We start from the raw sequence: 56,602 nt of genomic DNA, 5'->3' as shown, positions 1-56,602 counted from the left end.
CGAGCTCGGTGCGTTGTCCTGTTCGACCATCGGGTTGTGGTAGTTCTTCGCCCCGACGCGGCGGAAGAACGTCCGGTAGTCGATGGCCCCGGTGCCGAAGGGGACCATGTCGTAGCCGTTGCCGCTGTTTGTGTTGACGATGCCGTCCTTGGCGTGGAACAGCGGGTAGCGCTTGGTGTTGCCGCGGACCAGTGCCGCCGGGTCGAAGATGTTCTCCTGCTGCGATCCGTCGTGCGCGGTGTAGGTGTGAAACTTGTACTGAGCGACGTGCGCCCAGAAGATGTCCATCTCCAGCCATACGGACTTCGGGTCGGTGACCTGAAGGAAGTACTCGAGCTTGCGGATGCCGGAGCTGCGGGTGGGGCGGCCCTGTGCGTCCAGCGGACCGCCGTCGAGCAGGAAGCCGTAGGCCGCGTCGTGGTTGTGGGTGTACAGCTTGATGCCCGCACCCTGAGCGATCTGTCCCAGCGTGTTCCACTTGTCGGCGGCCACGTCCCAGTCGGCACGGTAGGCGCTGCCGGTGGGGTCGCCACCGGTGCCCATGTGTTCCATGCCGAGGATGTTCGCTATCTCGAGTTGGCGCTTGAACTCGTCCAGGTCGCTCTGGTTCAGCGGCCAGGACGACGGGATGAAGCCGTGGTTGCCCTGGGCGCGCAGACCGTACTCGTCCAGCCACGAGCGCAGCAGCTTCGCGCCTTCCACCGATCCGAGGTTGTTTCCGCCGGGTGCGTTGGCGTGCTGACCGTACCCGGCGAACTCGACCTGCTGGTAGCCGTAGCGGGCCAGTTCGCTGAAGACCTCACGGAAGCCCGAGGGAAGGTCGGTGGTGAGCGGATCCCGACCCGTGGCGTCGCGCACGGTGTACAGGATGATTCCTCGTCTCGCGGCCGGGACCAGAGCCAGGCCGACGCCCTGCCCATTGCTGGATGCGGTCTGGGCGAGGGCCGGCGACGCGCCGAAGGCGGGCGCCGCGATCGCCGCTGCCGCAGCGGCCGTGCAGGTGCTCAGGAAGCGGCGGCGACTGACGCCGAGGCTGCGGCGCAGGGCGCCGTCCGTTCCGGATTCGTCGTTGTACGCGGTCACGGTCTCTCTCTTTCTCGAAGATTGCTCGAAACGCTGGACGCGGACCGGGCTCATGCGAGGCCGGCAAGCTTGAGGAGCAGGGACTTCACTTCGGTGGCCCGGACGGGGCCGGTGAACGCGTGGGGGGTGGAGCAGAGGATGAGCGGACCTTCTTCGTCGCTCATGGGGAGGCGGCCGTGGCTGCCGCGAATGGGTGACGGGTCGAGGGGAACGACCGCCATGCGGTAGCGCATGCCGAGCTTCTTGCGGGCCACGGCGGTGGCCGCCTTGACCCGGACGTACGGGTCCTGGGGGTCCAGGAAGAGTTCGACCGGGTCGTAACCGGGTTTGCGATGGATCTCGACGAGCTGCGCGAAGTCGGGGGCGCGCGCGTCGTCGAGCCAGTAGTAGTACGTGAACCAGGCATCCGGGTCGGCAACGGCGACGAGCTCGCCGGAGCGCGGGTGGTCGAGGCCGTGAGCCTTCTTGCCCTCGTCGTCGAGGAGCTGTTCGATGCCTTGGGCGTCCTGGAGTGCTTCACGGGTCGCATCGAGATCCTCGGGACGGCGTACGTAGACGTGGGCGAGCTGGTGGTCGGCGACGGCGAAGGCGCGGGAGGCCATCGGGTCCAGGTACTCCATGCCGTCCTGGGTGTGGACCTCAAGCAGGCCGGCGCGGCGCAGTGCCCGGTTGATGTCGACCGGGCGGTCGACGCGGGTGATGCCGTACTCGGAGAGCGCGACGACGGTGCGCCCCTCGCGACGGGCGTCGTCGAGCAGCGGGGCCACGGCCCGGTCGAGCTCGGCCGCCGCCTGGTACGCGCGGGGGTCGTCGGGCCCGTAGCGCTGCAGGTCGTAGTCGAGGTGCGGCAGGTAGCACAGGGCCAGGTCGGGGTGACGGGTGTCCAGGATGTGCCGGGTCGCGTCGATGATCCACTGCGAGGAGACGAGGTCGGCACCGGGTCCCCAGAAGTGGAAGAGGGGGAAGGTGCCGAGCTTTTCGGTGAGCTCGTCGTGGAGGGCGGGCGGCCGGGTGTAGCAGTCGGGTTCCTTGCGGCCGTCGGCGTAGTAGACGGGACGGGGGGTGACGGTGATGTCGGTGTCGGCGCCCATCGCGTACCACCAGCAGATGTTGGCGACGGTGTAGCCGGGGTGGGAGCGGCGGGCGGCGTCCCAGAGCTTGTCCCCGGCGACGAGTCCGTTGTGCTGGCGCCAGAGGAGGACGTCGCCGAGCTCGCGGAAGTACCAGCCGTTGGCGACGATGCCGTGTTCGGCGGGGGTGGTGCCGGTGAGGAAGGTGGACTGGGCGGCGCAGGTGACGGCGGGCAGCACGGTGCCGAGGGGGGCGTGGGTGCCGGACTGGGCGAGGGATGCGAGGTGCGGCATGTGGTCGAGGAGCCGGGGGGTGAGGCCGACGACGTCGAGGACGAGGAGGGGGGTGGGGGCGCCGGTGGGGGACGTGCCCGTTTCGACCGGTGTCACGGGAGCTCCTTGAGGCCGAGGTCGACCAGGAGGTCGCGGGCGAGGGTGAGTTCGGCGGCGATGCCGTCGGCGAGCTGGGGCCGGCTGCGGGGGCGCAGCTCGGCGGGGAGCGCCTGCCAGGTGTACGTCTCGACCTCCAGGTGACGGGTCAACGGCCGGGCTCCGCCGACCAGTCGGGTCAACGTGGACTGGAGCACCGGGAGGGTCGAGGTGAGCGGTGGGGCGGGGGGTGCGTGCAGCGGGACGTGGAAGTGGGCGCGCCACGGGGTGCCGTCGGGAAGTGCCTGGCCGGTGACCGCCTCGTCGAGGTCGTCGGTGCCGCGCAGTCCGTGCGTGGTCCGGGTGCGGGTCTGGTGGAGGAAGCGGGGTTCGGCGAAGGCGGCGAGCGCGGTGCGCACCTCGGCCAGGTGCGGGTGTTCGGCGTGGAGTGCGGCGGAGAGCTGGCACTTGGTGACCTGGATGCCGGCTGCGGAGAGTGCGTCGAGGGCGGTGTCCGGGTCTTCGAAGGAGGTGGCGAGATGGCAGGTGTCGATGCAGATGCCGATGCGGTCGTGTCCGACGGCGGTGAGCGGTGCGACGGCGTCGGCGGTGGTCTCGACCGTGCAGCCCGGTTCGGGTTCGAGACCGATCCGGATGGACTTGCCGGTCAGCTCGGCGAGGGCGTCGAGCCGTTCGGCGAGGGTGCTGAGGGCGGTGTGTGCGGCGCGGGCGGCTTCCGGGTCGCCGGTGTACGGAGTGCGCCAGGCGATCGGGAGGGTGGAGATGGTGCCTTCGGTGACGTCGTCGGGGAGCAGGGTGGCGAGCAGCCGGGCGAGATCGGTGGTGTGGGCGAGGCGTTCAACGTCCGTCCAGTCCGGCTTGTACACCCGGTACTTGACCTCTTCGGCGCCGAACCCTTCGTACGGGAAGCCGTTCAGGGTGACGACTTCGAGGCCGCGGCGGTCGAGTTCGGCGCGCAGGGAGCGCTGCTGGGCGGGGTCGTTGATCAGGGTGTTCGCGGCGTCCCTGGCGAGCCAGAGGCCGATGCCGAGGCGGTCGCGGCCGAGGCGTCTGCGGACGGGTTCGCAGTGGTCGCGCAGTTGGGCGCGGACACCGTCCAGGGTCTCGGCGGGGTGGACGTTGGTGCAGTAGGCGAGGTGGACGGTGGATCCGTCGGGGTGGCGGAAGCGCATCGGGTCACTCCCCGCCGCGGAGGATGGAGTTCCCCTCGTGGAGTGGATCGGGGGTGGCGAGATCGAGTTGCAGCCGGCCGCTCTGGCCGTAGAAGGCGACGGGGTTGCGCCAGAGCACCTGGTCGACGTCGTCGTCGCTGAACCCTGCGGCGAGCATGGCGTCGCCGACCTTCCGGGTCTTGAGGGGGTCGCTCCTGCCCCAGTCGGCGGCCGAGTTGACCAGGATCTTCTCGGTGCCGTGGGTCTTGAGGATCGCGATCATGCGGTCCTCGTCCATCTTGGTGTCGGGGTAGACGGAGAAGCCCGCCCAGCAGCCGCTGTCCGCGGCGTCCTTCACGGTCGTCTCGTTGAGGTGATCGAGCAGGACCCGCTCCGGGGGGAGGTGGGATTCGCGGATCACGTCGATGGTGCGGTGCAGACCTGCGAGCTTGTCCCGGTGCGGGGTGTGGACGAGCGCGGGCAGCCCGTGGTCGGCGGCGAGCTGCAACTGGGCGGCGAGGGCGGTGTCCTCGGCCGGAGTCATGGAGTCGTAGCCGATCTCGCCGACGGCGACGACGGAGTCCTTGACGAGGTAACGGGGCAGGGCGTCCAGGACGGGGGTGCAGCGGGGGTCGTTCGCCTCTTTGGGGTTGAGGGCGAGCGTGCAGTGGTGGGCGATGCCGTACTGGGCGGCGCGGAAGGGTTCCCAGCCGAGCAGGGCGTCGAAGTAGTCGAAGAAGCTCGCGGGCGAGGTGCGGGGCTGGCCGAGCCAGAAGGAGGGTTCGACGAGGGCGCGGACGCCTGCGTCGTACATCGCCTGGTAGTCGTCCGTGGTGCGGGAGGTCATGTGGATGTGGGGGTCGAAGATGCGCATCAGGACTCCTCCGTGGGGGTGGCGGCCGTGAGGGTGAGTACGTGGCGCAGGTCGCCGGGGACGGTACGGCCGGCGGCGGTGCGTTCGGCTGCGAAGTCGACCAGCATGCGGGCGAGTTCGGCGTCGCCGTGGGCGCGTTGGGCCAGTGCGTCGACGGCCTCGACGGGGACTCCGGTGAAGAGGCACTTGAGGATGGCGTGGCGCCACTGGTGCGTGTCGAGATGGACGGCGGCGTACGGACCGACGGCGGCGGCGACCAGCCGGGTGTCGTTGGTGCGCAGGGCGTCCTCGACGAGGTGGAGGGCGGTGGGGCCGAGGTCCAGCCGGTGGAGGGTGAGGAGGACGGCGCGCCGCTCGGCGGCGGTGCCCTGATCGTAGAGCCTGGTCACGGCGGGGAGGGTGGCTCGGGCTTCGAGGAGCAGCAGGGCGCGTACGGAGTCGGCGTGCTCCGGTCCGCAGTGCCGGCCTGCGGCGGCGAACCGCAGCTCCCACGGGGCCACGGCGTACGGGCCGCCGGGCGCGGTGTCCTCGTGGGCGGCGGCGTGCGCGGCCTCGGCGAGGGCCTCGTCGAGCCAGGCGCGTGCGGCGCCGCCCAGCCGGCCGTCGAGTTGCCCGCGGGTCTGCAGCGGGGGCGTCTGCGGGGTCATCGGCATGACGGTGCTCCCTTCGGGGCGTCCTTCGGAACTCTCGACGGGATGCGGGAGCGCAGGAAGTCGATGGAGGTGCGGGCGAGTTCGGGGCCGGCGTGGGAGTGGCGGGGCAGTTCGACCACGGTGAGGCCGCGGTATCCGGTGTCGCCGAGCGTGTCGAGCGCTTCGAGTACGGGCGGGAAGTCGATCTCTCCGTCGCCGAACGGCAGATGCTCATGGATGCCCCGGCGCATGTCCTCGATCTGGACGTGGCGCAGCCAGGGTGCGGCGTCCCGGACGCAGTCCGCGGGTGAGGAGGGCTCCAGGCACTGGCAGTGGCCGATGTCGAGGGTGAGCCCGAGTGGTTCGGGGTCTCCGCTGAGGATGCGCAGGTGGTGGAAGTCGGAGAGATTGGCGAGGAGATGTCCGGGTTCGGGCTCGATGGCGAGCGGGATGCCGGTACGGTCGGCGGCTTCGAGCACCGGGGCGAGGGCGCCGGTCAGCCGCTGCCAGGCCGTATCGGGCGTGGTGTGGGGTGGGGTGATGCCGCTGAAGCAGTGCACGGCGTGGGCTCCCAGGTCGGCGGCGACTTCGACGGCCCGGACCAGGAGCCGGGTGCGGGCGGCGCGAGCCTCCGGGTCCGCGTCGAGGAGGGACGGGCCGTGCTTGCGGCGTGGGTCGAGAACATAGCGGGCGCCGGTCTCGACGGTGACGCCCAGCCCGAGCTGTTCGAGTCTGTGCGCCACGCGGCGGGTGCGGGCGGCGAGGTCCGGGGCGAGGGGGTCGAGGTGCATGTGGTCGAGGGTGAGGCCGACGCCGTCGTACCCGAGGCCCGCGAGGAGCGCGAGGGCGTCGTCGAGGCGGAGGTCGGTGAGCCCGTTGGTGCCGTAGCCGAGGCGGATGGTCATGTGGGGCTCACCTTCCGGGCGAGTGTGCGGGCGAGAGGGACGAGTCCCATGACGGCGAGCCCGGTGCCGGCCGCTCCGGCACGTGCGGCGAGCGCGGCCTGGAGCGGGATCATCGCCCGGATGCCGCTGCCCACAGCGCGCTGGGTCAGCGGCGGGGACGGGTTCAGGGTGGCGTGGAGGAGCGGCTCGGCGGCGGTCCGGAGGTAGGCGCCGGTGAGTGCGGTGACGAGGAGGCGGGGCGAGGTGCCGTGGGGGGTGTTCGAGGGTGCGGGTGCTCCGGGTACGAGGCGGTGGTTGTCCCCTGTCGCGCCGTTTCCCGGGGCCGGGGGCACGTCCCCGTGCCCCCGCTGCTCGCGCACCGCGGTCGCGCCGAGCGCGATGACCGCCGCGAGCGCGGAGAGGGGCGCGACGGTGGAACCGCCGTGCGCCTCGTGGCGCGAGACAGCGGTGACGGCGTAGGTGTGCGCTCCGAGCACGGCGGCGGCGGGGAGTGCTGCGCGCAACGGGAGGGCTGCTTGCCGGGATGGTTCCCCGTGGCGCGGCTGGGCATCCACGGCTGAGTTCGCCAAGGTGCGGGCGCCCCTGCCGACGAGCCGGGCGATCGGTCCGCGGCGCGGCTTCCCCGCGGGGCCCGGGATGGGCGCGGGTGTCCGGACGAGGCCTGTCGCCGGGCCGCCGGGCGTGGTGACCGTGCGCGTGTCGGAGCGCTCCGGCTTCGCGCCTGCCCCCCATGTCGCGGTGGCGCCCAGCAGCAGGTCGAGGGCGCGCGCCGTGGCCATCGCGGCCGGGCCCGCCTGGGTGTGTTTCAGGTGGAGGTCGTAGGCCCAGACCGTTGCGGCCAGGCCGGTGGCCACCGTCAGGGCCGGGCGGCCGGCGCGGGCGGCGAGGGACAGGCCCGCGGCCGTCAACGCGCCTGCTGCCGTGAGGGCCGCGCCCGGGGTGATCCGGCCCGAGGGGATCGGGCGGTGCGGACGGTCGACGGCGTCCTCGTCGCGGTCGGCCCAGTCGTTGAGGGCCATGCCCGCCTCGTAGAGGCAGAGGGAGGCGCCGACGGCCAGCGCGGTGCCACGGCCGGGACGCCGTCCGATGGCTGCCGCCCCGGCGAGTGCGTCCCCGGGGACGGTGAACAGCGCCGAGATCCGCAGCAGCTCGGCCCAGGCCCGTACGGTGGCTGTCACTTCTCCCCCCGCAGCCGTTCGGCGAAGGCCAGCAGCGCGATGTACTGCTCGGACAGTGCGGCGGGGCCACCGTCCGGGTCCTTGAAGTAGAAGCCGAGTTCGGGACGCGGGCCGGTCAGGCCCACTTCCTGGGCGCGGGCGAGCAGCCGCGCCAGGTCGAGGACGAGGGGGGCGGCCAGCGCCGAGTCGCAGCCCTGCCAGGTCGTCTGGAGGACCATGCGGGCGCCGAGGAACCCGTCGAACGCGATGTGGTCCCAGGCCGTCTTCCAGTCGCCGAGTGCGGGCACGTCGTCGATGTGTACCTCCCCCTCGGGCGCGGCGCCGAGCGTGTCGGCGAGGACGCGCTCCTTGCCCGCGTTCTTGGCCGCTGCCGCGCCGGGGTCGGCCAGCGCCGCTCCGTCCCCGCCGCCCAGCAGGTTCGTGCCGGACCAGGCCCGTACGGGCAGGGCGCGTTGCACGAACATCGGGGCGAGTACGGAGCGGAGCAGCGTCTGGCCCGTCTTGCCGTCGCGGCCTGCGTGAGGAAGTCCGCAGTCCGCGACGGTGTCCTGGAGCGCGGGAGCGCGCAGTCCGGTGGAGGGGGTGAAGTTGATGTAGGGGCAGCCGGCCCGGAGCGCGGCCGCGGCGTAGAGCGAGCTGGTGGGCAGCCGGTTCTCGCCGGGTTCCGGGACGGGTTCCGTCGACGCGACGTTGACGACGACTGTGCGGGTCAGGTCGCCCCGGCGGCCGAAGTCGGTGAGGTCCGCGGCGAACCCGGCGATGAGTTCCTCGTCGGTGCGGGTGTCGCCGGGCAGCGGGCCACCCGGGCGTATCTCGGCGTCGGCGGCCGCGAGTTCGGTCCGTACGGCGGAGGGCAGCCCGTGCGGAAGCACTCCCCCGGCGGCCAGTGCCTCCGCCCGTTTGGGGAGCGGACAGCCGACGGTGTCGTGTCCGCCGAAGACCAGGGAGGTCAGCGCCGGCAGCCCGCTGCCGGCGAACGGCGCGGTCTCGGTGACCATGCCTGCCGCCGGGTGGAGACCCGCCGCGACGGCCGCGCAGCCCGCCATGGCGGTGGTGGCGACGGAGCCGCGTGCTCCGATGAACCAGACTCCGGTACGAACGGCATGTGCTGACACGGGCTGCCTCCCTGGCTGGGGATCCTGGCTGGGCAGTGCACAGAGCGGGGCGCTGATCGAATCGAGGGGGACACGGGTGGAGGGTGACGGCGGGCGAGGTAGGGCCTTTGCCCCGCCCGCCGTCGGACTGCGGCTGCCTCACCTACGCGGCGGGCAGCTCCTTCAACTCGATGTTGCGGAAGGACACATGGTCGTCGGCTCCGTGGTTCTGGAGGCCGATGTAGCCGCTCTTCAGGCTGCGGACGGGATCGGTGTTGGTGAAGTCGTTGATCTTGACTCCGTTGAGGAAGACCTGGAGCCGTTCGCCCTGGACCTTGATCTCGTAGCTGTTCCACTGGCCGGGCGGTCGCAGGACCTGGTCACGGGCCTTGATGTCCGCCGCCTTGAAGCCGTAGATGGAGCCGGTGGTGCGGTCGGGGGCGTCGGTGGCGTCGATCTGGACCTCGTAGCCGTTGTTCACCGCGGACCAGGGGTCGTCGGACTGCGGGAACCCGACGAAGACACCGGAGTTGTCGTCGCCCTCCAGCTTCCAGTCGAGCTTCAGCGAGTACGACCCCAGCTCCTTGGCCTGGTAGGTGAGCAGGCCCATGCCGTCCTCGGAGCGGAGTTCACCGTCGACGACGTTGAACTTCCCCGGGCCCGCCTGCTTCCAGCCCTCGAGCGTCTTGCCGTTGAAGATCGACCGGTAGCCGGTGTCCGGCTTGCAGTCGGCCTTCACCTGTCCGGCCGCGTAGCGAACGCCGCCGAGGAGGAGCTGGCGGAAGGCAGGTTCGGCGTACGACGCCTTGGTGTGGCCGAGGCCGGTGTAGAAGGAGCGGCCGCCCTGGTAGGTCTGGCACCAGGTGATCGGGTGGTCGCCCTTCATGGTGCCGCCGGTGTAGGTCGTCTCGTCGAGTGTGGCGAGGACCTTCACCTTGTCGCGCGGGTTGGTGCGGTAGTTGTACAGCTCGTCGGTTCGGTTCCAGGCGTCGTCGAGGTGGGCGGTCGCCGGGTGCTTGTGGTCCTCGACGCGGACGGTGACGGGCTGGATCGCGGGGTGTCCGGCGAAGTACGCGCCGACGAGTCCGCCGTAGAACGACCAGTCGTACTCGGTGTCCGCGGCGGCATGCACGCCCATGTAGCCGCCGCCGGTGGCGATGTAGTTCTCGAACGCCTTCTGCTGGTCGGCATTGAGGACGTCACCGGTCGTGGAGAGGAAGACGACGGCGTCGTAGCGGGCGAGGTTGCTGGTGGTGAACTGGCCTGCTTCCTCGGTGGAGTCGACGGTGATGTTGCTGGTCGCGCCGAGTTCCTTCAGTGCCGCGATGCCCTCGGGGATCGCGTCGTGGCGGAAGCCGGCCGTCTTCGAGAAGACCAGGACCCGCTTGGCGGTCCGGTCGGGGGCGCTGTTGGAGAGCTCGAAGTCGTCGACGTCGTAGAGCGCCCCGTCGCCGCCCTTGAAGACCAGGAAGAGTTCGGTTGCCTTCCCCGGGACGCCGCGCAGCGGTACGTCGATGTCCTGGAAGTTCTCCCAGCCACCAGTCACCGGGACCGGTGCGGAGCCGAGGATCTTGCCGGTCGCGGAGCCGGACCGTACTTCGAGGAAGCCTCCCGCGCCGCCGGACGAGATCCGGGCGGTGAGCTTGGTGGAGTCACCGAGGATGTACGGCTTGAAGGCGATCCAGTCGCCGTTGTGGATGTCGCCGACCGTCTTGCCGCCGTGCGCGGCCGCCTTGTCGTACGTCCTGATACCGGACGACGCGGTGAAGTGCTCGGCCTGCCGGTGGCGGGGCTGAAGCTGCGACTGGGCGTGGCCGGAGAGCGCGGCCTGGCCGCCGCCCCCGCCGTCGGTGTACGAGGCGTCGATGACTCCGAAGATGTTGGCGTTCGGGTCGTGTCCGCCGTCGATCTGGGTGCTGATGGTGCCGGTGCAGCCGTTGGTCGTGGTGATCGGGTGGCCGTGGCTGTCGTGACCGAGTACGAAGCGGACCTCGACCTTCGAGCAGTCGATCGCGCCGTCCTCGGGGTCGGTGACGGTCACCTTGAAGGGGATCTTGTCGCCGAAGCTGAACAGCTGCCCGTCACCGGGGAGTTCCAGCTTCACCGTGGGTGCCGTGTTGCCGACGGTCACATGGACGCTCGCCAATCCGGTGCGTCCGGTGGGGTCCTTGGCGGTGACGGTCGCGGTGTAGGTGCCGTTCTTCCTGTACGTGTACGTGGGGTTCGCGGCGGTCGACGTGCCGCCGTCGCCGAAGTCCCAGGCGTACGTGAGTGCGTCGCCGTCGGAGTCCGTGGTGCCGGCCGAGGAGAACTGCACCTTCAGCGGTGCGGCGCCGGACGTCTTGTTGGAGGCGGCTTCGGCTACGGGCGAGTGGCCGCCGGTGGCGTTCTCGATGCGGTAGAGCGCGGAGTTCTCGTCGCCGCCGAACCAGGAGAGGCCGTAGTCCAGGACGTACAGCGCCCCGTCCGGGCCGAAGGCCATGTCCATCACCTGGGTCCCGGACCACGGGACGTTGTTGATGGACCGGACGGTGCCGTCGCCGTCCTGCTCGATGCGCTTGATCCAGCGCCGGCCGAACTCGCCGGCGAAGAAGTCACCGTCGTACGACTCGGGGAACTTCACGGGCGAGTCGAGGTTCGGGTCGTAGCGGTAGACGGGGCCGCCCATCGGCGACTCGGAGCCGTTGCCGAACTCGGGCACGGAACCGCCGTCGTACGGGATCCAGGCGGGCTGCGCCGGGGGCAGGTCGACCAGACCGGTGTTGTGCGGCGAGGTGTTCTTCGGGGCGTCGCAGTCGAAGGGGGCGCCGGACGTCTTCGTCGCGAAGTCGTAGTCGACGAACGCGTCGTTCTTCCCGGTGCAGAACGGCCAGCCGAAGTTGCCCGGCTTGGTCACGCGGGCGAACTCGACCTGTCCGGCCGGTCCGCGCTTGGGGTCGGCAGCGCCCGCGTCGGGCCCGTAGTCGCCGACGTAGACAATGCCGGTGGCCTTGTCGACGCTGAAGCGGAACGGGTTGCGGAAGCCCATCGCGTAGATCTCGGGGCGCGTCTTGTCCGTGCCCGGCGCGAAGAGGTTGCCGTCCGGAATGGTGTACGAGCCGTCGTCGGCGACCTTGATCCGCAGGATCTTGCCGCGCAGGTCGTTTGTGTTGCCCGACGTGCGCCGGGCGTCGAATGCCGGGTTGCGGTCCGGGCGTTCGTCGATGGGCGTGTAGCCGTCGGAGGCGAACGGGTTGGAGTCGTCGCCGGTCGACAGATACAGGTTGCCCTGCGCGTCGAAGTCGATGTCGCCGCCGACGTGGCAGCAGATGCCGCGGGACGCCTTGACGTCGAGAACCTTCTTCTCGCTGCTCAGGTCGAGGGTGCCGTCCTCCTTGAGGACGAAGCGGGAGAGCCGGTTGACGCCGTCGAACTTGGCGAAGTCGGCGGCGGTGCCGGTCTCCGGGGCGTCGCCGGAGGGGGTGTCCAGCGGCGGCGCGTAGTAGAGGTAGATCGCCCGGTTCTCACTGAACTTCGGGTCGATGCCGACGCCCTGGAGGCCTTCCTCGTCGTGCGAGTAGACGGGGATGACGCCGGAGACCCTGGTGTTGCCTGCGCTGTCGGTGATCCGCAGCTCGCCGTTGCGCGAGGTGTGCAGGACGCTGCGGTCGGGCAGCACGGCCAGGGACATGGGTTCGCCGGTCTCTGCGGCGCCCTTGGCGAGGGTGACCTGCTGGAAGTCCTCGGTCGCCGCCGCGTCGGACGCGGCCGGCGAGGTCGGGCCCGACGCGGCGGCACCGGGCGGGGCGCCCAGGGCGAGGGTGGCTGCGGTGAGCAGGCCGCCGGTGAGCAGGGCGAGGGATGTACGGAGTCGGGGCCGGGTTCTGGTTCTGTGCACGAGTGTCCTCCGGAGAGTGCCGGTTGTACGGGCGAGTGCTGCCGTGCCGTTCCGCGCGGGGACTGCCGCGCAGGTCACCGAGGGCCCGGTGGGGCGCCGGTGACGCGAGTCATGTCGTGTACACCAAGGGGACGGTAGACGGGTTCGTCCTGGGTGGAAAGGCCTTGCGCAGGAGATAAGTTGAACTTTCTCCTGAGTCAGGACAAAGGGGGTTTTGGGCAGCCTGGGCCGTCCCGGCGGCGTGTGTGCCGCCGGGCTGCGCAGACCTGTCCGCCACCCGCCCCGCCCCGCCGGGGCTCCGGCCCCGGACCCTGGCTCTCAGACGCCGGACCTGCTCAAAGGGGGCGATTGAGGAGCGGAGGTCCGGGGTGGAGCCCCCGGGAGGAGCCGTCAGTCGCCGCCCCCGAACGCCGCGTCGAACGACGCAGCCGGCGGGTCGAAGTCGTACCGCTTCAGCGTGGCAAGCGCTTCCGGTGCGCCCGCCAGCCGGTCCATCCCGGCGTCCTCCCACTCCACCGAGACCGGGCCGTCGTAGTCGATCGAGCGGAGCATCCGGAACACGTCCTCCCACGGCACATCACCGTGCCCGGCGGAAACGAAGTCCCAGCCGCGCCGCGGATCGCCCCAGGGCAGGTGCGAGCCGAGACGGCCGTTGCGCCCGTCGAGACGCCTGCGGGCCTCCTTGCAGTCCACGTGGTAGATCCGGTCCCGGAAGTCGTAGAGGAAGCCGACCGGATCGAGGTCCTGCCAGACGAAATGGCTCGGGTCGAAGTTCAGCCCGAACGCGGCCCGGTGGCCGACGGCCTCCAGGGCCCGGTGCGTGGTCCAGTAGTCGTACGCGATCTCGCTGGGGTGCACCTCGTGGGCGAACCGCACGCCCTCCGCGTCGAACACGTCGAGGATCGGGTTCCAGCGCTCGGCGAAGTCCTCGTAACCGCGCTCGATCATCCGCGGCGGCACCGGCGGGAACATCGCCACCAGGTGCCAGATCGACGAGCCGGTGAAGCCGATGACGGTACGGACTCCGAAGGCGGCGGCCGCGCGGGCGGTGTCCTTGATCTCCTCGGCGGCCCGCTGCCGTACCCCTTCGGGCTCGCCGTCGCCCCAGATCCGGGCGGGCAGGATGCCCTGGTGCCGTTCGTCGATCGGGTTGTCGCAGACCGCCTGGCCGACGAGGTGATTGGAGATCGCCCAGCACTTCAGACCGTACTTGTCGAGCAGCTGCCGCCGCCCGTCGAGATAGCCGGGGTCGGCGAGAGCCTTGTCGACCTCGAAGTGATCTCCCCAGCAAGCGAGTTCGAGCCCGTCGTAGCCGAAGTCCCGGGCCAGCCGACAGACCTCCTCCAGCGGCAGGTCGGCCCACTGACCGGTGAAGAGCGTGAAGGGACGGGGCATGCGCGGAACCTCCTAGGACGGTACGGGGGTGTGTACGGAGCTCTTCTCGGCGCTTTCCTCCACCGCCGCGAGCACCCGCTGCACCTGAAGTCCGTCGGCGAACGACGGAACCGGGTCCGCCCCTTCGGCGATCGTCAGGACCAGGTCGCGGGCCTGGTGGATGAAGGTGTGCTCGTAGCCGAGTGCGTGGCCCGGCGGCCACCACGCCTCCAGGTACGGGTGCGCGGGCTCGGTGACGAGGATGCGGCGGAACCCGGCGGTGGTGGCCTGCTCGGTGTGGTCGTGGAAGGACAGTTCGTTGAGGCGTTCCAGATCGAAGGCGAGCGAGCCGCGCTCGCCGTTGATCTCCAGCCTTAAGGCGTTCTTGCGGCCCGCCGCCATCCGGGTCGCCTCGAACGAGGCCAGTGCTCCGGAGGCGAGCCTGCCGGTGAACAGGGCGGCGTCGTCGACGGTGACCGCCCCGCGTGCTCCGCCGTCCGCGGTACCCGAGAGTCCGGCCGACGTTCCGGCGAGCAGCGGTCGTTCCCGTACGAAGGTCTCGGCAACCGCCGACACCCCCACCAGGAGCTCCCCCGCCAGATACTGGGCGAGGTCGACGATGTGCGCCCCGAGGTCGCCGAGCGCACCGGATCCCGCCTGCTCGCGCTTGAGCCGCCAGGTGAGCGGCGATTCGGGGTCGACCAGCCAGTCCTGGAGATAGGTGGCCCGTACGTGCCGCAGGGCGCCGAGCCTGCCGTCGGCGATCAGCGTCCGTGCGTACGCGATCGCCGGCACCCTGCGGTAGTTGAAGCCGACCATCGCCACCTGGCCGCGGGCCCTGGCCCGTTCCGCGGCCTCCGTCATGGCTTCCGCCTCGGCGACCGTGTTGGCGAGCGGCTTCTCGCACAGCACGTGCTTGCCGGCCTCCAGGGCGGCGATGGCGATCTCCGCATGGCTGTCGCCGGGCGTGCAGATGTCGACGAGCTGGACGTCGTCCCGGGCGATCAGGGCGCGCCAGTCGGTCTCCGCCGCCGCCCAGCCGTGTCGTTCGGCGGCGGCGGAGACCGCCGTACGGTCGCGTCCGCAGATCGCGGCGAGAGCCGGCTGCATCGGCAGGTCGAAGGCGTGTCCGGCGGTGCGCCACCCCTGTGAGTGGGCGGCGCCCATGAACGCGTATCCGACCATGCCGACCCCGAGCGTCGCCTTCGGCACGGTCGTCGGCGGCGCTGCGGCCTCCTGCTCCGTCTCTTCCCTACGGGCCATACGGGCTTCCTCCTCGTCGGTCGTTCGGTGGGCGCACAGCAGGAGGGTCAGCACCCTCCTGGACGGCGGATCAGCTGAAGCCCGTCGGCAGGTACTGGTCGATGTTGTCCTTGGTGACGACGGCCGAGTAGAGGGTGAGGCTGGTCGGGATCTCCAGTTCGGAGAGCCCGCCGATGCCCTTGCCCTGCCCCAGGGCACGCGCCAGGTCGATGGCGGACGCGGCCATCGTCGGCGGGTAGAGAACCGTGGCCTTCAGGACGCTGTTGTCGGCCTTGATGGCGTCCATCGCGGACTTCGCACCCGCGCCTCCGACCATCAGGAACTCGTCCCGGCCGGCCTGCTGGATGGCGCGCAGCGCGCCGACTCCCTGGTCGTCGTCGTGGTTCCACAGGGCGTCGAACTTCTTCTGCGCCTGCAGGAGTTGAGCCATCTTCGCCTGACCGGACTCGACGGTGAAATCGGCGGCCTGACGGGCCACCAGCTTGATGTTGGAGTAATTCTTGAGGGCGTCGGCGAAGCCCTGGCTGCGCTGCTTGGTGAGCTCCAGGTTGTCGATGCCCGCGAGCTCGACCACCTTGGCGTTCGGCTTGTCCTTGAGCTGTTCGCCGATGTACGTGCCGGCGTTGAGACCCATGCCGTAGTTGTCGCCGCCGACCCAGCAGCGGTAGGCCTGCGGTGAGGCGAAGATGCGGTCCAGGTTGACGACGGGGATGCCCGCCTTCATCGCCTCCAGACCGACCTGGGTGAGCGCCTTGCCGTCGGCGGGGAGGATGACGAGGACGTCGACCTTCTTGTTGATGAGGGTCTTGACCTGGCCGATCTGGGCGGCGGTGTCGTTGGAGCCCTCGGTGATCTCCAGGGTCACCTCGGAGTACTTCTCCGCCCGCGACTTGGCGTTCTCGTTGATGGCGTTGAGCCATCCGTGGTCGGCCTGTGGTCCGGCGAAGCCGATGGTGACGGGCTTGCCCGGCTTGTCGTCGGCAGCCGGCTGATTGCTCTGCGCGGTCTGCGACTTCTTGGGCTCATTGCTGGTGCAAGCGGTGAGGAGAGCGCCCGCGGAGACGGCTGCGGTGCCGAAGAGCAGTCCTCTGCGGCTGGTTTCTGGCATGGCTGTCGAACCCTTCATCCGGTGCGTGGGTGGCATGCGGAACTGCGGGTGAGATGGGGTGAGGTGGAGTGGGGAGAGCCCGGGGGCTGGGGGGTGTGTGCCCGGCGGATCAGGGTCGGACAGGTCGCGGCGTCTGGTGCGGTGCATCGCAAGGCGCCGGAGCGTCCTGTGATGGGGTCTCCCCCTGCTCGAACGGAGTTGAGAGCTTGGGGAAGGAGCTATCCGGGCGTTTCGGCAACGCCGCGAGGTGCCGTGCCGGGCGTCGCGGCCCCGGCCATGATCCGCCGGACACCCCCTAGGTCTCCCCGTGGGCCGAGGTTCGGCGCTGGACCAGTACGGCGGCGACGATGATCGCGCCCTTGGCGATCTGCTGGACATCGGTCTGCAGATTGTTGAGCGCGAAGATATTGGTGATGGTGGTGAAGACGAGGACACCGAGGACGGAGCCGACGATCGTGCCGCGTCCGCCGCTGAGCAGGGTGCCGCCGATGATCGCGGCGGCGATGGCGTCGAGCTCGTACAGGTTGCCGTTGGTGTTCTGTCCCGAGCCGGACAGGATGATCAGCATGAAGGCGGCGATGCCGCAGCAGAGCCCGGAGAGCAGATACAGATAGAGCCGCTGCCGCCGTACATCGATGCCGGCGAGACGGGCCGCTTCCGCGTTGCCGCCGACCGCGACCGTGCGGCGTCCGAACGTCGTCCGGTTCAGCACCAGCCAGCCGATGACGGTGACCGCGGCGAAGGCCATGACCAACGGCGGGATGCCGAGGACGTACGAGTCGGGCAGCCCCAGGTCGAGGACCGACTGAACGGTGACGATCTGTGTCTTGCCGTCGGTGATCTGCAGGGCGAGACCGCGGGCCGAGGCGAGCATGGCCAGCGTCGCGATGAACGGCACCAACCTCCCGTACGCGATCAGCAGCCCATTGACGAGTCCGGCACCGAGGCCGACGAGCACGGCGGTGAAGAGGATCCCCGCGAAGCCGTACTCCTGGGTGGCGAGCGTGGTCGCCCAGACCGAGGCGAGCGCGACCATCGCGCCGACCGACAGATCGATGCCGCCGCTGGTGATGACGAACGTCATGCCGACGGTGACGACGCCGATGACGGACGACTGGGTCAGGATCAGCTGCAGATTTCCGGTGTCCAGGAACGCGTCGGGCTCGGTGAAACCGCCGACGGCGATCAGTGCGGCGAGGACGCCGAGCAGCGACAGGTTGCGGACGTCCGCGCGCACCCCGAGGGCGCGCAGTCCGCCGCCCTTCGAGGGCGGCAGCGCGGCGGGGGCGGGCGGGGCCGCCTTGTCCGGCCCACCGTGCTGCGCCGAGGAAACGGGCTGAGTCATGACGTCGGGCTCCCTTCCATCACGAGGTCGAGTACGCGGTGCTCGTCGAGCTCCTGGGCGTCCGCCGTATGCACGACGCGGCCCTCGCGGAGCACCAGCACCCGGTCGGCGAGGCCCAGTACTTCGGGCACTTCGCTGGAGACCAGCAGAACGGCGAGGCCTTCGTCGGCCAGCCGGCGGATCACGGCATAGAGCTCGGCGCGGGCGCCGACGTCGACACCGCGGGTCGGTTCGTCGAGCAGCAGCACCCGGCAGCCGCGCAGCAGCCAGCGGGCCAGGACGGCCTTCTGCTGATTGCCGCCGGAGAGGGTGCGGACGGGGGTGTCCGGGTTGTCGGGGCGCAGCGAGAGTTCGCGGGTGGCGGCGCGGGCCGCCCGGCGCTCGGCTCCGTGGTCGAGCCAACCGGCCCGGGAGAAGCGGGACATGGAGGAGACCGACACGTTACGGGTGACGGATTCGAGCATCAGCAGTGCCTGTGCCTTGCGCTCCTCGGGGGCGAGTCCGATGCCTGCGGCGACGGCGGCACGGACGCTGCCGGGGCGCAGCGGCCGCCCGCCGACGAGGACCCGGCCCGCGCTCGGCCTGCGGGCTCCGTAGATCGTCTCCAGGATCTCGGAGCGCCCGGATCCGACGAGTCCGGCAAGCCCGACGATCTCGCCGGGCCGCAGTTCCAGGTCGACGGGGGCGAACTCGCCTTCCCTGGCGAGTCCTTCGACGGTGAGCACGGGGTCCTGCCGGGTGTTCTCCCCGGGAGACCCGGGGCGCTGCGGGAAGACGTATTCGACATTACGGCCGGTCATCATGGCAACGATGTCGCGTGTAGGGGTGGACTCGGCGGGCAGCCCGACGGCGACGGCCCGCCCGTCCTTGAGCACGGTCACCCGGTCGCCGATCCGGCGGATCTCCTCCAGGCGGTGGGAGATGTAGACGACGGCGACCCCGTCGGCGGTGAGCCCGGCGACGATACGGAAGAGGTTGGCGACCTCGTCGGGGTCGAGGGCGGCGGACGGCTCGTCCATGACGATGAGCCGTACGTCGTGGGAGAGCGCCCGGGCCATGGAGACGATCTGCTGCTGGGCGGCGGAGAGCGCGCCGACGGGACGGGCGGGATCGATCTCGGGGTGGCCGAGGCGCTTCAGCAGTGCGGCGGCGGCCGCGCGTCCTTCGCGGGTGCGGACGACGAAGCGGGCGGCGGTGGGTTCGTGGCCGAGGAAGATGTTCTCGGCGACCGAGAGGCCTTCGACCAGGTCGAGTTCCTGATAGATGGTGGCGATGCCGAGACGCATGGCGGCGATCGGCGACTTGAGCGAGACGGGTGCGCCGCGCCAGGTGATCTCGCCGCCGTCGGGCTGGTGGGCCCCGGCGAGCACCTTGATGAGGGTGGACTTGCCGGCACCGTTCTGCCCGAGCAGACAGTGGACTTCGCCGGCCTGGACCTCCAGGTCCACGCCGTCGAGGGCGCGCACACCGGGGAACGACTTGGTGATGCCGGACATGGTGAGCAGGGGTGGTTCTGATGCCATGACAAATCCCCTCGGCGGGTGCGGGGCCGGTGAGCGGGCAGGGCGCAGTACTGTTCCGGGGGTTACCCCCCGACCCCCCGGCCACAAGGGGCGGGAGGCGGTTCGGTGGTGCGTACCGGCCGAGGATCAGGCCGGTGAGAAAAGGTGGTCGCTGATGAGCCGGGCGGCGCCGATCACTCCGGCGGCCGGCCCCAACTCACCCAGCACGATGGGGAGATTGCCGGTGGCCAGCGGCAGGGACTGCCGGTAGACCTGAGTCCGGACGCTGGCGAGGAGCGTGTGGCCGAGGCCGGTCACACCGCCGCCAATCACCACCAGTCCGGGGTTGAAGAAGCTGACGAGTCCGGCGATGACCTGGCCGACCCGGTTTCCGCCCTCACGGATCAGGTCGAGCGAGGTGGCGTCACCGGCGGCCGCGGCAGCGGCCACATCGGCGGCAGTGAGTTTCCCCGCCGCCTCCAGCCGGGTGGCGAGCTCGTGCGACTGCCCCGCGCGCGCCGCGTCCTCGGCGTCGCGGGACAGCGCGGCGCCGCTGAAGTGGGCTTCCAAGCAGCCCCGGTTGCCGCAGGCGCAGGCGCGGCCGTCGAGTTCGACCTGGATGTGGCCGATGTCGCCGGCGCTGCCCGTCGTACCGCGGTAGACGTCGCCGCCGACGACGATGCCGCAGCCGATACCGGTACCGATCTTGACGCAGAGGAAGTCGCCCACGGAGCGTGCGACGCCCGCGTGCTGTTCCCCCATCGCCATCAGATTCACGTCGTTGTCGACCATGACCGGGCAGCCCAGTTCCTGGCTGAGTGCCTCGCGGACCGGGAAGCCGTCCCAGCCGGGCATGATCGGGGGTGCGACCGGTACGCCTTCGGGGAAGCGGACCGGTCCGGGTACGCCGATGCCCGCGCCGTCGAAGCCTTCGGCGAGTCCGGAGGCCCGGAGCTTGGCCGCCATGGACAGCACCTGTTCGAAGATCGCGACAGGTCCTTCGCGTACGTCCATGGGGTGGTTGAGGTGGCCCAGAACCTCCAACTCCGCGTTGGTGACCGCCACATCGATCGATGTGGCACCGATGTCGACGCCGAGGAAGCGCAGTGCGGGAGCGAGCCGGATGTTGTGCGAACGACGCCCGCCGCGGGAGGCGGCGAGTCCGTCGGCCACGACGAGTCCGGTCTCCAGCAGCCGGTCGACCTCGACGGCGAGCTTGGAGCGGGAGAGATCGACCTGATCCCCCAGCTGCGCCCGGGAGTTGGGCCCGCCGTCGCGCAACAGCCGGAGCAGTCGCGCCTGATGCGCATTCGCGGGTCGTGCCGTCATACGTCTCACGCGCCCCTCCCCGCCACATCGGCCTATCCGTCGGGCTTTCGAGTGGAACGTAGCAGCGGTTGCCGGAAGTGGGAAGAAGTTGCGCAGGAATCCACTACAACTTTCTCCACACCGAGGACAAAGGCGCGCGCGAAGGGGAGCGGAGACGGTCAGACCGGGATGAGCCGGTCGCGGCCGTGCACGAGGGCTTGGCCGAGCTGGGTGACGGTGTGCACGGTGGTACTGCGGTGCCGCTGACTGGTCACCAGGGAGGCGCCACGCAGGGCGGTGATGTGGCAGCTGGCGCTCGGCGCGGTCGTACCGGCTCTGTGCCCGTCGCCGCCGCACCATCGGCCACCGCATAGAGGAGGATCGCCCGCGTCGGCCCCATCAGGGCGCGTGTCGCAGCCGTCGGGACCTCCGGGCGTACGCGGGCGGAACGGAAGAGCTAGGGCGTGTGCTCCGTGTGCGCCCGCATGATCTCCGTGGCCCGCTGTTCGTCCCGCGAGGAGATCGCCGCGATCAGCGAGCGGTGTTCGACCCAGGACCGGTTGCCGCGCCGGCGGACCACCGGTGTGTAGTACCAGCGGACTCGGCGGTCGACCTGTCCGGCAAGCTCGGCGAGCACCACATTGCCCGCCAGCTCCATGACCTTGGCATGGAAGGCGGCGTTGGTGGCGACGGCGAGATCCACATCGTCGTCGGCAACGGCCTGCTCGCCCTTGGCGCAGAGCTCTTCGAGGGCGGCAATGCCGGCCGGGCCGGAGTTGGCCGCGGCCAGCCGGGCGGCCTCGGCCTCCAGCAGGGTGCGGACCGAGAGCAGCTGGTCCGTCTCCTCCTCGGTGGGTTCATGGACGAACGCACCCTGGGCGGGACGCAGGTCCACCCAGCCCTCGGTGTTCAGCCGCTGCAAGGCCTCGCGCACTGGCTGCCGGGACACACCTAGGTGCCCCGCCAGCTCACTCTCGACCAGATGCCGGCCGGGGCGGAGCGCCCGCGTGGTGATCAGTTCGAGCAGTGCCTCGTAGACGCGCTCGCGCAGCGGACCGGGCCGTTCCAGCTTCGGCAGGGTCCCCTGCGGCAGTCCTGCGGACACCATCGCGGTCCCCCTCCCGGCGACGAGCAATTGCTTATCGTCTACAGACTACCGAGCACCATGGGAGGTCAGGGGCAACGGATCACCTGACCCGCGTACGAGAGGTTCCCGCCGAACCCGAAGAGCAGTGCCGGAGCGCCGCTGTCGACCTCGCCGCGTTCCACCAGTTTCGACAGGGCCATGGGGATCGAAGCGGCGGACGTATTTCCGGAATCCACGACATCCCGGGCGATGACCGCGTTGACCGCACCGATCTTCCTGGCGACCGGTTCGATGATCCGCAGATTGGCCTGGTGCAGTACCACCGCGGCGAGATCCTCGGGGGCCACTCCCGCCTTTTCGCACACTTTGCGCGCGATGGGCGGCAGTTGGGTAGTGGCCCAGCGGTAGACGGACTGCCCCTCCTGGGCAAAGCGCGGCGGCGTCCCCTCGATCCGGACCGCGCGACCCATCTCCGGCACCGAACCCCAGAGCACGGGGCCGATTCCGGGCACGGCGTCCGCGCCGCCCTGCGGGTCCGCGACCACGACCGCAGCACCCGCACCGTCGCCGAGCAGGACGCAGGTGGAGCGGTCGGTCCAGTCGGCGATGTCGGCCATTTTGTCGGCGCCGATCACCAGCGCACGGGTTGCGGAGCCCGCCCGGATCGCATGGTCGGCGGTGGCGAGGGCGTGGGTGAAGCCGGAGCAGACCACGTTGATGTCCATGACGGCGGGCGAAGCCATGCCGAGGCGGGCAGCCACGCGCGCGGACATGCTCGGCGAACGGTCGATCGCGGTGGAGGTAGCAACGAGGACCAGATCGATGTCGGCGGGGTCGAGTCCGGCCGTGGCGAGCGCCTTGGCCGCCGCGTGCGTGGCCATCTCGTCGACCGGCTCGTCAGGGCCTCCCACATGACGGGTCTTGATCCCGACGCGACTGGTGATCCACTCGTCGCTGGTGTCGACCATGGCCGCCAGGTCGTCATTGGTGAGCACCTTGGCGGGCTGATAGTGGCCGAGCGCCACGACACGTGAGCCGGTCATGTAGAGGTTCCCCTCGCTACGTATGGCAGGAACTATCCAGTCTTGGTGGCTACCGCCCGGTACGGGGGCACGTGATCCCACAGGATTACCGGCCGAGGCTTGGAGGCTTGACCACACCCCTGCCCCTCTCTGAACACATACTGTAGACAATATTCTGTCGACTTGACATCGGCCCACGTTCCCTCCCTCAGCCCTTGCCGAACGGAGAGCCCCGTAAAGTCGTAGGTGTCGGCGCCGGTGCGATCGGGCTGCATCGAGGTGTGCCCCACCGGGGCACTCTCCTTCACGACCGAATTCACCATGCGGGCAGCCGGGACCTGGGACGAGCCGGCCCACACGGAAACCACGACCGTCTGCGTGCCTCCTGCGGTGTCGGCTGCAACGTCACACTCCATGTGCAGGACAATGAGCTCGTCAAGGTCACCTCTCCGCGCGCAACCCGGTGACCCACGGCAACCTCTGGATCAAGGGCCGCTTCGGCTTCCACCACGTACAGAATCGGGTTCAGCCGCCATGGGACGGGTCACCGAGCGCCGCCGCACCATCCGCATCCGGGACGGGGCGGTCACGACGCGCCCCGACACCCTCGTCGCCGAGGAGCCCCTGGAGATCCGGCTGAACGGCAGACCGCTCGCCATCACCATGCGCACGCCGGGCGACGACTTCGCGCTGGCGGCGGGCTTCCTGGTCAGCGAGGGCGTGATCGGTGACGGCTCCGAGGTGCAGTCGATCGTGTACTGCGCGGGGGCGACGGCGGACGGTGTGAACACGTACAACGTGGTGGATGTGAAGCTCGCGCCCGGTGTGCAGGTCCCCGACATCACGCTCGAACGCAACGTCTACACGACCTCCTCCTGCGGGCTGTGCGGCAAGGCGAGCCTCGACGCAGTCCGCACCACCACCCGGCACCCGATCGCCGACACTCCCCCGGTCCGGGTCGAACCCGCCCTGCTCTCGGCCCTCCCCGACCGGCTCCGCGAGTCGCAGCGGGTCTTCGACCGGACCGGAGGCCTGCATGCGGCGGCGCTGTTCTCCGAGGCGGGGGAACTGCTCGACATCCGGGAGGACGTCGGTCGGCACAACGCGGTCGACAAGCTCGTCGGCCGGGCCCTGACCGACGACCGGCTGCCGCTGTCCCGCGCGATTCTGCTGGTGTCGGGGCGGGCCTCCTTCGAGCTGGCGCAGAAGGCGGTGATGGCCGGGATCCCGGTGCTCGCTGCGGTCTCGGCGCCGTCGTCGCTCGCCGTGGATCTGGCGGCGGAGACCGGGTTGACCCTGGTCGGATTTCTGCGGGGCCCGTCCATGAACGTGTACGCGGGTGAGCACCGCATCACCCTGGAGGCGACGGTCGGGCAGGGCTGAGGTGCCCGGCCCGTGACACGGGTCAGGGGGCCGGCCGGCGGGGAGCGCCCCCTGCGCCGGCCGGTCCCGCTTGCGTGGCGTCCGTCATCGGCGCCTTCGGGTTCGGGCGAGTGCGTCAGCCCACCGAAATGGGCTCCTCCGCCACCGCACCGCTCGCCGCAATCCCCGGGCGCTCCCGGAGTCCGTCCTGCGGATCCCGCGAGCGCCGCTTCGCGATCACCGCGCACACCATCAACTGCATCTGGTGGAAGAGCATCAGGGGCAGCACGGCGAGGCCGGCGTGCGCCCCGAAGAGCACGCTGGCCATCGGGAGCCCGGACGCCAGGCTCTTCTTCGACCCGGCGAACTGGATGGCGATCCGGTCCCCTCGGTCGAAGCCGAGCCGCTTCGCCCCGTACCAGGTCAGTGTGAGCATCAGCGCGAGCAGCACCGCTTCGGCGGCCAGCAGCACACCGAGCCTCGCCGGGGTGACCTGGTGCCAGATACCGGCGACCATGCCCTCGCTGAAAGCCGTATAGACGACCAGCAGGATCGAGCCCCGGTCGACACGGCCGAGGACCTTCTTGTGTCGGGTGAGGAAGCCGCCGATCCAGCGGCGGAGCAGCTGCCCGGCGATGAACGGGAGCAGCAGCTGGACCCCGATCCTCAGCAGCGCGTCGGCCGAGAATCCGCCGCCGCTGTTGCCGAGCAGCGCTGCGGCGAGCAGCGGGGTGAGGACGATCCCGGCGATCGAGGAGAAGGAGCCCGCGCAGATCGCCGCCGGCACGTTGCCGCGGGCGATCGAGGTGAAGGCGATCGACGACTGGATGGTCGACGGGACGAGGCAGAGGAAGAGGAAGCCGGTGTAGAGCTGCGGGGTCAGGACGTACGGAACCAGCCCCTTGCCCGCCAGTCCCAGCAGCGGGAACGCGACGAAGGTACAGATCAGGACGGTGAGGTGGAGCCGCCAGTGCCTGAGGCCGTCGAGCACCTCGGCGGTCGAGAGGCGGGCACCGTACAGGAAGAAGAGGAGGGCGACCGCTCCGGTCGACGCGCCGTCCGCGACCTCCGCGGCGGTCCCCGATGCGGGCAGCAGCGCCGCGAGCGCGACCGTGCCGATCAGCGCCAGGATGTACGGGTCGATCGGCAGCCAGGACGGCAGCTTGAAGGTGCGGCTCATGTGCTCCACGTGTCTCTCGTTCAGGTCGTGCCCTCTTCATCGTGCTCTCGACCAGGGCGATCGGGAATCCGGCATACCGCTCTCACTGTCATCACGGTTCGCGATAGCGTGGGCGCTATGTACGATCCTGCACAGCTCCGTACCTTTCTTGCCGTCGCCCAGACGCTGAGCTTCACCCAGGCCGCCCGTCGGCTGGGCGTGCGGCAGTCCACGGTGAGTCAGCATGTGCGGCGGCTGGAGGACGCGACGGGGCGCCAGCTGTTCACGCGGGACACGCACCAGGTCGATCTCACCGTGGACGGTGAGGCGATGCTCGGCTTCGCGCGGACGATCCTGCAGGCCCACGAGCGGGCTGCGGCGTTCTTCACCGGAACGCGACTGCGCGGGCGGCTGCGGTTCGGGGCGTCCGAGGACTTCGTACAGACCCGGCTGCCGGAGATTCTGGCGTCATTCCGCCGCGACCATCCGGAGGTCGAGCTGGAGCTGACCGTGGAGCTGTCCGGGACGCTGCACCGGCAGTTGGCGGCGGGACGGCTCGATCTCGTCCTCGCCAAGCGGCGGACCGGTGACACGCACGGCGAACTGGTCTGGCAGGACGCACTGACCTGGATCGGCGCACCGCACGTGCGGATCGACCCGGACCGCCCGGTGCCGCTGATTCTCTTCCCGCCGCCGGGCCTCACCCGGGCCCGCGCCCTGGAGGTGCTGGAAGAGCACGGCCGGTCCTGGCGAATCGCCTGTACGAGTACGAGCCTCAGCGGACTCGTCGCGGCGGCCCACGCCGGTCTCGGCGTGATGGCGCACACCCGCGGGCTCATCCCGCCGGGACTGACTCCCGTACCGGCCAGGGCGGGGCTGCCGGAACTCGGCGACGTGGATTTCGTCCTGCTGCACGGCCGCCGCCGGGACGCGGCGCAGGAGGCGGCGGACGCGCTCGCGACGGCGATCCTGGCGGGCGGCGACCGGCTGATCCGTGGCATCGGCGGGGTCGACGCGATCAGTGGCCGCGACGGCGCATGACCGCACGCGTGCGCGGGGAGAATGGGCAGCAGGTACGGAACACATCCTGACCCCCATGACGGGAGTGGCCGAGGCGTACAGATTCGGTGGAGATTCCGGCGCGAGCTACCTACTCCACCGCCAGAAGCACGCCCGAGCCTTGCCCATCTGGCCGGATATCTGTGGCTGAACCTGTGCAGATGGCACGCTTTCCGGTCGCTCCGGGCCCTCCCGCCGAGCCACCCGGTGGGGTAGCGTCACGGCGCTGTGCCGAGCGCCACAAGGAGCAGGTCATTGCGCGAGTTCACTGTCCCCCCCATGGCGGTCGCGCCCCAGGTAGGCGGGCTGGCCAATGCCGTCTTCGACTATGCGGAGGAGGATCCGCACCGCATCGCGCTGGGCCGGAAGGACGCGGACGGACGCTGGCGTGATGTCACCGCGGCGACGTTCCGCGACGAGGTTCTCGCGCTCGCCAAGGGGCTGATCGCCCACGGTGTCCGGTTCGGCGACCGGGTTGCCCTGATGGCCCGTACCCGTTACGAGTGGACACTCTTCGACTTCGCGTTGTGGGCGGTCGGCGCCCAGTCCGTGCCGGTCTATCCGACGTCCTCCGCCGAGCAGGTCTTCTGGATGCTGCACGACGCCGAGGTGTCCGCGATCATGGTCGAGCACGAGGACCATGCGATGACGATCGCCTCGGTGATCGACCGGCTGCCCCAGCTGAAGCGGCTCTGGCAGCTGGACTCGGACGCGGTGACCGAGCTGGTCGAGGCGGGGGTGCGTGTCGAGGACGACGTGGTGCACCGGCACCGGCGGGCGGTGATGCCCGATTCGGTGGCGACCATCATCTACACGTCCGGCACCACGGGCCGCCCCAAGGGCTGCCTGATCACGCACGCCAACTTCATGTTCGAGACGGACACGATGGCGTTGCGCTGGGAGTCGGTCTTCCACTCCAAGCCGGGCGACGAGGCCGCCACGCTCCTCTTCCTCCCGCTGGCGCACGTCTTCGGCCGGATGGTCGAGATCGCGGCGGTCCGCGGCCGGGTGAAGCTGGGCCATCAGCCGGAGCTGTCGGCGAAGGCGCTCATGCCGGACCTGGTGTCGTTCCGGCCGACATTCATCCTGGCGGTCCCGTACATCTTCGAGAAGGTCTTCAACGGCGCCCGGCGCAAGGCCGAGGCGGAGGGCAGGATCGGGCCCTTCGACAAGGCCGTCGAGGTCGCGGTGAAGTACGCGGAGGCGATGGAGCACCGGGCGTTCGGGACCGGCCCCGGCCCTTCCGCGGGGCTGCGGATGCAGCACCAGTTCTTCGACAAGGTCGTGTACAAAAAGGTCCGCGATGCGATGGGCGGCCGGGTCCGGCACGCCATGTCGGGCGGTTCGGGGATGGAGCGGCGGCTCGGTCTGTTCTTCGAGGGCGCGGGTGTCACGGTGTACGAGGGGTACGGACTGACCGAGTCCACGGCGGCGGCCACCGCCAATCCACCGGAGCGCACCCGGTACGGCACGGTCGGGCAGCCGATCCCCGGCACCACCGTGCACATCGCCGACGACGGCGAGGTCTGGGTGCACGGCGCCCAGGTCTTCGGCGGCTACCTGGGCGACCCGAACGCCACCGCCGCGGTACTGCACGACGGCTGGCTGGCCACCGGCGACCTGGGTGCGCTCGACGAGGACGGCTATCTGACGATCACCGGGCGGAAGAAGGAGATCCTGGTGACATCGGGCGGCAAGAGTGTGTCGCCGGCCGGTCTGGAGGAGCGGGTGCGGGCCCATCCGCTGGTGGCGCAGTGCATCGTGGTCGGCAACGACCGGCCGTACATCGCGGCGCTGGTGACCGTGGACCAGGAGTCCGTGGACCACTGGCTCACCCTGCAGGGGCGGCCGCCGATGAACGCGGCGGACCTGGTGCGGGACCCGGATCTGGAGATGGAGGTCAGGCGGGCGGTGGTGGCCGCCAACACGGCGGTGTCGCAGGCCGAGTCGATCCGTACCTTCCGGATCCTTGCGCATCAGTTCACCGAGGAGCACGGACTGCTTACCCCGTCGCTGAAGCTGAAGCGGAAGGCGATCGAGACGGCGTACGCGGTCGAGGTGGACGCACTGTACCGCTGAGATCGCAGGGCGTCGGGAGCCCACCCCCTGTCGCGGGGGGAGGCCGTAGGGCCGGAGCGCTGCCGGGCCCTGCTTGCGTCGGTCCCGAGCTGACGGGGGACGGAACGGCCGGTCGGCAGGGAATGCATGGCGCCTCGTGATCGTTGACCATGCGAACACCAATCGACGACGTAAAGGATCGACCGCTCGTGAGCCAGGTCCCCTCCCTCACCCTCAACAACGGCGTCGAGATGCCGCAGCTCGGTTTCGGTGTCTGGCAGGTGCCGGACGACGAGGCCTCGAAGGCGGTCGCGACGGCCATCGAGTCCGGGTACCGGAGCATCGACACCGCCGCGATCTACGGGAACGAGGAGGGCACCGGCAAGGCCGTCGCCGCCTCCGGTGTCCCCCGCGAGGAGCTCTTCGTCACCACCAAGCTGTGGAACGCCGACCAGGGCTACGAGTCGACGATGCGCGCATTCGACGCCTCACTGGACAAGCTGGGCCTCGACTACGTCGACCTGTACCTGATCCACTGGCCGGTGCCTGCCAAGGACGCGTACATCGACACGTACAAGGCGTTCGAGAAGATCTACGCCGACGGTCGCGCGAAGGCCATCGGTGTCTCCAACTTCCTTCCGGAGCACTTGGAGCGCCTGCTCGGCGAGACCTCCGTGGTCCCGGTGATCAACCAGATCGAGCTGCACCCACAGCTCCAGCAGGCCGAGTCACGCGCCTTCCACGCGCGGCACGGCATCGCCACCGAGGCCTGGTCCCCGCTGGGTCAGGGCAAGGGCCTCCTGGAGGTCCCGACGGTCGTCGCGATCGCCCGGAAGCACGGCCGCACACCCGCGCAGGCTGTGCTCCGCTGGCACCTCCAGACGGGCAACGTGGTGATCCCGAAGTCCGTGACACCGTCGCGGATCGCGGAGAACATCGATGTGTTCGGCTTCGAGCTGGACGCCGACGACCTGGCCGCGTTCGCCGCGCTCGACGAGGGCAAGCGCCTCGGCCCGAACCCGGGCGAGTTCAACCTGGGCGCCTGAGCCCAGCCGTTGCACGACCGCATCACGCACGACCGCCGTCCGGCTCCCCCGCCGGGCGGCGGTCTGCATGCGGGTGAACCCGAAGGAGACACCATCATGAGCGCGGACACCGCACCCGTTGTCGCACCGGGTCTGTACCGGCTGCGCAATGTGGGCAGCGGACTGCTGCTGGAGGTTGACGGCTGCGCCAAGGCCAGCGGCGCCAACGTCCAGCAGGGCGCGGACAGGCAGGACGGCGCGGGCGGGCGGCACTGGCAGCTCTCCCCCGTGCACGAGGGTGCCGCGCTGTACCACCTGACCAATGCGCACAGCGGCAAGCGGCTGGACGTCGCCAACGCCTCCACGGAGAACGGCGCCAACGTCCAGCAGTGGAAGGCCAACAACTACGGCGCGCAGGAGTGGCTGATCGAACAGCACCTGGATGCGCCGGGCACCGTGACGCTGGTCAGCTTCATCAGCGGACTCGTCCTGGAAGTGGCCGACGGCTCCACGGCGGACGGCGCCAATGTGCGGCAGTGGGAGGACACCGACTCCCCCGGCCAGTGGTGGCAGTTGGAGCCGGTGCCGGACACGCCCTAGGTGCGTCGGGCCAGGTGGACCGTGCGCGCTGTCAGTAGGAAGACGTCGGGGCGGTGGTGCAGTCCGGCCGGGTCCTCGGGGTCGAGCAGCCGGTCGAGTGTGGCGAGGTCGTCGGTGGCGAGTTCCCCGGCGAACATCTCGCGGCGGCGGGCGAATTCGGCGATGACATGGTCGCGCGCCTGGCCGGAGAGGGGTGCGGGCAGGTCGAGCAGGAAACTGCGAGTGCCCTGCGGGGCCAGCCCCACCGCGGTGAACAGGGCGCTCCAGTCCTCGATCTCCCGCGTGGCGTCCGGGAGTGCCGCCCGCATCGCCTCGAACCACTCCGCGGTGATCGCGTCGAGCCTGGCCTCCAGGCCGGGCCGGCCGATGCCGATGTCGCGCGGAAGCTGACGGGGCGGCAGCCCGCCCTCGACGAGGGCGACGGTCCCGCCGGGGCGCAGCAGTTCGGCGAAGCCGGCGAGGACGGCGCGCTGGTCTCCCATGTGATGCAGGGCGTTGCCCGCCCAGATCAGGTCCGCCTCTCCCAACTTGGCCAGCTCGTCAGGGATTTCGGCGCGCAGGGTACGGACGCGATCGCCGAGTCCGAGGCGCCCGGCGCGGGCCCGGGTGCGCTCCAGGAGCGCCGGAGTGCTGTCCACGGCGACGACTTCGGCCTCGAGGAACTCCTCGGCGAGCAGGCAGGAGATCACGCCGGGTCCGCTGCCGATGTCGAGGACCCTGCGTACCTGCGGGGCGGTGGGCAGTCCGGCGATCCAGTGGGCCGCCGCCGCGTACTGGGGGCTGCTGAGCTCGCCGTTCCGCTCCAGCTGTGGACCCATGACGTCCCAGTCGAGGTCGGTGGTGTCGTGGTGGTGGCTGTGCCCGGTACGGTCGGGCCGGCCGTGGGTGCTGCCGTGATGAGGGCCGTGATCGGCGTGCTTCGTCATGCGGACAAGCCTCGCCGGGCCTCAGGCAGGTGGCGAACTTTGTTGCCGGTTCGGCAAGCCGTGGCCTCTCCGGTACTCCTGGGGGCTGACGCCGCGGCCGCGTTTGAAGGCGGTGCTGAAGGCGAACGACCCGCTGTAGCCGACCTTCCGGGCCACCGCTTCCACGGTGGCGTCCGTCTCCCGCAGCAGATCCGCGGCGACGGCCAGGCGCCAGCCGGTCAGGTACGCCATCGGCGGCTCCCCCACCAGTTCGGTGAAGCGGCGGGCGAGTCCGGCCCGCGAGACTCCGGTCCGGGCGGCCAGTGCGGCGACTGTCCAGGGGTGCGCCGGTTCGTTCTGCAGCAGCCGTAGCGCCTGTCCGACGACCGGGTCGCCCATCGCCCGGTACCAGGCGGGTCCCTCGGCCCCGGGCCGGGAGAACCAGCTGCGCAGTACGGCGATGAGCAGCAGATCGAGCAGCCGGTCGAGGACCACGCTCTGGCCGGGCTCGTCCCGGGATATCTCGACATCGAGCAGCGTCAGCAGGGGGCCGCTTCGGGGGTCGGAGGGCAGGAGGAGCAGCGGGGGCAGGGCGTCGAGGAGCCGCCTGCTGATCTCGCCCTCCAGCAGGTAGGTGCCGATGAGCATGTTCGCCGCACCGTCGGGGGCGTTGCCCCAGGTGCGTACCCCCAGTTGCATGGACTCCGAGAGCGGTTCGCCACGCAGGGTGCCGCAGGCGCCGCCGGGGCCGATCCGGGCGTGCGGCACGGTGCCGGGGGTGTCGGCGACGGTGTACGGCTCCGGGCCGCGGGCGATGGCGATGTCACCGGGCCGCAGCAGCACCGGGTCCGTCGCGCCTGTGGGGACGATCCAGGCATCGCCGTGGGTCATGGACATCAGACAGAGCGGCGCCCGGTCCTCGATCCGTACGGACCAGGGCGGTTCCATCACCATGCGCAGCAGGAAGGCGCCCCTGGCCCGTGGTCCGTCGAGCAGTCCGGCGAGTGCGTCCATGGTCAGCAGCGTAGACGTACGCGTAGGGGTCTGAGCGGTTCGCGCATGGTCCCCATGGAGCCTTCCCGCGACGCTTGAGTCATGACACGGAACACGGAGAACGTGAAGCGCGAGACAGTGTTGGTGACGAGCGGTACGGGAAAGACGGGCCGCCGGGTGGTGGAGCGGCTCGCCGCCCGCGGAGTGCCGGTACGGGCCGGCTCGCGCGGTGGCGAGGTCCGCTTCGACTGGGCGGACGAGTCGAGCTGGGCGCCTGCCCTGCGGGGCGTGGATGCCGCGTACGTCGCGTACTACCCCGATCTGGCGGCGCCCGGTGCCCCGGAGGCGATGGCGGCCTTCGGGCGGATCGCGGCGGAGAACGGGGTGCACCGGCTGGTGCTGCTCTCCGGGCGGGGCGAACCACAGGCGGTGGTGGCGGAGGAGAAGCTGCGGGGGGCGGCGGCCGGGGCAACGCTCACCGTCGTGCGGTCGGCGTTCTTCGCGCAGAACTTCAGCGAGGGCGCGCTGCTGGACGGGGTGTTCGGCGGTGAGGTGGTGTTCCCGGCGGGCGGGACCGCTGAGCCGTTCGTCGATGCCGACGATCTGGCGGATGTGGTGGTCGCCGCGCTCACCGAGGAGGGTCACGGGGGCCTGGTGCACGAACTGACCGGACCTCGGCTGCTGACTTTCGCCGAAGTGGCCTCGGAGCTCACGCGGGCCGTGGGGCGCGAGGTGCGATACGTGTCGGTGACGGAGCCTCAGTATGCATCGGCACTCAAGGAGTTCGGCATGCCGGGCCCCGAAGCTGGCTTCCTGGCCGAGCTGTTCACGACGCTGCTGGACGGTCACAACGCGAGCACGACGGACGGGGTGGAGCGTGTGCTGGGACGGGCTCCGAAGGACTTCGGCACGTTCGCGCGGGAGGCCGCGGAGGACGGGGCCTGGACGGTGGCGTAAGGAGGTCATCTGCCGGACCCCCGGCCGACGCGGGCGACCCGATGCGGCCTGCGCGCCCTGATGACGCGCGGGATACGGGCGGCCAAACCCCTGTCGGGCAGGTTCAGGCAGCCCGCCCGCAGGGGGTTGCCTGAACCTGCGGTCTGCCGCCCGCGCGGGCGGGGGCGGCGCCGCGAACTCGGGGTCCTGCGATGCGGCCCCGGACGGCCCCCGCCTCCGCGGGACTTCAGCCCCTGCGCCGGAACGCCAGCAGCCGGTACTCCGGCTCGGGGCGCGGCCGATCCGGTTCGGGCAGCGCCAGGAGCGCCGCCGCCAGCTCGTCCGCCGCCGCCCCCGGCAGCTCCAGACGCGAGACGAAGTAGCCGGCGCGCACAGCACGCGCGGCACTGCGCGGCGTCCGTCCCTGCCCGTGTCCGAGGAATCGGTTCTCCCCCACCACATCGAGCCCGGCCTCCGCCCCGTACGCGACGACCAGTTCCTCGGGGTCGGCCGGGCTGGGACGCAAGTACGGGGCGAACAGCTCGTCGATGTCGCTGCCCACGTCGTGCGCCGCGTCCTTGTCGACCGTGGTGACGAACACACCTCCGGAACGCAGCACCCGTGCCGCCTCGGACACCACCGCCCGCACGTCACCCGCCCCCCGCAGCAGATGCAGCAGCCAGACGGTGCCCACGGCGTCGACCGCGGCGGCGGGCAGCGGCAGCCGCCGTGCGTCGGCCAGTGCCACGGCGCCGATCCGCTGCCGTGCGCGCCGCGCCATGCCGTGCGAGGCATCGGTGCCCAGCACCCGCAGTGCGGGCCGGGCCAGCACCATCCGCTCGGTGACCAGTCCCGTACCGCAGCCGATGTCCAGGAGCGTACGGGCGGACTCCGGGACCAACCCGAGCAGCGCGCGGGCCGCCGCCTCGGCCCGGGGCACACCGCCGCGCGTCGCGTCGTATGAAGCCGCCTCATCGTTGTAATCCAGCATGAGGGCGACTGTAGGGCAACCGCCCCCTATCGCTGAACCGATCAGAACAGGGGGTATTGCCGGCGGTCCGGCGCGGCGCCCCGACGAGCGCCGCGCCCCCACTCCGTCACGCCGCGCCGTGCCCCGCGGCGATCGCCTCCACGCGCTCGGCAAGTTCCAGGTCGTTCTCAGTGACCACCCCGCCCGCGTCGTGCGTGTTCACCGACAGGGAGACGATGTTGTAGCCGAGCGTCAGATCGGAGTGGTGGTTCAGCTCCTCCTGGATCTGCGCGACATGGATGGTGAGTCCGGCGGCGGCGAAGTGCGAGCGGAACCGGTAACTGCGGGTGATCCGGTCTCCCTCCAGCGCCCAGCCGGGCAGCTCGCGCAGCCGGTCCTCGATCTCTTTCTGCGACAACGGTTCGGCGGGCATGATGCGGCTCCCTCACAAGGTCGGTGTCGATGGGCGGTGCCGGTGACGTTACGGTCTCCGTATGACAACTGTCGCGCTTGACACGGGGGTAGGGCCACTGCTGCGCAGCTGGCGGGAGCAGCGCCGATTGAGCCAGCTGGAGCTGGCGCTGCGCGCGGACTCCTCGGCCCGCCACATCTCCTTCATCGAGACGGGCCGTTCCCGTCCCAGCGAGGAGATGATCCTCCGGCTGGCCGAGCATCTCGATGTGCCGGTCAGGGAACGCAATGCCCTGCTGGTGGTGGCCGGTTATGCGCCCCGTTACGCGGAGACCGCGCTCGACGATCCCGCGATGGGCGCGCTGCGCGAGGGCATGGAGCAGCTGTTGCGGGGGTACGACCCGTATCCGGCGCTCGTCGTCGACGGGACATATAACGTGGTGGCCGCCAATCGGGGTATCGCCATAATGCTGGAGGGGGTGGCCGAGCATCTGCTCGCACCCCCGCTCAACGCCATGCGACTCACCCTCCACCCGGAGGGCCTGGCTCCGCGGATCCGCAATCTTCGGGAATGGCGGGCCGACCTGCTGGCGCAGATGGAACGTCAGATCGCGCTGGCCCGTTCGGCGGAGCTCCGTGAGCTGTACGAGGAGGTCGCCGCCTATCCCCTGCCGAAGAGCGCCGACGGGCAGGACGAGCCGGCGGGACCGCCGTCGGCACTGTCGTTCGCGCTGCCGATGGTGATTGAGCACGACGGGCGGGTGCTCTCGTTCGTCTCCTCCATCGCGACGTTCAATACGCCGATGGATGTGACGGTGGCCGAATTGGCGATCGAGACGTTTCTGCCCGCCGACCAGGAGACCGCCGCGTATCTGAGGTCGCTCCCGTCCTGACGGTCCGCGTCCGGCGCGTCACCCCTTGGCGAGGGGACAACGTGTACTGCCCCCGCCCTGGTGGGCGGGGGCGGCACACCGCGGGAGCGCGAAGCGGTTACACGCGCGCCCCGTTGTCGAGCGGGTCCCGGCGTTTCGTCCGCGCGCCGGACGTGCGTCCGGGGGCCCGCTTGCGGGCGGGCGGCGGGGCCTTGCTGCTCTTCTCCAGGGTGAGTGCGACCGGTACGGCGGTCAGGACCGAGGAGTACGTGCCGACGCAGATGCCGATGAGCAGGGCGAGCGCGAAGTCCGCGAGGGAGTCGCCGCCCAGCACGGCGAGAGCGGCCAGGATGAAGAGGGCGCCCATGCCGGTGTTGACGGTTCTGGGAACGGTCTGCACGACGGCGCGGTTGGCGATGGTCGCCACGGGTACGCGGCGCGCCTTCGCCCACAGTTCGCGGACCCGGTCGAAGACGACCACCGAGTCGTTGACGGAGTAGCCGATGACGGTGAGGAGTGCGGCCAGGAAGATGCCGTCGACGGTGCGGCCGAGCCAGGCGAACGCGCCGATCAGAATGATGACGTCATGGACGAGCGCGGCGACCGATGCCAGGGCGAACGTCCAGCGGAACCGGACCGCCAGATACGCGAGTTGCACGAGGACGGCGATGGCGAGCGCGATCAGCGCGTTGCGCCGCAGTTCGTCGCCGAGGCTGGGTCCGATGAGTTCGTCGCGGACCTTGGTGGTGTGGCCGCCCTCCTCGGCAAGGACGGCACGCAGGGTGTGCTCCTCGTCGTTGCTGAGATCCCCGGTACGTACGGAGAGGTCGCCCGCGCCCGCCGTGGTGACCTCGGCGTCGCCGAACCCCGCGTCGGCCAGCGCCGTGCGGGCGGTCTCCACGTCGACGGGCCGGCTGGTGGAGTACTCGACGAGCCGGCCTCCAGTGAACTCCACGCCCAGATTGACACCCCGTACGACGATACCGAGGACCGCGACGGCGATCAGCGCCGTGGAGACCAGCAGCCAGCGGCGGGGTGACCGGAACAGCTGCGGATCACGGCGGGCCAGCCAGGTCCGTACACGGCCGGGGCGGGCGATGCCGTTGACGCCCCGGTAGTCGTTGACGAACCGCGAGCCGGACGCGATCTCGGTGAGGGCACGAGCGATGACGAGCGCCGAGAACATCGACGCGAGAACACCGATGGCGAGCGTGACTCCGAAGCCCTTGACCGGTCCCGAGCCGAGGAAGAAGAGCAGACCGGCCGCGATCAGGGTGGTGACGTTGGAGTCGGCGACCGCGCTCCAGGCGTTACGGAATCCGGCGGTCATCGCGGAGCGCAGGGAGCGGCCGGGACGTTCCGCGTACTCCTCCCTGGCGCGTTCGAAGACCAGCACGTTCGCGTCGACCGCCATCCCGATGGCGAGGACGAATCCGGCGAGTCCGGGGAGGGTGAGGGTGACGCCGAGAGCGACCAGCGCGGCGTACGAGATGACTCCGTACGCGGCCAGGGCCACCGCGGCGAGGGCGCCGAAGAGCCGGTAGACGAACGTGATGAAGAGGGCGGTGGCGGCGGCGCCGATGAGAGCGGCTTGGGCGCTGGCGTCGATCGCAGCGGCGCCGAGCGTCGGACCGACGGTCCGCTGTTCGACGATCTCGACGGGAAGGGGCAGCGCGCCGCCCTTGATGAGCAGCGCGAGATTGCGGGCCTCGTCGGCGCCGAAGGAACCGGTGATCTGTGTGGAGCCGGACGGAAGGCCGACGTTGCAGCCGACGGACGGGGCGACCTGGGGCGAGGAGATCACCTGGTTGTCGAGGACGATCGCGACCCGCCGCCGATCGTCCTGAACGGGATGACAGGCGGCTTCGCCGGTCAGCCGGGTCCAGTCCCGGCCCGCGCCCTTGTGGAAGTCGAGAGCAACGGTCCAGCCGGCGCCCTGCTGAGCGTCGAAGGAGGCCCCGGCGTCCTTGACGCCCGCGCCGGTGAGCCGGGCCGGGCCGAGGGCGAGAGGGCGGCCCTCCTCGTCGGGCAGCGTCAGCCCGGCGGCCTTTCCCTTCTCCTGTTCCGTGCCGGGGCCCTGGACGGCGTGGAAGCTGAGCTGGGCGGTCTTGCCGATGACTTCGGCGGCCTTGCGCGGGTCCTGGACGTCGGGCAGTTCGACGATGATCCGGTCCTCTCCGGACCGGGTCAGGGTCGGTTCGGCGACGCCGAGCGAGTCGATGCGCTGGCGGAGCACCTCAAGGGTTCGGTCGGTGCTCTCCCGGTCCGCCTTCGTGGTGGCGGAGTCCTTGGCCTGGAGCACCATCCTGGTGCCGCCCTGAAGATCGAGGCCGAATCTGGGTGACATGGTCAGCGTGATGAGCACGGAGACGAGCAGCACGGCCGCAGCCAGAACCGCTCGCACCGTGGTGGCGCGAGTCATGGAAATCCTCCGAGAGGGACGCCGGCCGCAATCGCCTCGGCGAGGACACGGCGTCAGGTCTGTCGAGCAGAACGGTGACCGGGGAAACGGTCCGTCCTCGGAGGGCCGCGTACGCCGGGGAGCGCGACGCGGAGGGGATCAGCTGCGAAGGAGGGGGTGTCCGGGGCCCATTGCCGAGCCAGAAGGGGTACGAGGATGCCGGGCGTCCCCGGCAGCAGGGCGCCGCCGGGGACGGGCGGCGGGAGCTGGTGCTGGATGCGGATGTGGTCGGTGGCGACCCAGGGGCGGGGAACGGCCGGGAGCACTGTGCGTTCGTGGCCGGTCGCCGGGGCCGTGCGGATCTGCCGGGTGTCGTGCGGGTGGCCGGGGCGGGCGGTCCGGTCGGTGTGCTGGGCGGACGGCGGAACGACGGCCGTGTGCGCGGCGGCGGGCGACGGACCGGACAGGGAGCGTGGCGGGGTGACGGCTCCGGCGGCCGCGACGGCCGCGGACGCGCCGCCGACGACGGTGAGCACGGCGAGGAGGAGTAGGACCAGGGCGTGTTTCGAAAGTCCCGCCTGCCTGGCGACGCCTGGCACGCACGCTCGCTGCGTTGTCGGGCTCGCCCTACGGGCGGACGACGCTCCTTTCGAAACACGCCCTAGGGCCTGACGGGCCGCTGTCGCGCGCCCTCGGCGCACCGTGCCGTGTGCCGGGCTGTCCGGTCGCCCTCTCGGGGGTGTGTTCCCCGGGGGCGGCCCCGGGAAGGGGGTCACCTCGCCGGGCCGGGCAGGGCCGGTGCCGTGGCGGCGTGCCGGAGCGCGGAGCTGAGGATCAGCCCCGCGCCGCGGACCACCGTGGTGGCCGGGTCGTCGGCGAGCCGCACCGGAACCCCGAGGCGGACGGCGATCCGGTTGGTGATGTCGGGGCGCAGGGCACCGCCTCCGGCGAGCAACGGTCCCTTGCGCAGGGCTCCGAGGACCGCGCCGTGCCGGTCCTGCTGCCACATCTCCATGATCATGTCCAGTGCGGTGCGGACGACGGCGATGGGCGGCTCGGCGGGTCCGAGGTCGCTGAGTCCGGTCTCGGCCTCGCGGGCGTCCCGGACCATTCCGTCGACCAGGAGGGTGACCTCGGTCAGCTCGGCGCCGATGTCGACGACGAGCAGCGGGCCGCCGTCCTGCGGCCCGGCGTATGCGGCGGCGGCCCTGGCGCTGTTCAGCACGATGACGCTCGTCGGCCCGAGTGCGGCAAGGAGCTCCCGCGCCTCGGCGCGGTGTTCGGGCCCGGCGAGGACCGGGTGGCTGAGGACGATCAGGGTCTCGCTGCGGTCGGCACCCAGTGCCGTGTCGGCGATGCGGCTGAGCATCCGGCCGCAGGACTCGGGGTCGACGATGCGCCCGCGCCGGACCGGACGGCCGTGGCCGCACCCACCCTCGGGATCGCCGGTGGACTCGGCGTCGGTGACGATGCCGAGTCCGGGGACCCAGGCGCGCGTGCGGGAACTGCCGAGGTCGAGGGCGAGTCCGCGGGTGACACCGCGGTATCCCTTGCGGACGGACCGGCCGTGTCGCAGTCCGTCGTGCGGAGAATGCATCATCCCTCATCCCCCGGCCTGCCGCAGCAGCCGTTCACACACTCGTCGGCTCGCCGATAGCGAGGCATGACCGAGCCCTCACTATGCAATAAGAAGGCAAAGAAAGCCACTCTCAGGCAAAATCCAAGGGCTCGGCGCGCCCGCGTGTGAGCCCCTCACACCGCCGACGGCAGAAACTCGGCGATCAGTTCGGCGAACTCGTCCGGCGCGGCGATCCGCACGCCGAGGTCCTCCGCCTTGGTGCGCTTCGACCCGGCCTTCTCGCCGGCGACGAGCAGCGTGGTGCGCTTGGAGACGCTGGACGAGGACATCCCGCCGGCCCGCTCGATCAGCTCGTTCATCTGGTTCCGGGAGAGCTTCTCCAACGCCCCGGTCATGGCCCCGGTGACGACCACGGTCATTCCGTCCAGCGGCCGTTCGGCCGCCGTCTCGCCGTCCGCGATGGCGGCAGCCGCGTCCGTGCGCTCCTCGCCCGGCTCCGGCGGCGGCGTCGCGCCGGGCTCCACCATGGTGACTCCGGCGGCGACCAGCTTCTCGATCAGCGGGGCGAGCTCGACCAGTTCCGCGACCACCCCGGCCGCCTTCTCCTTGCCGATGCCGTCGACCTGCTGGAGCGTATCGACGTCGGCGGCGCGGATCCGGTCCATGCTGGCGAAGTAGCGGGCGATACGCCGCGACATGGAACGCCCCGTGCCTCGTACGCCCAGGGCGCAGAAGACCCGGGAGAGGGGGCGGGTACGCGCCGTCTCAATGGCGGCCAGGAGGTTGTCGGTGCTCGTCTCGCCCATCCGCTCCAGGCCGAGCAACTGCTCGCGTTCGATCGTGAAGAGATCGGCGAAGTCGGTGACCAGCCCGGCATCGACGAGCTGGACGACACGGGTCGCGCCGAGGCCCTCGATGTCGAGCTGGTCGCGGCCCGCCGCATACGAGATGGAGGCGACGAGGCGGCAGTCGCGGCCCCGGACACAGCGCCAGCGCTGCTCGCTCGTGTCGATCTCGGAACCGCACTGCGGACATGTCTCGGGGAAGACGATGGGCTGCTCGTCGCCGGTCCGCAGATGGGCGACCGGCGCCTCGATGCGGGGGATGATGTCGCCGGCCTTGTAGACCATCACCCGGTCGCCCAGGCGCAGATCGCGGCGGGTGATGTCGGCGGGGTTGTGCAGCGTGGCGTAACTCACCGTCGATCCGTCGATCTCGACGGGTTCCAGTACCGCGCGCGGGGCGATGATGCCGGTCCTGCCGACGTTCCACTCGACGCCGAGGAGCCGGGTGACCTTCTCGACGGCCGGGAGCTTGTACGCGATGGCCCAGCGCGGCGCCCGGGTGCCAGAACCGGCCTCGCGCTGGTCGGCCGCGAGATCGGCCTTGATCACGATGCCGTCGATGCCGAACGGCAACGAGGCACGCAGCGCGGCGATTTCCTCGACCCGGGCCTGCACCTCCTCGACCGTGGTGACGGTGCGCGGCGCCACGTCCGTGTCGGCCGCGGTGTGCACGCCGAGCCCGGCGACGTACCTGAGGACTTCGCTGTGCGGGAGTCCGGCCAGCGTGTCGGTGAGCTCGCCGGACTCGGGCAGCGGCAGGGCGCCGTACGCGAAGAACGTCATCTCGACCGTGTAGGGGCGGTCCTTGGCGCGGAGGGTACCCGCCGCGCCGTTCCTCGGGTTGGCGAAGGGGGCGCCGCCGTGCTCGGTGCGGGCCGTGTTGGCCTGTTCGAACTGCTCGTTCGTCATCAGGATCTCGCCGCGGACCTCTATCGTCACCGGCTCGCCGAGCTGCTCCGGGAGCCCGACGACGGTGCCGACCGCATGCGACACGTCCTCGCCCGCTGTGCCGTCGCCCCGGGTGATCAGGCGCTCCAGGCGACCCGACCGGTAGCGGGCGGCGACCGCCAGCCCGTCGAGCTTGGGCTCCACGCTCCACGCGGCGACCGGTCTGCCGATCCGGCGCTCCAGGGACGCCGTCCAGGTGGCGAACTGCTCGGCGGAGAACACGTTGTCCAGGGAGAGCATCGGCACCGTGTGCGGTACGTCCCCGCCAGCGGCGCCGCCGGCCACCTTGCCGGTCGGCGAGGCGGCCAGCACGTCCTGCGGGTGCTCCTCCTCATATGCGGCGATCCCGCGCACCAGCCGGTCGTACGCGTCGTCGTCGAGCGTGCTCTCGCCCGCGGCGTAGTACGCGGCGGCGGCCGCCGACGCTTCTTCTACCGCGGCGGCGTAGGAGGCGGCATCGGCGAGCACAACAGCTGAGTTCGTCATGGGCACCATCCTGCCGTCCACCACTGACAATGCCCCTCAGCCGGCCTCTGCCGCTGTCCCGTCCGCCCTGCCGGAACCATCGGCGTCGTCCGAAGTCAGCGGTACCTGCGGTCCGGAACACTCCCTCAGCCAGCGGCGCAGCACCTCGTGCACCTGCTCGGCCCCCACCAGCTCCGCACCGTCCGCACCCGGCCCCGCCGATATGCGGGAGGTCACCGGCTCCGACATGGTGCGCGGGTGGAGCAGGAACGGCCGGGACTGCTCACCTCCCAGCCCGCCGTGGGAGCCGATCTGTTCCTCGAAGGCGTGCACACAACCCGTGGCGGGGTCGTACATCGAGTTGACCATCACATCGGCGACATGCGGGAAGGTGTCGGTGCGCCGCACCGCGTCCGCCGCGCCCGGGCCGAACGGCTCCAGCAGGCCTTCCCCGTCCGTCAGTTCCGACACCGGTGTCTGTGCGCCGCCACGCCCCAGCACCACCGATCCGTGCAGCTCGCTGCGGACCAGCAGGAAGCCGATGCCGGGGTGGTTGGCGAGGGTGCTCAGCAGCGCGGGATGGCGGCGGTCGAGCTGTTCGCGGGTCGCGCGCCCACCGATGTCGGGGAAGGAGATCAGACCGAGGTTGCCGGAGGCGAGGACGACCGGGTCGGACGGGGTCGCGGGGAGTTCCGCCTCTCCTTCCTCGACGGGCCGGTGCAGGGCGATCCGTACCGCATCCCGCGCCTCCGAGCCGCTCTTCGTACGCTGCGCCCGCCGGGGCACGGGCAGCCCGCAGCCCGCCCGCACCAGGTCCTTGAGCGTCAGCCCGTACGCCCCGGCGAAGGTCTCCCCCGGGCTCTGTCCGTGGTCGGAGAGCAACACGATCCGGTAGCGGCGAGGGGTGTGTTCGGCGACCTTGACGATCAGGGCGAGGGAACGGTCCAGGCGCGCAAGGACCTTGTCCGCGTCGCGGCTGTGGGGCCCGGAGTGGTGCGCCACTTCGTCGTACGCGACGAGGTCGGCGTAGACGGCGGTGCGTCCGGCGAACATGTCCCCGATGAGCGCCGCGACCACCACGTCACGCTCGACGACGGTCGCGAAGGCACGGATGAGGGGGTAGAGCCCGCCGCGCTTGATCCGGGGTGCGTCCTTCCGGATCCGCGCCCGGGTCGACTGGCCGATCTCCCGGCCGACCTCGGCAACGAACGACAGGGCGGTACGGACGGCGTTGGCCGGGTCGGAGAAATACGCGAAGTAACCGGCCCGGGAGCGGCGCCCCTTGCCACGCCGGGCAGCCATCGACAGGACGAGGGCGAGCTGGTCGGCGCCGCCGCTGAAGAGGTTTCCGCGGCTGGCGCCGTCGAGGGTGAGCAGCCCGCCGTCACGGGTGCGCACGATGGCGCGACGCTGCAGTTCGAGGGCGCTCGCGGGTCTGCTGGAGACCATGACGTCGCCGGTCTCCTTCTCGTACCAGCGGAAGGCTGGGATGTCGAAGTTGCTGCCGTGCAGGATGCCCAGCTGGCTGGCGCCGGTCTGGCTGGACCAGTCGGTGCGCCACGGGGTGAGCCGGTGGCCCGACCCATCGGCGAGCCAGTCGGCGACGGTGGGCATCAGACCGCCCGCGGCTGACCGCGCGAGGACGTCGTGGCCGACGCCGTCGAGCTGGATGAAGACCGTGCCCGGCGGTCCGCTGCGGCCGCCGTCCCCGCCGCTGCGACGGCGGCGCCGGTCGGCGAGGCGGGAGAGCCTGCGGCGGTAGGCGTTGTCGTCGCGGACGGCGAGTGCGGTGGAGGTCGCGGAGGCGACGGCGGACATCACGGCGGCGACGACGACCGCGGTCTCCGGGTTGACTGCGCCGCGCCCGTCCGGGATGAGCCGCAGGGCGACGAGCAGCAGCGAACCGTTGAGGAAGAAGACCAGCATCCCGAGGACGAAGGCGGGCACGATGAGCAGCGCCCGCACGAGGACCGGCCAGACCAGCGCGGAGAGCAGACCGAACGCACCGGCGCCCCAGGCAGCGGTGAACGCGATCTTGGTGAAGCTGTCGCCGTTGTCCGACTGGAGCTGGAAGTCGGGCAGAATCCCGGCGAGTATCAGCATGGTGAGGGTCGAGACGCCCCACACCATGATCACTCGCATCAGGGCGCTGCCGGCCGTACGCCATCGCCCGTCAACCACGCCGTCCCACCTCACACGTCCGGGCCCTGCCCTTCCGGACCCCACCCTCAGCTTTTCACAGCAGGTTCGCACGGCACGGAGCCCGGGGCGGGCGACGGTCAGCAGCCGTCGTATCCGGCGGTCGGCATGGAGAGCCTGCGGTGCACGCTCGCCTTCGTACGGGAGCTGTACGACGGCTCGTCGAAACCGGCGAACTCCAGGCGTACGCCTCGCCGCTCGCACTCCGCGACGAACTCCGGCACCGAGGTGAGTGCCCGGGCGAGCACCCGGTCGTTGGGCGCCACGAAGAGTTCGACATCGCCGTCGTCGACATCCGCCCACAGAGCGTGGTGGTCGGGGCGCAGTCCGTAGAACCGCAACTGCCGCGTGACGACATAGCCCTTGTCTGCGGCCCAGCGGGCGCACATGGCGTGCTGGCTGCGTGTGTCCACGAGGAACGGGTCGCTGTCGAGCTCCTCCAGCGGCGTGAGGCTGGCGATGGCCGCCACCCGTACGTCCTCCATGGGCGTCCCCCCGTGCTAGGCGTACGGGGGACCCTACCCCTCCGGCTCCCGTACAAAAAGGCGTATGTCAGGGCGGGAGGGGTGCGTGCCGGACACACATGTGCCCCCGGCGCCGGGCGGGACCCGGGGCGGGGGCGCATGGAGGGGGTGTCAGAGCGAGGTCATGACGTGCTTGATGCGCGTGTAGTCCTCGAAGCCGTACGCGGAGAGGTCCTTGCCGTAGCCCGACTGCTTGTAGCCGCCGTGCGGCATCTCGGCGACGAGCGCCATGTGCGTGTTGATCCAGACGCAGCCGAAGTCGAGGTTCTTGGACATCCGCATCGCCCGTGCGTGGTCCTTGGTCCATACGGAGGAGGCGAGGGCGTAGTCGACGCCGTTCGCGTACTCCACGGCCTGGGCCTCGTCCGTGAACGACTGGACGGTCATGACGGGTCCGAAGACCTCGTTCTGGACGATCTCGTCGTCCTGCCGCAGACCGGAGACGACGGTCGGGGCGTAGAAGTAGCCCTTGTCGCCGACCCGGTGGCCGCCCGCCTCGACCCTGGCGTGGGCGGGGAGGCGGTCGATGAAGCCGCTGACCTGGGCGAGCTGACCCGCGTTGTTGAGCGGGCCGTAGAGCACGTCCTCGTCGTCCGGCTGCCCGGTCCTGGTGTCGGCAGCGGCCTTGGCGAGGGCGGCGACGAACGCGTCGTGGACGGACTCGTGGACCAGGACGCGGGTCGCGGCAGTGCAGTCCTGGCCGGCGTTGAAGAAGCCGCCGACGATCAGGTCCTCGACCGCCTTCTCCAGGTCGGCGTCCTCGAAGACGACGGCCGGGGCCTTGCCGCCGAGCTCCAGGTGGACGCGCTTGACGTCCTTGGCGGCCCTCTGCGCGACCTGGATGCCGGCCCGGACCGAACCGGTGATGGACGCCATCGCCGGGGTGGGGTGCTCGACCATCATCCTGCCGGTCTCACGGTCGCCGCAGATGACGTTGAAGATGCCGCGGGGCAGCTCCAGCTCCTCCAGTACGCCGCCGATGATCTCGGCGATGAGCACGGTGGAGGCCGGGGTGGTGTCCGAGGGCTTGAGGACCACGGCGTTGCCTGCGGCGAGCGCGGGCGCGAACTTCCAGACCGCCATGAGGAGGGGGTAGTTCCACGGTGCGACCTGGGCGCAGACGCCGACCGGCTCGCGGCGGATGATCGAGGTCATCCCCTCCATGTACTCACCGGCCGATCGGCCTTCGAGCATCCGCGCCGCACCCGCGAAGAAGCGGACCTGGTCGATGGCGGGAGCCAGTTCCTCGCTGCGGGTCAGGTGGAGCGGCTTGCCGGTGTCCCGGCTCTCCGCGGCGACCAGTTCGTCTGTGCGCGCCTCCATCGCGTCGGCGATCTTCAGCAGGGCCAGCTGGCGCACGGACGGGGTGGTGTCGCGCCAGACGGGGAACGCGGCGGCGGCGGCCGCCATCGCCGCGTCGACGTCCGCGGCCCCGGAGAGCGGTGAGGTGGCGTAGACCTCACCGGTGCTGGGGTCCACGACATCGAGCGTGCGGCCGTCCGAGGCGTCCGCGAAGGCGCCGTCGATGTAGTTGCGGAACGTGATGCTCATGGAACCGGTCTTTCTCAGTGGTCGGGCGGCGGTACGGGTGGTGCTCGTGGTCACCCGGTGGTGCGGGCGAACGTCCGGCGTGACGGTGCCGTCAGCCGGTGGTGCGGGCGGACAGGTGCTCGTGGACGGCTGGCCAGCTGCCGTCCTCGGCGCAGCTGCACATGCCCCCGCTGCACGACGCGTTCTTCCGGGCAGCCGAGGAGCGGGGCTTCCCGGTCCTCGAGGTCCCGCTCGCCGTCCCCTTCATCGCGGTGGCCCAGGAGGTCGCCGCATCCGTCCAGGAGGATGCCCGGCACCGACTCGGCGCCCAGCTGCAGGTCTTCGGTTCGCTGCGCTGGCTGGTCGCCGAGGATCTCGACACGCCCACGCTGCTGCGCCGCCTCGAACGCCTCTCGGGGTACGAGGTGTACCTCTGTACGCCGCAGGGGCGCCCCCTCCTGCCGGGCGTACCGGTGCCCGATCCGGGCGTCCTGCCCGACTCGGTCGACGCCCCGCCGACCGTCCCCGGCGGATTCGTGCTGCCCGTGCCGGCGCCCGGCGGCCCGGCCGGGTTCCTGGTCGCGTACGAGCGGGAAGGTGCCCAGCCCGCCGGACTCGCCGTCGTCCAGCACATCGCCACCGTGGCGGCGCTGCGGGTGGCGATGGTGCGCAACGAGCGCGAGACGCTGCGCCGCGAGGGCGCGGAGACCCTCGCCGAGCTGCTGCAGGAGGTCCTTGACCCGGAAGCGGCACGGCGCAGGCTCGCCCGGCATGCGATCGAGGACGACACCGTGCTCCTCGTGGTCCGGCAGACCACGGACGAGGCGCTGCTGCGCTGCCTCCAGGACCAACCGCATCTGCTGCTCACCCGGGGCGAGGACCGCTATGTCCTCGGGGCACCGAAGCTGGCCGTGGAGATCGGCGGGCTGCCGGGCGTGGCGGCCGGGATGAGCCGCCCGTTCCTGCCGGGCGCGGCGCTGCGGGTCGCGCAGCGCGAGGCGCTCTGGGCGGTCTCGAAGGCCGTCGAGTCGGGCCGCCCGGTCATCCGTTACGGGGACGATTCCATGGGCCGCTGGCTGCCCGACGACCCGGCGGTCCTGACCGCACTGGTCGAGCATGTCCTCGGTGAGGTGCTGCGCTACGACGAGGCGCACGACTCGCAGCTGCTGGTCTCCGCCCGCACCTGGATGGAGCGCGACCGCCGCACGGATGCGGCGGCGGCCGCGCTCCACATCCATCCGAACACCCTGACGTACCGGCTGCGGCGATTCGGCGCGCTGGCCGACCGCGATCTGGCGTCGACGGGAGCGCTGGCGGAGGTCTGGCTGGCGATCCAGGCAGCGGGGGCGCTGGGGCTGACGGACTGAGCGCGCCTCTCCGGTCCAGCGGCCGGACGCATCCGTCCCCACCCGCTCCGGCACTACGCTCAAGGGACCGGAACAGCGAGCCACGACGGACGGGAGACAGACGGTGCCGGTGGAAGTCACCTGGTGGGGTCATGCCACCTGCACCATCGCGGACTCCGGAGTCCGCGTCCTGACCGACCCCCTCTTCGTACGCCGCTTCGCGCATCTGCGCCGTCGCCGGGGTGCGCTGCCGGGCCCCGAGGCCGCCGTCGCGGACGTCGTTCTCGTCTCCCATCTGCACTCCGACCACCTGCATCTGCCGTCACTGGCCCGTCTCGCCCCCGGCACCCGGCTGATCGTGCCGGTGGGCGCCGTCCGTTCCGTACCGGGGCTGCGGATGCTGCGCAGCGTGCGCGGGCTGCGGATCACCGAGGTGGCGGCGGGGGACGAGGTGCGCGTGGGTGAGCTTCTGGTACGGGCCGTCCCCGCGCGGCACGACGGCCGGCGGCTCCCGGTGGGCCCGCACCGCTCCCCCGCCCTGGGCTATGTCGTCGAGGGCGAGGCCCGCACCTACTTCGCCGGGGACACCGGGCTGTTCGACGGAATGGCGGAGGCGGTCGGCCCGGTGGATGTGGCGCTGCTGCCGGTCGGCGGCTGGGGCCCGTATCTGGGCCGCACCCACCTGGACGCGGGCCGGGCCGCGCAGGCGCTGGCCCGGCTGGCGCCGCGCTCGGCCGTGCCGGTGCACTACGGCACGTACTGGCCGATCGGAATGGACGGGGTCCGGCCACACGAGTTCCACTCACCGGGTGACGAGTTCGTCCGGAAGGCGGCGCTGCTGGCGCCGGACGTGGCGGTGCACCGGCTGACTCACGGCGAGCATGTGCGGCCGGAGGCCGCCAGGTGATCCCGGAGGTCGTGGGGCAACTGCCCCCTGAGTCGACGCAGCAGGCTGTCGGCTATCCGTCCCTGTTCCTGCTGGTGGCGCTGGGTGCACTGGTGCCGGTGGTGCCGACGGGGGCGCTGGTGAGTTCGGCGGCCGTGGTGGCGTTCCACCAGGCGGACCCGTTCGCGCTGCTGGTGGTGTTCGGGGTGGCGTCGGCGGCGGCGTTCCTCGGGGACATCTGTCTGTACTGGCTGGGGCAGCGCGGGGTGCGGTCGAAGAACGGCTCGAAGTGGCTGCGGGCGATCAGGGACCGGGCGGCGCCGGAGCAGCTTGCGCAGGCTCAGCAGAAGCTGGACGAGCACGGCGCGGTGGTGCTGGTGCTGTCGCGGCTGGTGCCGGCCGGGCGGATTCCGGTGATGCTGGCGTGTCTGCTGGGGCGCATGCCGCTGCGGAGGTTCGCGCGTGGGGACATACCGGCCTGTCTGGCGTGGGCGGCGACGTATCAGCTGATCGGCATTCTGGGCGGTTCGCTGTTCCCGAAGCCGTGGCAGGGCGTGGTCGCGGCGGTCGGTCTGACACTGCTGATCAGTGGTTCTCCCGCGGTGTGGCGCAGGATGCGGGCCCGGTTCAGCCACTGATGCCCCGGGGGGTGTGCGGGGTGCGGTGCCTCTGCGGGGTGCGGGGTGTCTGCCGGGCGCGGGTCCCGTCCAGCAGCCGGGAACCACCGATCGGCAGGTCCCACAGGTGTTCGCGCGGATGTCCGGCGCGCTGCCAGGCGGTACGGAGCCGGGTGAGCGGTTCGAGTACGGGCTCCGCGGAGAGCAGGAACGTAGCCCAGTGCATCGGCGCCATCGCGCGGGCGCCGAGATCCTCGTACGCCTGCACGGCCTCTTCCGGGTCGGTGTGCACGTCGCCGAGCCACCAGCGCGGTTCGTAGGCCCCGATCGGCAGCAGGGCCAGGTCGATCCCGGGGTGGCGGCGGCCGATCTCCGTGAACCAGTGCCCGTAGCCGCTGTCCCCGGCGAAGTAGACCCGCGGCCGGTCGCCGCCATCGATGGCGTGGACGACCCAGCCGCCCCACAGTGAGCGGCAGGTGTCGGTGAGGGTCCGCTTGGACCAGTGGTGGGAGGGCACGAAGTCGAAGCGGACGCCGCGCAGCACCGCCGACTCCCACCAGTCGAGCTCGGTGACGCAGGAGAAGCCGCGGCGACGGCACCACTGGCCGAGCCCGGCGGGGACGAACAGCGGAGTGTCGCGCGGCAGCCTGCGCAGGGTGGGGGCGTCGAGATGGTCGTAGTGGTTGTGGCTGATGACGACCGCGTCGACGGGCGGCAGGTCCTCCCAGCGGACACCGACGGGCGTGATCCTGGCGGGTGTGCCGAGGATACGGCGGGACCAGACGGGGTCGGTGAGGATGGTCAGCCCGCCGGTGCGGATGATCCAGCTGGCATGCCCGGCCCAGGTGACGGAGGTCGTGCCCGCGTCGGTGGCGGGCAGCGGTTCGGGGGCGTACGGCAGCCGGTGGATGCCGCGCAGCCCCTCCGTATTGGGCCGCATGGCGCGCTCACGGGCCAGTCTGGGCATGCCCCTGACACCCGGGAGCGGCGCGGTGAGCCGGTCGGCGAAGCCGGCGGGCCAGACCCGCACCTCACCGAGGGGGCGCGGCGAGACGATCTCGCCGAGGGGGGCCGAAGGCGCGGCCCCGGCATCGGAGCGCTCGGTCTGTTCCGTCATCGAAGGACTCCCGTCCCGGAAGGCGTCGTCGGTACGTCAGCGCTCACGTATGCCCGTGCGTCGTCGGCACATCGGCGCGTACGTCATCGGAGTTCGGTTCGTCATCGGAGTTCGTCGAGGGCTGTTCCGAAAATGCTCAGCGCTCGGGCGACATGCGGCAATTTCAGGGGCTCCACCGCAGTGAGGGACTCCATCTGCTGCTCCGGGGTTGATCCGAGCAGCGGTCCGGTGCCCAGCCGCACCCGCAGCGCGCCCAGTTCGTCCCCGAAGCGGTGGCCGCCGGGGGTGGGCGCGCCGAGGCGTTCGGTGAGGTACTCCTCCAGTTCCAGGGAGTCCGTGACGCCGCGGGTGGCCAGCCGGGCCCGGAGCGGCCCCAGGTCGGCGTAGAGATGGCGGCCCGCCTGTGGGGGCCGGGCCAGCGCGCCCGCGGCGAGCACCGCCCGGTGGGCCGCGGCGGCGACCTGCGCCTGCAGCGCGGCGGCCCGGCGGACCCGGGCTGTGACGGCCTCCGGTTCGCTCAGCGCGTGGGCGGCCGCGGCGGCGACCGGGCCCGCGACGAGGGCGCCCAGGGCGGTGAGGATGTCGAGGGTACGAGCGTGCCGCACCGCCGCCCGTTCGGTGTCCGGGAATCTGGCGACCGCGACCGGCCAGGCGGACGGGGTCAACGCCCCGGCCAGATCGCAGACGACGGTGACGTCGTCGGGGCACATCTCGGCCGGGCTGAGCAGGACCGTGTCGTGGGGGCGGTGGAGAGTGTCGCGCCAGGTCTCGTCGCTGACGATGTGCATCCCCTCGGCGACGGCTGCCTCGCACGCCTCGCGGACGAGTTCCGGTGGGGCGACGGTGGCGGTCGGGTCGTCGACGACGGAGATCAGCAGCAGCCGGGGCCGGCCGCCTTCGGCACGCACCCTTCGTACGGTCTCCAGCAGTGCGTACGGGTCGGGCACGCCGCCGCACTCGGCCGGGGTCGGCACATGGTAGGCGGGCCGGCCGAGCAGCCGGGCCTGCGGGATCCAGGTGGCGGGACAGGGGCGCGGCGTGAGGACGTCACCTCCGTGCGCGGCGATCAGGGCGAGCAGCAGCGGCGAGGCGCCGGGGGCGGCGGCGACGCACTCCGGTCCGCCGCGCAGCCCCCGCCGGGTCCAGTAGGCGGCGGCCGCCTCGCGCAGGGGTTCGCTGCCACCGGTCGGTTCGGGCTCGCTGCGCCCGGCTGCCGCAGCGACCACACCGGCCAGCTCGGGCAGCACGGGCAGCCCCGGATCGGGGGCGGGCGGCCCGTAGCGTACGGGCCCCCGATCCTCCCGAGGGGTCCACGGGGCACGCCCGGCATCCCCTCCCGGCCCGGACCGCTCGGTCCGCTCCTGCGCCATCCCGGGTCTCCTTCACTGCCGCTCCGTCACCCTGGCCGGCTCCGGCTCGCCGTGCCTTGTGCCGTCTCGTTCACAGGGCCCTTTATACGGAGGTTTGAGCGACACCGCCCGCCCGGCAGAGTCGCCGGTGCGCCGCCCCAAGGTCACGGCCGGACCGTCCGAGCGGGGGTTCGACCTCAGCGGGGAACCCGAACCGGGACCCGGTCCAATACCCTGCCGATACGCCGATGGGACCCGTTTACGGCCTCGTTGTCAGACCCGCCGCCCGAGGAGTGCGAGCAGCTGGGTCTGCGGGTCGGCGTCCTTCTCGGTCCTGACAGCCGGGGCGAACAGACCGGTCTGCGAAAGCCCCTTCGCGTACGGTTCGACCTCGCGCCGCGTGAACGCGACCAGATCTTCCGGCAGCCGCTCGTCGGCACCGATCGCCCGGGCCAGGTCCCAGGAGTGCACCACCGCGTCGCTCACCATCTGGGCGCAGTACGCGTCGGCGGCGGTGTCCCCGTACGACAGGTTCACGGTCCGCCTGAACGCGCACGGTGCCGCGAACGCCTCGCGCGCCCCTGCCGCCGCACGGTCCCAGACGGCAACGGGGTCGTCGCCCAGCACATCGCCGTCGTAGGCGTCACCGACCTCGGCGACCGTACGCCCTTCCGTGACCAGCGGCGGGACCCACAGCTGCTCGGACGTGAGATGGGCGACCAGATCTCGGACGGACCACTCGGTGCACGGCGTCGGCGCGGACCACTGGTCGTCGCGCACGGTGTGCACCCGGTCCGTGAAGAGCTGGAGCGCCTCGGAGTGGCGGTCGAGCAGGTCGCGGTCGGAAGAGGAGTGAGGTGACATGTGACCACTGTCTCCGTCCGGAGAGCCGCGCGCGAGCGCGCCTGATGCTTCGGCCCGGCCGAAAGGGGTACGCGCACTCCCGTGTCGCCGCCGCGCACGGTGTGCCGCTCGCGATGTTCCCCGGCGGGACTCTCACCCTCCTAGGGCGTGAGCATCGGTTCATGCGGTGGTACGGCCTCGCGCAGGTACGGACCGCCGGCCCGACCCCGGGAACTCCTTACGCATACGACGGCGAAGTGTCTTACAAACAGCCGGAGTTGACGATTGACAAGCTGCCGGAGGCACTGACCGTCCACTGTCCGGCGCCTGCGTGAGTCATCGCCCGCTTTTCCAAATATCAAGACACCTATCTCACCATCCGACATTCCGGCGTACGGTTGGCGCATCGCTCAGCGCTTCGCATCACGCTCCGAGAGAGGACGCACAGCCATGCCGAAGGAGACCGCCGTCTACACCCACGGCCACCACGAATCGGTGCTGCGCTCGCACCGCTGGCGCACTGCCGCCAACTCCGCGGCCTATCTGATCGGCGAACTCCGGCCCGGCATGGCGGTGCTGGACGTCGGCTGCGGTCCCGGCACCATCACCGCGGATCTGGCGGCACTGGTCGCCCCCGGGAGGGTGACCGCCGTCGACACCACCCCCGAGATCCTGGACCAGGCCGCCGAGGTCGCCGGCGAACGCGGCCTGGACAACGTCGAGTTCACCATTGCCGATGTGCACTCCCTGGACTTCCCCGACGACTCCTTCGATGTGGTGCACGCCCACCAGGTGTTGCAGCACGTGGGCGACCCGGTGCAGGCACTGGGCGAGATGAGGCGGGTCTGCCGTCCCGGCGGCATCGTCGCGGCCCGCGACAGCGACTACGCGGCGATGACCTGGTACCCGGACATGCCCGTCATGGACGCGTGGCAGGAGCTGTACGGGCGAGTGGCCCGCGCCAACGGCGGCGAGCCGGACGCGGGCCGGCGACTGCTCTCCTGGGCCCGGCAGGCCGGCTTCACCGACATCGCCCCGTCAGCCGCCACCTGGTGTTACGCCACGCCGGAGAACCGCGCCTGGTGGAGCGGCCTGTGGGCGGACCGCACGGTCGCCTCGGTGTACGCGAAGCTGGCCGTGGACGGCGGCCACGCGACCGCCGAACAGCTGACCGACATCGCGGCGGCCTGGCGCACCTGGGGCGAGCAGGCCGACGCATGGTTCATGGTCCCGCACGGCGAGGTACTCTGCCGCGCCTGACACCGGCCAGTGACCGGCAGGTGGAATCGATCACATGGGCCCGACCTGCCAACTACCCTGTTCCGCATGGAAATTCTGGGAACCACGCTGCGTATCTGCGTCGATGACCTGGAGGCCGCGGTCGCCTTCTACGAGGACCTCACGGCCAGTTCGGCGCTGCGCTTCGAGCGCGGCGGGGTCTCGGTCGCCGCGATCAGCTGCTTTCTGCTGATGAGCGGCCCCGAGTCGGAGCTTGAGATCCTGCGCAAGGTGACAGCGACGATCGCGGTGAAGAATGTCGACTACGCCCACGAGGCCCTCGTCCGGGTCGGCGCCCGGATCGTCGCGGGCCCGGTGCCGACTCCGGTCGGCCGGAACCTGATCGCCGTCCATCCGGACGGCTCGGTCTTCGAGTACGTCGACCGGAACCTGCCCGTCTGACCGGGCAGGTTCCGGTCGCGGCGCCTCTTACTGCGACTCCGTGCCCACGTGCGTCAGCACCTCGTCCGCCAGTTCGCTCGTGGGCCGCTCGCCGTCCAGGAGCACCGTCCCGGCCCGCAGTGTGTCGACCACGGCCACGCACTGCGCGATCTGCGCCTTGCACCACCGCCGGGCGGCCTCGTCGCGTACGGGGTCGTCCGGCGCGACGACCCGGGCATCGAGCCGTTGCTCCAGGACATCGGCGGGCACCTTGAGGAAGAAGTGATGGACTCTCACTCCAGCTGCTTCCAGGGCTCCGAAGATCTCGTCCGCGTACTGCGGATCCACGACGGTCATCGGGGCCAGGACGGGCCGCCCGTACTCCTCGATCAGCCCGACGGCCATCGAGGCGACCTGCCTTCGCCACAGCGGCAGATGCTGGAAGTTGCCCTTCGGCACCTCCACGATGTCCCGCAGGACGTAACCGATCTGCTCGGGATCGTAGACGAGGGCCTCGGGCCACCGCCGGCGCAGTTCGGTCACCAGTGTGGTCTTGCCGCTGCCGAACGCCCCGTTCACCCAGACGATCACACGCCGCCCCCCTCCTCGGTGCGTACGGTCAACTCTTCGGACGCATCCGGTAGTTGTACACATCGGGCAGCGGCTCGTCGGTGAGCGCCGACCACGCCTCGTCCAGGATCTCCGCCCCCTCCCGCAGGTCCGCGACCTCGAAGCCCCCGTCGAAGACGGCACGGGCGGCAGCGCGGTCTCCCTCGGCCAGCAGGAGTCGGGCCTCCAGCAGGCGGAACCGGCCACGCTGCTGGATCGCCGGGCGCAGCCCGGTCCAGACCGTCCGGGCGTCCTCGGTCCGCCCGGCCGCCAGCAGCGCCTCGATCGCCTCGCGGCCGAGAGCGGTGGTGGCTGCCGTCCAGTCATCGCCGTCGTCCCGGGCCTCCGCGCGCAGGTCGCCGAACGCCTCGGTATAGAGGTCGGCCGCCCGGTCGCGCTGGCCGCCCTCCTGGGCGGCGACGGCCAGGCAGCGCAGCAGCGGCCAGCGGGACGGAGCGAGGGCGAGACCGCGTTCCCAGCTGCGGACCGCCTGGGCGCGGTCGCCGGCGTGCCACTGGGCGACGCCGAGGTGGTACTCGGTGAGGGGTTCTGCGGCTGCCGTCTCCAGCATGTCGCGCCAGTGCGCGGAGACCAGCGACGGTCCTGGCGGCGCGACGCGGCGCGGTTCGGGAAAGCCGCCCCGGTCGAGCAGGTGCAGCCAGGGCGCCTGCTGCTCGCCCAGGGTGGACTCGGCGAACGGCGTGCCGGGGAGCTTGTATCCGGCGCGCCGGACTTCGAGGGCGCCCCAGCCGGAGCCGGTGGCGAGGGACTCGCCGGGCTCTGTGTCGGCGTACGGGCGCCAGGCCGCGTACGCGTCATCGACGTCGGCCCACGGCAGCGCCTCGGCCAGCCGTTGTGCGGTCTCGGCACGAGCCGCGGTCCAGTCGTCTCCGTGCACGACCCGGGGGTCCGCGGACAGCGGCCCGTAGGACTCCAGCCAGCTGAACTCGGCGCCGGGTTCGAGCGGGATGTGCTCCAGCTGGGTGCGGGCCAGTCCGGCCTGGATCTCCGCGTAGCCGACGGTGCCGGGTTCGGTGAGCCACTGCTGCCAGCGGCGTCCGCCGGACCCGTTGCCCCAGACGAAGAGCTTGCGGCCGCGCAGCAGGTCGGTGGAGGTCTGGACGAGGCCCTGGCCCTCGGCGTCGAGGGAGGCGATCCAGCGGCGGGCGCCTTCGGGCACTTCGTAGAAGTAGTCGGCGGGGAAGTCGCTGAGCAGCGGGTACGTACGGTCGACGGAACCGGTCTCCGGGACGGGAACCCGGGTCAGTGTCCGTTCGTAACCGAAGTGCCAGGCCTCGTCGGCAGGGGCCAGGATCCGGGTGCGTTCGCCTTCCGGGACGGCGATGTTGGACCACCAGTAGACGGGCGCGGTGTGCTCGTGCGGGTTGCGTATCCGTACGCCGACATGGAGGAAGTCGGAGTCCTCCGGCAACCACAGATCCACCTGGAACGGGAGGTCGCGCAGTCGCTCCCACTCCCAGAGCCGGACCATCTCGCCGCCGTCGGGGGCAGCGACACGGGCGGCATGCACCGGGGCGCAGGACAGCGTGGTGTGACCCGTGGCGCCGATGTTCCACTCGATGCCGCCGGAGAACCAGGCGCCGTTGAGCGCGAAGTCGGCGGGCTGCAGGACGGGGTTGGTGTAGAGCAGTTCGCGGCCGGTCGGCTTGTGGTGGAGGGAGTGGATCCGGCCGCCGAGCCCGGGCAGGACGGTGGCCCGCAGCCGGTCGTTCTCGATGATGATCGCGTCCAGGCCGGTGGGCGTGCGCTCGCGCCCGTACCCGTCGAGGATGCGGACCGGCAGGACGGTGCCCAGCGGCTCGTAGCCGATCTGCCGTGCCATGTCACGCGGCAGTCCTGCGCGGGCCCGGTCGTCGACGACATGCATCTCGTCGAGCGGCCGCAGCGCCGGCAGTGGGTTCTCCGGGCCCAGCGGTGCGGCGGGCAGAGTCAGTACGGCACGTCGTACGGTCGTGGCCAAGGCAACCTCGCTCCCTCGCGCGGGCCGCCGCAGGTCCGGGCGCCCCCCGATGACCATGGAACACGCTGGAAGCCGCCCCGACCAGGGGCGCAGCCGTCAGACTTCGGCAAAAGCCGCCACCAGCAGGTCGGCGTGCAGTACTCCGGCGGTGCCGTCCGGGTTGAGATCGGGGTCGTACACCGTGACGTCGAGGCCGACACAGCGTGGCGAGCGGACGACGCCGCCCTCCAGCGCCCCGAGCCGCTGCACGATCCGCTGCTCGCGCAGTGCACCGGCCGGCTGGTAGCAGCCGGGTACGGTGCCGGGAGCCTGCGGCCGCAGCCCGAGGCTGGACGGGGCGTCGACGACGGCAATATTCCGCATGCCGTGCATCCTCGCCGTCGTAGCCTTGATCCCCAACGACTCATGCGATGAAGGCGGCAGGACACGATGGGCACCCAGCACACCTACCGAGTGATCGTGCGCGGCACCTTTGACGGCCTCACGGACGAGGCACGCGCCCGGCTGCTGGCCGAGGTCGAGCAGCACGGCCTGGCGGCGATGCAGTTCACCGAGGAGGGTTCACTCACCTACGACGCGGTGCTCAAGCACTTCAGCTTCCGGTATGTGGTCGTGTCGGACGCCGCGGACGGCGAGGAGATGGCGTCGGCGATCGCCGAGGACCGGGCGGAGACGGCGCTGAAGGAGTACGGCTACGGCTTCCGCGAACTGCGCTCCACCGCCACGGACATGGACACCATGAAGATCAACTACAAGGGGCGGCGCGCGGCGGGCTAGTACTGCAACCGCACTCGCAGAATCGCCGCAGGTCGGACAGGGCGCGACAACCGCCAGAAGCTGACGGGAGATCAGATGTGCACCCCGCCGGCCTGCGGGTCCGCGGCACTGGCCGCCCTCTGTGAGCGGCCCGCGCCCTGGCGGACCGTCCGCATGGAAAGGCAGCCACACCTCCCATCTGACCTGCGATGATGCAGTAGGTGCGGTTGCAGTACTAGGGCGTGTTTCGAAAGGAGCGTCGTCCGCCCGTAGGGCGGGCCTGGCGGCGTCTGGTGCGTGCGATCGCAAGGCGGAGGGTCGCCCCGATACTGGGC

47 protein-coding genes and 2 pseudogenes (1 of these 49 cut by a window edge) are annotated in these 56,602 nt (G+C 71.1%); 14 read left to right on the top strand and 35 right to left on the bottom strand.

What is annotated here, in order from left to right; all coding sequences use genetic code 11:
• The 17 genes from AB0915_RS16250 to AB0915_RS16170 form a co-directional block, all read right to left on the bottom strand.
• Positions 1-1,083, bottom strand: partial view of a sugar phosphate isomerase/epimerase family protein gene (locus AB0915_RS16250; protein ID WP_366691708.1) — the 5' portion only. 69 nt of this gene lie to the left of the window's left edge; the window shows 1,083 of its 1,152 coding nt (coding positions 1-1,083); its start codon is at positions 1,081-1,083; its stop codon lies off the left edge, out of view.
• 50 nt (positions 1,084-1,133) lie between these two features.
• Positions 1,134-2,543, bottom strand: coding sequence for a nucleotide pyrophosphatase/phosphodiesterase family protein (locus AB0915_RS16245; RefSeq protein ID WP_366691707.1), 1,410 nt, complete (start codon positions 2,541-2,543; stop codon positions 1,134-1,136).
• Positions 2,540-3,715: a metabolite traffic protein EboE gene (gene eboE, locus AB0915_RS16240; RefSeq protein ID WP_366691706.1), complete on the bottom strand. Its 1,176-nt coding sequence runs from the start codon at positions 3,713-3,715 to the stop codon at positions 2,540-2,542. Before eboE ends, AB0915_RS16245 begins: the two co-directional genes overlap by 4 nt.
• 4 nt (positions 3,716-3,719) lie before the next feature.
• Positions 3,720-4,568, bottom strand: coding sequence for a TatD family hydrolase (locus AB0915_RS16235; protein WP_366691705.1), 849 nt, complete (start codon positions 4,566-4,568; stop codon positions 3,720-3,722).
• The gene (locus tag AB0915_RS16230) at positions 4,568-5,221 is read right to left on the bottom strand and encodes an EboA domain-containing protein (protein ID WP_366691704.1); all 654 of its coding nucleotides are present in this window, start codon (positions 5,219-5,221) and stop codon (positions 4,568-4,570) included. Before AB0915_RS16230 ends, AB0915_RS16235 begins: the two co-directional genes overlap by 1 nt.
• Positions 5,212-6,105 carry a sugar phosphate isomerase/epimerase family protein gene (locus tag AB0915_RS16225; protein ID WP_366691703.1) on the bottom strand — a complete coding sequence of 298 codons (894 nt, stop codon included), beginning with the start codon at positions 6,103-6,105 and terminating at the stop codon, positions 5,212-5,214. Before AB0915_RS16225 ends, AB0915_RS16230 begins: the two co-directional genes overlap by 10 nt.
• A complete protein-coding gene (locus AB0915_RS16220) occupies positions 6,102-7,283 on the bottom strand; it encodes an SCO3242 family prenyltransferase (protein WP_366691702.1) in 1,182 nt (393 codons plus the stop codon). Before AB0915_RS16220 ends, AB0915_RS16225 begins: the two co-directional genes overlap by 4 nt.
• On the bottom strand, positions 7,280-8,398 hold the full coding sequence (locus tag AB0915_RS16215) for an inositol-3-phosphate synthase (RefSeq protein WP_366691701.1): 1,119 nt from the start codon (positions 8,396-8,398) through the stop codon (positions 7,280-7,282). Before AB0915_RS16215 ends, AB0915_RS16220 begins: the two co-directional genes overlap by 4 nt.
• A 142-nt stretch (positions 8,399-8,540) precedes the next feature.
• The gene (locus AB0915_RS16210) at positions 8,541-12,254 is read right to left on the bottom strand and encodes a ThuA domain-containing protein (RefSeq protein ID WP_366691700.1); all 3,714 of its coding nucleotides are present in this window, start codon (positions 12,252-12,254) and stop codon (positions 8,541-8,543) included.
• 390 nt (positions 12,255-12,644) lie between these two features.
• Complete coding sequence (locus tag AB0915_RS16205) at positions 12,645-13,649, bottom strand: sugar phosphate isomerase/epimerase family protein (protein ID WP_366691699.1); 1,005 nt, start codon at positions 13,647-13,649, stop codon at positions 12,645-12,647.
• Between the two features lie 12 nt (positions 13,650-13,661).
• Complete coding sequence (locus AB0915_RS16200; protein ID WP_366691698.1) at positions 13,662-14,891, bottom strand: Gfo/Idh/MocA family oxidoreductase; 1,230 nt, start codon at positions 14,889-14,891, stop codon at positions 13,662-13,664.
• Positions 14,892-14,961: 70 nt separating this feature from the next.
• Positions 14,962-15,999 (bottom strand): substrate-binding domain-containing protein, encoded by a 1,038-nt coding sequence (locus tag AB0915_RS16195; RefSeq protein ID WP_358862289.1) that lies wholly within the window; start codon positions 15,997-15,999, stop codon positions 14,962-14,964.
• 295 nt (positions 16,000-16,294) lie between these two features.
• A complete protein-coding gene (locus AB0915_RS16190) occupies positions 16,295-17,344 on the bottom strand; it encodes an ABC transporter permease (RefSeq protein ID WP_366691697.1) in 1,050 nt (349 codons plus the stop codon).
• A complete protein-coding gene (locus tag AB0915_RS16185) occupies positions 17,341-18,867 on the bottom strand; it encodes a sugar ABC transporter ATP-binding protein (protein ID WP_366691696.1) in 1,527 nt (508 codons plus the stop codon). The genes AB0915_RS16190 and AB0915_RS16185 overlap by 4 nt, the downstream gene beginning before the upstream one ends.
• A 126-nt stretch (positions 18,868-18,993) precedes the next feature.
• The gene (locus AB0915_RS16180) at positions 18,994-20,175 is read right to left on the bottom strand and encodes an ROK family transcriptional regulator (protein WP_366691695.1); all 1,182 of its coding nucleotides are present in this window, start codon (positions 20,173-20,175) and stop codon (positions 18,994-18,996) included.
• Positions 20,176-20,611: 436 nt separating this feature from the next.
• Positions 20,612-21,262 (bottom strand): GntR family transcriptional regulator, encoded by a 651-nt coding sequence (locus tag AB0915_RS16175; RefSeq protein WP_366691694.1) that lies wholly within the window; start codon positions 21,260-21,262, stop codon positions 20,612-20,614.
• A 65-nt stretch (positions 21,263-21,327) separates the two neighbouring features.
• Positions 21,328-22,284: a beta-ketoacyl-ACP synthase III gene (locus AB0915_RS16170; RefSeq protein WP_366691693.1), complete on the bottom strand. Its 957-nt coding sequence runs from the start codon at positions 22,282-22,284 to the stop codon at positions 21,328-21,330.
• A 204-nt stretch (positions 22,285-22,488) separates the two neighbouring features.
• Here AB0915_RS16170 and AB0915_RS16165 point away from each other — a divergent pair.
• Both AB0915_RS16165 and fdhD read left to right on the top strand, forming a co-directional pair.
• A pseudogene (locus AB0915_RS16165) lies at positions 22,489-22,786 on the top strand (hypothetical protein); the annotation flags it as partial.
• A gap of 11 nt (positions 22,787-22,797) precedes the next feature.
• Positions 22,798-23,646, top strand: coding sequence for a formate dehydrogenase accessory sulfurtransferase FdhD (fdhD, locus tag AB0915_RS16160; protein WP_366691692.1), 849 nt, complete (start codon positions 22,798-22,800; stop codon positions 23,644-23,646).
• A 115-nt stretch (positions 23,647-23,761) separates the two neighbouring features.
• Here fdhD and AB0915_RS16155 read toward each other — a convergent pair whose 3' ends face one another.
• The gene (locus tag AB0915_RS16155) at positions 23,762-24,805 is read right to left on the bottom strand and encodes a bile acid:sodium symporter family protein (protein WP_366691691.1); all 1,044 of its coding nucleotides are present in this window, start codon (positions 24,803-24,805) and stop codon (positions 23,762-23,764) included.
• 108 nt (positions 24,806-24,913) lie between these two features.
• Between AB0915_RS16155 and AB0915_RS16150 the strand changes: the two genes are divergently transcribed.
• The 4 genes from AB0915_RS16150 (at position 24,914) to AB0915_RS16135 (ending at position 29,526) form a co-directional block, all read left to right on the top strand.
• Positions 24,914-25,825 carry a LysR substrate-binding domain-containing protein gene (locus tag AB0915_RS16150; RefSeq protein ID WP_366691690.1) on the top strand — a complete coding sequence of 304 codons (912 nt, stop codon included), beginning with the start codon at positions 24,914-24,916 and terminating at the stop codon, positions 25,823-25,825.
• 297 nt (positions 25,826-26,122) lie between these two features.
• Positions 26,123-27,922, top strand: a complete 1,800-nt coding sequence (locus AB0915_RS16145; protein WP_366691689.1) for an AMP-dependent synthetase/ligase — start codon at positions 26,123-26,125, stop codon at positions 27,920-27,922.
• A 188-nt stretch (positions 27,923-28,110) separates the two neighbouring features.
• Positions 28,111-28,947 carry an aldo/keto reductase gene (locus AB0915_RS16140; RefSeq protein ID WP_366691688.1) on the top strand — a complete coding sequence of 279 codons (837 nt, stop codon included), beginning with the start codon at positions 28,111-28,113 and terminating at the stop codon, positions 28,945-28,947.
• Positions 28,948-29,043: 96 nt separating this feature from the next.
• Positions 29,044-29,526 carry an RICIN domain-containing protein gene (locus tag AB0915_RS16135; RefSeq protein ID WP_366691687.1) on the top strand — a complete coding sequence of 161 codons (483 nt, stop codon included), beginning with the start codon at positions 29,044-29,046 and terminating at the stop codon, positions 29,524-29,526.
• Here the strand turns inward: AB0915_RS16135 and AB0915_RS16130 are convergent.
• The gene (locus tag AB0915_RS16130; protein ID WP_366691686.1) at positions 29,523-30,452 is read right to left on the bottom strand and encodes a class I SAM-dependent methyltransferase; all 930 of its coding nucleotides are present in this window, start codon (positions 30,450-30,452) and stop codon (positions 29,523-29,525) included. The two genes, AB0915_RS16135 and AB0915_RS16130, sit on opposite strands and share 4 nt — an antisense overlap.
• A gap of 21 nt (positions 30,453-30,473) precedes the next feature.
• Positions 30,474-31,445 (bottom strand): AraC family transcriptional regulator, encoded by a 972-nt coding sequence (locus tag AB0915_RS16125; protein WP_366691685.1) that lies wholly within the window; start codon positions 31,443-31,445, stop codon positions 30,474-30,476.
• Positions 31,446-31,526: 81 nt separating this feature from the next.
• Between AB0915_RS16125 and AB0915_RS16120 the strand changes: the two genes are divergently transcribed.
• Positions 31,527-32,381 (top strand): NmrA family transcriptional regulator, encoded by an 855-nt coding sequence (locus AB0915_RS16120; RefSeq protein WP_366691684.1) that lies wholly within the window; start codon positions 31,527-31,529, stop codon positions 32,379-32,381.
• A 226-nt stretch (positions 32,382-32,607) separates the two neighbouring features.
• Here AB0915_RS16120 and AB0915_RS16115 read toward each other — a convergent pair whose 3' ends face one another.
• Entirely contained in the window at positions 32,608-33,351 is a 744-nt protein-coding gene (locus tag AB0915_RS16115; RefSeq protein ID WP_366691683.1) for a class I SAM-dependent methyltransferase, read from the bottom strand.
• A 106-nt stretch (positions 33,352-33,457) separates the two neighbouring features.
• A complete protein-coding gene (locus AB0915_RS16110; protein ID WP_366691682.1) occupies positions 33,458-33,763 on the bottom strand; it encodes a 4a-hydroxytetrahydrobiopterin dehydratase in 306 nt (101 codons plus the stop codon).
• A 61-nt stretch (positions 33,764-33,824) separates the two neighbouring features.
• Here AB0915_RS16110 and AB0915_RS16105 point away from each other — a divergent pair, with 61 nt between their 5' ends.
• Positions 33,825-34,634, top strand: coding sequence for a helix-turn-helix transcriptional regulator (locus AB0915_RS16105; protein ID WP_366691681.1), 810 nt, complete (start codon positions 33,825-33,827; stop codon positions 34,632-34,634).
• 97 nt (positions 34,635-34,731) lie between these two features.
• Here the strand turns inward: AB0915_RS16105 and secD are convergent, their stop codons facing one another.
• From secD to AB0915_RS16070, 7 genes are all read right to left on the bottom strand, one after another.
• Entirely contained in the window at positions 34,732-37,035 is a 2,304-nt protein-coding gene (gene secD, locus AB0915_RS16100; RefSeq protein ID WP_366691680.1) for a protein translocase subunit SecD, read from the bottom strand.
• Between the two features lie 53 nt (positions 37,036-37,088).
• Positions 37,089-37,613: a hypothetical protein gene (locus AB0915_RS16095; protein ID WP_366691679.1), complete on the bottom strand. Its 525-nt coding sequence runs from the start codon at positions 37,611-37,613 to the stop codon at positions 37,089-37,091.
• 173 nt (positions 37,614-37,786) lie between these two features.
• On the bottom strand, positions 37,787-38,611 hold the full coding sequence (locus AB0915_RS16090; protein WP_366691714.1) for a rod shape-determining protein: 825 nt from the start codon (positions 38,609-38,611) through the stop codon (positions 37,787-37,789).
• A gap of 155 nt (positions 38,612-38,766) precedes the next feature.
• Positions 38,767-40,881, bottom strand: coding sequence for an NAD-dependent DNA ligase LigA (gene ligA, locus AB0915_RS16085; protein ID WP_366691678.1), 2,115 nt, complete (start codon positions 40,879-40,881; stop codon positions 38,767-38,769).
• A 27-nt stretch (positions 40,882-40,908) separates the two neighbouring features.
• Positions 40,909-43,032: an alkaline phosphatase family protein gene (locus AB0915_RS16080; protein ID WP_366691677.1), complete on the bottom strand. Its 2,124-nt coding sequence runs from the start codon at positions 43,030-43,032 to the stop codon at positions 40,909-40,911.
• Between the two features lie 98 nt (positions 43,033-43,130).
• The gene (locus AB0915_RS16075; protein ID WP_366691676.1) at positions 43,131-43,535 is read right to left on the bottom strand and encodes a hypothetical protein; all 405 of its coding nucleotides are present in this window, start codon (positions 43,533-43,535) and stop codon (positions 43,131-43,133) included.
• A gap of 150 nt (positions 43,536-43,685) precedes the next feature.
• Positions 43,686-45,125, bottom strand: a complete 1,440-nt coding sequence (locus AB0915_RS16070) for a gamma-aminobutyraldehyde dehydrogenase (RefSeq protein ID WP_366691675.1) — start codon at positions 45,123-45,125, stop codon at positions 43,686-43,688.
• Between the two features lie 161 nt (positions 45,126-45,286).
• On the opposite strand from AB0915_RS16070, the gene AB0915_RS16065 reads away from it, so the two are divergent.
• The 3 genes from AB0915_RS16065 (at position 45,287) to AB0915_RS16055 (ending at position 47,974) form a co-directional block, all read left to right on the top strand.
• The gene (locus AB0915_RS16065; RefSeq protein ID WP_366691674.1) at positions 45,287-46,471 is read left to right on the top strand and encodes a helix-turn-helix domain-containing protein; all 1,185 of its coding nucleotides are present in this window, start codon (positions 45,287-45,289) and stop codon (positions 46,469-46,471) included.
• Positions 46,472-46,574: 103 nt separating this feature from the next.
• On the top strand, positions 46,575-47,357 hold the full coding sequence (locus AB0915_RS16060; RefSeq protein ID WP_366691673.1) for an MBL fold metallo-hydrolase: 783 nt from the start codon (positions 46,575-46,577) through the stop codon (positions 47,355-47,357).
• Complete coding sequence (locus AB0915_RS16055; RefSeq protein ID WP_366691672.1) at positions 47,354-47,974, top strand: VTT domain-containing protein; 621 nt, start codon at positions 47,354-47,356, stop codon at positions 47,972-47,974. Before AB0915_RS16060 ends, AB0915_RS16055 begins: the two co-directional genes overlap by 4 nt.
• On the opposite strand, the gene AB0915_RS16050 is transcribed toward AB0915_RS16055, so the two are convergent.
• The 3 genes from AB0915_RS16050 to AB0915_RS16040 form a co-directional block, all read right to left on the bottom strand.
• Positions 47,964-49,070 (bottom strand): MBL fold metallo-hydrolase, encoded by a 1,107-nt coding sequence (locus AB0915_RS16050; RefSeq protein WP_366691671.1) that lies wholly within the window; start codon positions 49,068-49,070, stop codon positions 47,964-47,966. The two genes, AB0915_RS16055 and AB0915_RS16050, sit on opposite strands and share 11 nt — an antisense overlap.
• 101 nt (positions 49,071-49,171) lie before the next feature.
• Positions 49,172-50,440 carry an aminotransferase class I/II-fold pyridoxal phosphate-dependent enzyme gene (locus tag AB0915_RS16045; RefSeq protein WP_366691670.1) on the bottom strand — a complete coding sequence of 423 codons (1,269 nt, stop codon included), beginning with the start codon at positions 50,438-50,440 and terminating at the stop codon, positions 49,172-49,174.
• Between the two features lie 252 nt (positions 50,441-50,692).
• Positions 50,693-51,283 carry a TIGR03086 family metal-binding protein gene (locus tag AB0915_RS16040; RefSeq protein ID WP_366691669.1) on the bottom strand — a complete coding sequence of 197 codons (591 nt, stop codon included), beginning with the start codon at positions 51,281-51,283 and terminating at the stop codon, positions 50,693-50,695.
• 429 nt (positions 51,284-51,712) lie between these two features.
• Between AB0915_RS16040 and AB0915_RS16035 the strand changes: the two genes are divergently transcribed.
• Both AB0915_RS16035 and AB0915_RS16030 read left to right on the top strand, forming a co-directional pair.
• Positions 51,713-52,522, top strand: coding sequence for a methyltransferase domain-containing protein (locus AB0915_RS16035; protein ID WP_366691668.1), 810 nt, complete (start codon positions 51,713-51,715; stop codon positions 52,520-52,522).
• A 66-nt stretch (positions 52,523-52,588) separates the two neighbouring features.
• Entirely contained in the window at positions 52,589-52,942 is a 354-nt protein-coding gene (locus AB0915_RS16030; protein ID WP_366691667.1) for a VOC family protein, read from the top strand.
• Positions 52,943-52,969: 27 nt separating this feature from the next.
• Here the strand turns inward: AB0915_RS16030 and AB0915_RS16025 are convergent, their stop codons facing one another.
• The 3 genes and pseudogenes from AB0915_RS16025 to AB0915_RS16015 form a co-directional block, all read right to left on the bottom strand.
• Positions 52,970-53,512 carry an AAA family ATPase gene (locus AB0915_RS16025; RefSeq protein ID WP_366691666.1) on the bottom strand — a complete coding sequence of 181 codons (543 nt, stop codon included), beginning with the start codon at positions 53,510-53,512 and terminating at the stop codon, positions 52,970-52,972.
• 28 nt (positions 53,513-53,540) lie between these two features.
• Positions 53,541-55,511 (bottom strand): DUF5107 domain-containing protein, encoded by a 1,971-nt coding sequence (locus AB0915_RS16020; protein ID WP_366691665.1) that lies wholly within the window; start codon positions 55,509-55,511, stop codon positions 53,541-53,543.
• 213 nt (positions 55,512-55,724) lie between these two features.
• A pseudogene (locus AB0915_RS16015) lies at positions 55,725-55,874 on the bottom strand (arginase family protein); the annotation flags it as partial.
• A gap of 66 nt (positions 55,875-55,940) precedes the next feature.
• Here AB0915_RS16015 and AB0915_RS16010 point away from each other — a divergent pair.
• Entirely contained in the window at positions 55,941-56,288 is a 348-nt protein-coding gene (locus tag AB0915_RS16010) for a DUF6204 family protein (RefSeq protein WP_366691664.1), read from the top strand.
• The last annotated feature ends 314 nt before the right edge of the window (positions 56,289-56,602 follow it).

The organism is Streptomyces sp. NPDC048411, assembly GCF_040704695.1.
Lineage (GTDB): Bacteria > Actinomycetota > Actinomycetes > Streptomycetales > Streptomycetaceae > Streptomyces.
Note: the sequence above shows the minus strand (reverse complement) of the source record. Positions and strands in the feature narration are given on the sequence as shown.

Excerpts from the sequence above, each read along its gene's own strand:
- AB0915_RS16225 (WP_366691703.1), bottom strand. The coding sequence starts at position 6,105 with ATGACCATCCGCCTCGGCTACGGCACCAACGGGCTCACCGACCTCCGC.
- AB0915_RS16070 (WP_366691675.1), bottom strand. The coding sequence starts at position 45,125 with ATGAGCATCACGTTCCGCAACTACATCGACGGCGCCTTCGCGGACGCC.
- secD (WP_366691680.1), bottom strand. The coding sequence starts at position 37,035 with ATGACTCGCGCCACCACGGTGCGAGCGGTTCTGGCTGCGGCCGTGCTG.
- AB0915_RS16170 (WP_366691693.1), bottom strand. The coding sequence starts at position 22,284 with ATGACCGGCTCACGTGTCGTGGCGCTCGGCCACTATCAGCCCGCCAAG.
- AB0915_RS16155 (WP_366691691.1), bottom strand. The coding sequence starts at position 24,805 with ATGAGCCGCACCTTCAAGCTGCCGTCCTGGCTGCCGATCGACCCGTAC.
- ligA (WP_366691678.1), bottom strand. The coding sequence starts at position 40,881 with ATGGTGCCCATGACGAACTCAGCTGTTGTGCTCGCCGATGCCGCCTCC.
- AB0915_RS16050 (WP_366691671.1), bottom strand. The coding sequence starts at position 49,070 with ATGACGGAACAGACCGAGCGCTCCGATGCCGGGGCCGCGCCTTCGGCC.
- AB0915_RS16180 (WP_366691695.1), bottom strand. The coding sequence starts at position 20,175 with ATGACGGCACGACCCGCGAATGCGCATCAGGCGCGACTGCTCCGGCTG.
- AB0915_RS16195 (WP_358862289.1), bottom strand. The coding sequence starts at position 15,999 with ATGCCAGAAACCAGCCGCAGAGGACTGCTCTTCGGCACCGCAGCCGTC.
- AB0915_RS16130 (WP_366691686.1), bottom strand. The coding sequence starts at position 30,452 with ATGACGAAGCACGCCGATCACGGCCCTCATCACGGCAGCACCCACGGC.
- AB0915_RS16075 (WP_366691676.1), bottom strand. The coding sequence starts at position 43,535 with ATGGAGGACGTACGGGTGGCGGCCATCGCCAGCCTCACGCCGCTGGAG.
- eboE (WP_366691706.1), bottom strand. The coding sequence starts at position 3,715 with ATGCGCTTCCGCCACCCCGACGGATCCACCGTCCACCTCGCCTACTGC.
- AB0915_RS16205 (WP_366691699.1), bottom strand. The coding sequence starts at position 13,649 with ATGCCCCGTCCCTTCACGCTCTTCACCGGTCAGTGGGCCGACCTGCCG.
- AB0915_RS16185 (WP_366691696.1), bottom strand. The coding sequence starts at position 18,867 with ATGGCATCAGAACCACCCCTGCTCACCATGTCCGGCATCACCAAGTCG.
- AB0915_RS16230 (WP_366691704.1), bottom strand. The coding sequence starts at position 5,221 with ATGCCGATGACCCCGCAGACGCCCCCGCTGCAGACCCGCGGGCAACTC.
- AB0915_RS16190 (WP_366691697.1), bottom strand. The coding sequence starts at position 17,344 with ATGACTCAGCCCGTTTCCTCGGCGCAGCACGGTGGGCCGGACAAGGCG.
- AB0915_RS16120 (WP_366691684.1), top strand. The coding sequence starts at position 31,527 with ATGACACGGAACACGGAGAACGTGAAGCGCGAGACAGTGTTGGTGACG.
- AB0915_RS16090 (WP_366691714.1), bottom strand. The coding sequence starts at position 38,611 with ATGCATTCTCCGCACGACGGACTGCGACACGGCCGGTCCGTCCGCAAG.
- AB0915_RS16045 (WP_366691670.1), bottom strand. The coding sequence starts at position 50,440 with ATGGCGCAGGAGCGGACCGAGCGGTCCGGGCCGGGAGGGGATGCCGGG.
- AB0915_RS16145 (WP_366691689.1), top strand. The coding sequence starts at position 26,123 with ATGGCGGTCGCGCCCCAGGTAGGCGGGCTGGCCAATGCCGTCTTCGAC.
- AB0915_RS16105 (WP_366691681.1), top strand. The coding sequence starts at position 33,825 with ATGACAACTGTCGCGCTTGACACGGGGGTAGGGCCACTGCTGCGCAGC.
- AB0915_RS16115 (WP_366691683.1), bottom strand. The coding sequence starts at position 33,351 with ATGCTGGATTACAACGATGAGGCGGCTTCATACGACGCGACGCGCGGC.
- AB0915_RS16175 (WP_366691694.1), bottom strand. The coding sequence starts at position 21,262 with ATGGTGTCCGCAGGACTGCCGCAGGGGACCCTGCCGAAGCTGGAACGG.
- AB0915_RS16030 (WP_366691667.1), top strand. The coding sequence starts at position 52,589 with ATGGAAATTCTGGGAACCACGCTGCGTATCTGCGTCGATGACCTGGAG.
- AB0915_RS16065 (WP_366691674.1), top strand. The coding sequence starts at position 45,287 with ATGCCCCCGCTGCACGACGCGTTCTTCCGGGCAGCCGAGGAGCGGGGC.
- AB0915_RS16125 (WP_366691685.1), bottom strand. The coding sequence starts at position 31,445 with ATGGACGCACTCGCCGGACTGCTCGACGGACCACGGGCCAGGGGCGCC.
- AB0915_RS16010 (WP_366691664.1), top strand. The coding sequence starts at position 55,941 with ATGGGCACCCAGCACACCTACCGAGTGATCGTGCGCGGCACCTTTGAC.
- AB0915_RS16035 (WP_366691668.1), top strand. The coding sequence starts at position 51,713 with ATGCCGAAGGAGACCGCCGTCTACACCCACGGCCACCACGAATCGGTG.
- AB0915_RS16040 (WP_366691669.1), bottom strand. The coding sequence starts at position 51,283 with ATGTCACCTCACTCCTCTTCCGACCGCGACCTGCTCGACCGCCACTCC.
- AB0915_RS16135 (WP_366691687.1), top strand. The coding sequence starts at position 29,044 with ATGAGCGCGGACACCGCACCCGTTGTCGCACCGGGTCTGTACCGGCTG.
- fdhD (WP_366691692.1), top strand. The coding sequence starts at position 22,798 with ATGGGACGGGTCACCGAGCGCCGCCGCACCATCCGCATCCGGGACGGG.
- AB0915_RS16200 (WP_366691698.1), bottom strand. The coding sequence starts at position 14,891 with ATGGCCCGTAGGGAAGAGACGGAGCAGGAGGCCGCAGCGCCGCCGACG.
- AB0915_RS16235 (WP_366691705.1), bottom strand. The coding sequence starts at position 4,568 with ATGCGCATCTTCGACCCCCACATCCACATGACCTCCCGCACCACGGAC.
- AB0915_RS16110 (WP_366691682.1), bottom strand. The coding sequence starts at position 33,763 with ATGCCCGCCGAACCGTTGTCGCAGAAAGAGATCGAGGACCGGCTGCGC.